The sequence below is a fragment of the Microbispora siamensis genome (assembly GCF_016863095.1).
GTDB lineage: Bacteria > Actinomycetota > Actinomycetes > Streptosporangiales > Streptosporangiaceae > Microbispora > Microbispora siamensis.
In genome coordinates this window covers 1-55,275 of record NZ_BOOF01000020.1, presented here as the reverse complement: position 1 = coordinate 55,275, position 55,275 = coordinate 1, and the positions used below count along the sequence as shown (strand labels likewise).

The 55,275-nt window shown below is 73.1% G+C and carries 53 protein-coding genes and 1 riboswitch (1 of these 54 only partly in view); of the genes, 25 read left to right on the top strand and 28 right to left on the bottom strand.

The genetic code is table 11. The annotated features are described in order from the left end of the window. The 4 genes in view from Msi02_RS18845 to plsX are tightly spaced (at most 1 nt apart) and all read left to right on the top strand, a layout consistent with a single transcriptional unit that may run on beyond the window. Positions 1–224: the 3' portion of a hypothetical protein gene (locus Msi02_RS18845; protein ID WP_204049574.1), read on the top strand. 76 nt of this gene lie to the left of the window's left edge; only the last 224 of its 300 coding nucleotides appear in the window; the start codon falls outside the window, past its left edge; it ends in the stop codon at positions 222–224. Further along, on the top strand, positions 221–1,732 hold the full coding sequence (locus Msi02_RS18840) for a phytoene desaturase family protein (protein ID WP_204049573.1): 1,512 nt from the start codon (positions 221–223) through the stop codon (positions 1,730–1,732). The genes Msi02_RS18845 and Msi02_RS18840 overlap by 4 nt, the downstream gene beginning before the upstream one ends. Further along, complete coding sequence (locus Msi02_RS18835; RefSeq protein ID WP_204049572.1) at positions 1,729–2,667, top strand: phytoene/squalene synthase family protein; 939 nt, start codon at positions 1,729–1,731, stop codon at positions 2,665–2,667. The genes Msi02_RS18840 and Msi02_RS18835 overlap by 4 nt, the downstream gene beginning before the upstream one ends. Position 2,668: 1 nt before the next feature. Beyond that, entirely contained in the window at positions 2,669–3,718 is a 1,050-nt protein-coding gene (gene plsX, locus Msi02_RS18830) for a phosphate acyltransferase PlsX (protein ID WP_239108511.1), read from the top strand. 47 nt (positions 3,719–3,765) lie between these two features. Here plsX and Msi02_RS18825 read toward each other — a convergent pair whose 3' ends face one another. Continuing rightward, on the bottom strand, positions 3,766–4,518 hold the full coding sequence (locus Msi02_RS18825; protein WP_239108510.1) for a spheroidene monooxygenase: 753 nt from the start codon (positions 4,516–4,518) through the stop codon (positions 3,766–3,768). Here Msi02_RS18825 and Msi02_RS18820 point away from each other — a divergent pair. Beyond that, positions 4,475–5,089, top strand: a complete 615-nt coding sequence (locus tag Msi02_RS18820) for a glycerol-3-phosphate acyltransferase (protein ID WP_239108509.1) — start codon at positions 4,475–4,477, stop codon at positions 5,087–5,089. The genes Msi02_RS18825 and Msi02_RS18820 overlap by 44 nt on opposite strands. Here the strand turns inward: Msi02_RS18820 and Msi02_RS18815 are convergent. The 7 genes from Msi02_RS18815 to Msi02_RS18785 all read right to left on the bottom strand — a co-directional run bounded on the left by Msi02_RS18815 (position 5,040) and on the right by Msi02_RS18785 (position 13,514). Continuing rightward, positions 5,040–6,389, bottom strand: coding sequence for a glycosyltransferase family 2 protein (locus Msi02_RS18815; protein WP_239108508.1), 1,350 nt, complete (start codon positions 6,387–6,389; stop codon positions 5,040–5,042). The two genes, Msi02_RS18820 and Msi02_RS18815, sit on opposite strands and share 50 nt — an antisense overlap. Continuing rightward, the gene (locus Msi02_RS18810) at positions 6,386–7,969 is read right to left on the bottom strand and encodes a phytoene desaturase family protein (protein WP_239108507.1); all 1,584 of its coding nucleotides are present in this window, start codon (positions 7,967–7,969) and stop codon (positions 6,386–6,388) included. Before Msi02_RS18810 ends, Msi02_RS18815 begins: the two co-directional genes overlap by 4 nt. Continuing rightward, entirely contained in the window at positions 7,957–8,784 is an 828-nt protein-coding gene (locus tag Msi02_RS18805) for a carotenoid biosynthesis protein (RefSeq protein WP_239108506.1), read from the bottom strand. The genes Msi02_RS18810 and Msi02_RS18805 overlap by 13 nt, the downstream gene beginning before the upstream one ends. Positions 8,785–9,002: 218 nt before the next feature. Next, positions 9,003–9,980: an aldo/keto reductase gene (locus tag Msi02_RS18800; RefSeq protein ID WP_204049571.1), complete on the bottom strand. Its 978-nt coding sequence runs from the start codon at positions 9,978–9,980 to the stop codon at positions 9,003–9,005. 24 nt (positions 9,981–10,004) lie between these two features. Continuing rightward, the gene (locus Msi02_RS18795; protein WP_204049570.1) at positions 10,005–10,673 is read right to left on the bottom strand and encodes a dienelactone hydrolase family protein; all 669 of its coding nucleotides are present in this window, start codon (positions 10,671–10,673) and stop codon (positions 10,005–10,007) included. A 136-nt stretch (positions 10,674–10,809) separates the two neighbouring features. Continuing rightward, on the bottom strand, positions 10,810–11,277 hold the full coding sequence (locus Msi02_RS18790) for a DUF6157 family protein (protein WP_204049569.1): 468 nt from the start codon (positions 11,275–11,277) through the stop codon (positions 10,810–10,812). 71 nt (positions 11,278–11,348) lie between these two features. Next, a complete protein-coding gene (locus tag Msi02_RS18785) occupies positions 11,349–13,514 on the bottom strand; it encodes an amylo-alpha-1,6-glucosidase (RefSeq protein WP_204049568.1) in 2,166 nt (721 codons plus the stop codon). A 167-nt stretch (positions 13,515–13,681) separates the two neighbouring features. Between Msi02_RS18785 and Msi02_RS18780 the strand changes: the two genes are divergently transcribed. Continuing rightward, positions 13,682–13,882 carry a hypothetical protein gene (locus Msi02_RS18780; RefSeq protein ID WP_079320424.1) on the top strand — a complete coding sequence of 67 codons (201 nt, stop codon included), beginning with the start codon at positions 13,682–13,684 and terminating at the stop codon, positions 13,880–13,882. A gap of 65 nt (positions 13,883–13,947) precedes the next feature. On the opposite strand, the gene Msi02_RS18775 is transcribed toward Msi02_RS18780, so the two are convergent. The 4 genes from Msi02_RS18775 to Msi02_RS18760 form a co-directional block, all read right to left on the bottom strand. Beyond that, positions 13,948–14,697, bottom strand: a complete 750-nt coding sequence (locus tag Msi02_RS18775) for a hypothetical protein (RefSeq protein WP_204049567.1) — start codon at positions 14,695–14,697, stop codon at positions 13,948–13,950. Between the two features lie 339 nt (positions 14,698–15,036). Then, on the bottom strand, positions 15,037–15,696 hold the full coding sequence (locus Msi02_RS18770; RefSeq protein WP_204049566.1) for a fasciclin domain-containing protein: 660 nt from the start codon (positions 15,694–15,696) through the stop codon (positions 15,037–15,039). 262 nt (positions 15,697–15,958) lie between these two features. Beyond that, positions 15,959–16,597, bottom strand: a complete 639-nt coding sequence (locus tag Msi02_RS18765; protein ID WP_204049565.1) for a hypothetical protein — start codon at positions 16,595–16,597, stop codon at positions 15,959–15,961. Positions 16,598–16,753: 156 nt separating this feature from the next. After that, a complete protein-coding gene (locus tag Msi02_RS18760) occupies positions 16,754–16,978 on the bottom strand; it encodes a type II toxin-antitoxin system HicB family antitoxin (RefSeq protein WP_204049564.1) in 225 nt (74 codons plus the stop codon). 178 nt (positions 16,979–17,156) lie between these two features. Between Msi02_RS18760 and Msi02_RS18755 the strand changes: the two genes are divergently transcribed. After that, positions 17,157–17,384 carry a hypervirulence associated TUDOR domain-containing protein gene (locus Msi02_RS18755; RefSeq protein ID WP_079320418.1) on the top strand — a complete coding sequence of 76 codons (228 nt, stop codon included), beginning with the start codon at positions 17,157–17,159 and terminating at the stop codon, positions 17,382–17,384. 99 nt (positions 17,385–17,483) lie between these two features. Here the strand turns inward: Msi02_RS18755 and Msi02_RS18750 are convergent, their stop codons facing one another. Both Msi02_RS18750 and Msi02_RS18745 read right to left on the bottom strand, forming a co-directional pair. Next, positions 17,484–18,023 carry a DUF1062 domain-containing protein gene (locus tag Msi02_RS18750; protein WP_239108505.1) on the bottom strand — a complete coding sequence of 180 codons (540 nt, stop codon included), beginning with the start codon at positions 18,021–18,023 and terminating at the stop codon, positions 17,484–17,486. A gap of 448 nt (positions 18,024–18,471) precedes the next feature. Next, a complete protein-coding gene (locus Msi02_RS18745) occupies positions 18,472–18,651 on the bottom strand; it encodes a DUF4236 domain-containing protein (RefSeq protein WP_079320416.1) in 180 nt (59 codons plus the stop codon). Positions 18,652–18,804: 153 nt separating this feature from the next. Here Msi02_RS18745 and Msi02_RS18740 point away from each other — a divergent pair, with 153 nt between their 5' ends. Beyond that, entirely contained in the window at positions 18,805–19,212 is a 408-nt protein-coding gene (locus tag Msi02_RS18740) for a four-helix bundle copper-binding protein (protein ID WP_079320415.1), read from the top strand. Positions 19,213–19,347: 135 nt separating this feature from the next. Further along, complete coding sequence (locus Msi02_RS18735) at positions 19,348–19,851, top strand: MarR family winged helix-turn-helix transcriptional regulator (RefSeq protein WP_204049562.1); 504 nt, start codon at positions 19,348–19,350, stop codon at positions 19,849–19,851. A gap of 151 nt (positions 19,852–20,002) precedes the next feature. Here Msi02_RS18735 and Msi02_RS18730 read toward each other — a convergent pair whose 3' ends face one another. Then, positions 20,003–20,593, bottom strand: coding sequence for a hypothetical protein (locus Msi02_RS18730; protein WP_204049561.1), 591 nt, complete (start codon positions 20,591–20,593; stop codon positions 20,003–20,005). 126 nt (positions 20,594–20,719) lie between these two features. Further along, complete coding sequence (locus Msi02_RS18725; RefSeq protein ID WP_204049560.1) at positions 20,720–22,168, bottom strand: amidohydrolase family protein; 1,449 nt, start codon at positions 22,166–22,168, stop codon at positions 20,720–20,722. A gap of 268 nt (positions 22,169–22,436) precedes the next feature. Here Msi02_RS18725 and Msi02_RS18720 point away from each other — a divergent pair, with 268 nt between their 5' ends. The 5 genes from Msi02_RS18720 (at position 22,437) to Msi02_RS18700 (ending at position 26,750) form a co-directional block, all read left to right on the top strand. Then, a complete protein-coding gene (locus Msi02_RS18720; protein ID WP_204049559.1) occupies positions 22,437–23,618 on the top strand; it encodes a CaiB/BaiF CoA transferase family protein in 1,182 nt (393 codons plus the stop codon). Then, positions 23,611–24,456: a citryl-CoA lyase gene (locus Msi02_RS18715; RefSeq protein ID WP_239108504.1), complete on the top strand. Its 846-nt coding sequence runs from the start codon at positions 23,611–23,613 to the stop codon at positions 24,454–24,456. Before Msi02_RS18720 ends, Msi02_RS18715 begins: the two co-directional genes overlap by 8 nt. Continuing rightward, positions 24,449–25,312, top strand: a complete 864-nt coding sequence (locus Msi02_RS18710) for a DODA-type extradiol aromatic ring-opening family dioxygenase (RefSeq protein WP_204049558.1) — start codon at positions 24,449–24,451, stop codon at positions 25,310–25,312. The genes Msi02_RS18715 and Msi02_RS18710 overlap by 8 nt, the downstream gene beginning before the upstream one ends. Then, positions 25,309–25,668 carry a hypothetical protein gene (locus tag Msi02_RS18705; protein ID WP_079320408.1) on the top strand — a complete coding sequence of 120 codons (360 nt, stop codon included), beginning with the start codon at positions 25,309–25,311 and terminating at the stop codon, positions 25,666–25,668. Before Msi02_RS18710 ends, Msi02_RS18705 begins: the two co-directional genes overlap by 4 nt. 116 nt (positions 25,669–25,784) lie before the next feature. Next, positions 25,785–26,750 (top strand): quinone oxidoreductase family protein, encoded by a 966-nt coding sequence (locus tag Msi02_RS18700; RefSeq protein ID WP_204049557.1) that lies wholly within the window; start codon positions 25,785–25,787, stop codon positions 26,748–26,750. Between the two features lie 33 nt (positions 26,751–26,783). On the opposite strand, the gene Msi02_RS18695 is transcribed toward Msi02_RS18700, so the two are convergent. Continuing rightward, positions 26,784–27,584: an IclR family transcriptional regulator domain-containing protein gene (locus Msi02_RS18695; protein WP_204049556.1), complete on the bottom strand. Its 801-nt coding sequence runs from the start codon at positions 27,582–27,584 to the stop codon at positions 26,784–26,786. 287 nt (positions 27,585–27,871) lie between these two features. Between Msi02_RS18695 and Msi02_RS18690 the strand changes: the two genes are divergently transcribed. Next, entirely contained in the window at positions 27,872–29,107 is a 1,236-nt protein-coding gene (locus tag Msi02_RS18690) for an extracellular catalytic domain type 1 short-chain-length polyhydroxyalkanoate depolymerase (protein ID WP_204049555.1), read from the top strand. Between the two features lie 167 nt (positions 29,108–29,274). After that, entirely contained in the window at positions 29,275–29,880 is a 606-nt protein-coding gene (locus tag Msi02_RS18685; protein WP_204049554.1) for a DUF305 domain-containing protein, read from the top strand. Positions 29,881–29,942: 62 nt separating this feature from the next. Here Msi02_RS18685 and Msi02_RS18680 read toward each other — a convergent pair whose 3' ends face one another. Next, entirely contained in the window at positions 29,943–30,602 is a 660-nt protein-coding gene (locus Msi02_RS18680) for a CHAP domain-containing protein (protein WP_275414154.1), read from the bottom strand. A 286-nt stretch (positions 30,603–30,888) separates the two neighbouring features. Then, positions 30,889–31,031: riboswitch (cyclic di-AMP (ydaO/yuaA leader) on the bottom strand. A gap of 288 nt (positions 31,032–31,319) precedes the next feature. Here Msi02_RS18680 and Msi02_RS18675 point away from each other — a divergent pair. Both Msi02_RS18675 and Msi02_RS18670 read left to right on the top strand, forming a co-directional pair. After that, positions 31,320–32,063, top strand: coding sequence for a dienelactone hydrolase family protein (locus Msi02_RS18675; RefSeq protein WP_204049553.1), 744 nt, complete (start codon positions 31,320–31,322; stop codon positions 32,061–32,063). 11 nt (positions 32,064–32,074) lie between these two features. Further along, complete coding sequence (locus tag Msi02_RS18670) at positions 32,075–32,362, top strand: DUF6295 family protein (RefSeq protein ID WP_204049552.1); 288 nt, start codon at positions 32,075–32,077, stop codon at positions 32,360–32,362. Positions 32,363–32,438: 76 nt separating this feature from the next. Here Msi02_RS18670 and Msi02_RS18665 read toward each other — a convergent pair whose 3' ends face one another. The 3 genes from Msi02_RS18665 to Msi02_RS18655 form a co-directional block, all read right to left on the bottom strand. After that, positions 32,439–33,161: a GNAT family N-acetyltransferase gene (locus Msi02_RS18665; RefSeq protein WP_204049551.1), complete on the bottom strand. Its 723-nt coding sequence runs from the start codon at positions 33,159–33,161 to the stop codon at positions 32,439–32,441. Between the two features lie 335 nt (positions 33,162–33,496). Next, positions 33,497–36,091 (bottom strand): MXAN_6230/SCO0854 family RING domain-containing protein, encoded by a 2,595-nt coding sequence (locus Msi02_RS18660; RefSeq protein WP_239108502.1) that lies wholly within the window; start codon positions 36,089–36,091, stop codon positions 33,497–33,499. A 167-nt stretch (positions 36,092–36,258) separates the two neighbouring features. Further along, complete coding sequence (locus Msi02_RS18655) at positions 36,259–37,017, bottom strand: TetR/AcrR family transcriptional regulator (protein WP_204049550.1); 759 nt, start codon at positions 37,015–37,017, stop codon at positions 36,259–36,261. 167 nt (positions 37,018–37,184) lie between these two features. On the opposite strand from Msi02_RS18655, the gene Msi02_RS44555 reads away from it, so the two are divergent. The 5 genes from Msi02_RS44555 to Msi02_RS18630 are packed head-to-tail and all read left to right on the top strand — an operon-like array spanning position 37,185 to position 42,854. Next, positions 37,185–38,279 carry an ABC transporter ATP-binding protein gene (locus Msi02_RS44555; protein WP_204049549.1) on the top strand — a complete coding sequence of 365 codons (1,095 nt, stop codon included), beginning with the start codon at positions 37,185–37,187 and terminating at the stop codon, positions 38,277–38,279. After that, on the top strand, positions 38,276–39,295 hold the full coding sequence (locus Msi02_RS18645; RefSeq protein WP_204049548.1) for an ABC transporter permease: 1,020 nt from the start codon (positions 38,276–38,278) through the stop codon (positions 39,293–39,295). The genes Msi02_RS44555 and Msi02_RS18645 overlap by 4 nt, the downstream gene beginning before the upstream one ends. Next, positions 39,292–40,086 carry an ABC transporter permease gene (locus Msi02_RS18640; RefSeq protein ID WP_204049547.1) on the top strand — a complete coding sequence of 265 codons (795 nt, stop codon included), beginning with the start codon at positions 39,292–39,294 and terminating at the stop codon, positions 40,084–40,086. Before Msi02_RS18645 ends, Msi02_RS18640 begins: the two co-directional genes overlap by 4 nt. Positions 40,087–40,092: 6 nt before the next feature. Beyond that, positions 40,093–41,217 carry an extracellular solute-binding protein gene (locus Msi02_RS18635; protein ID WP_204049546.1) on the top strand — a complete coding sequence of 375 codons (1,125 nt, stop codon included), beginning with the start codon at positions 40,093–40,095 and terminating at the stop codon, positions 41,215–41,217. 14 nt (positions 41,218–41,231) lie between these two features. Next, a complete protein-coding gene (locus Msi02_RS18630; RefSeq protein ID WP_204049545.1) occupies positions 41,232–42,854 on the top strand; it encodes an amidohydrolase in 1,623 nt (540 codons plus the stop codon). A 61-nt stretch (positions 42,855–42,915) separates the two neighbouring features. Here the strand turns inward: Msi02_RS18630 and Msi02_RS18625 are convergent, their stop codons facing one another. From Msi02_RS18625 to Msi02_RS18605, 5 genes are all read right to left on the bottom strand, one after another. Next, the gene (locus Msi02_RS18625; protein ID WP_204049544.1) at positions 42,916–43,386 is read right to left on the bottom strand and encodes an SPW repeat protein; all 471 of its coding nucleotides are present in this window, start codon (positions 43,384–43,386) and stop codon (positions 42,916–42,918) included. 126 nt (positions 43,387–43,512) lie between these two features. Next, the gene (locus Msi02_RS18620) at positions 43,513–45,288 is read right to left on the bottom strand and encodes a glycoside hydrolase family 15 protein (protein ID WP_373308281.1); all 1,776 of its coding nucleotides are present in this window, start codon (positions 45,286–45,288) and stop codon (positions 43,513–43,515) included. A 55-nt stretch (positions 45,289–45,343) separates the two neighbouring features. Continuing rightward, positions 45,344–46,693, bottom strand: a complete 1,350-nt coding sequence (locus Msi02_RS18615; protein ID WP_204049615.1) for a D-arabinono-1,4-lactone oxidase — start codon at positions 46,691–46,693, stop codon at positions 45,344–45,346. 35 nt (positions 46,694–46,728) lie between these two features. Beyond that, positions 46,729–48,342, bottom strand: coding sequence for a steroid-24-oyl-CoA synthetase (gene casG / locus Msi02_RS18610; protein WP_204049542.1), 1,614 nt, complete (start codon positions 48,340–48,342; stop codon positions 46,729–46,731). Positions 48,343–48,436: 94 nt separating this feature from the next. Next, the gene (locus Msi02_RS18605) at positions 48,437–49,120 is read right to left on the bottom strand and encodes a peroxiredoxin (RefSeq protein WP_204049541.1); all 684 of its coding nucleotides are present in this window, start codon (positions 49,118–49,120) and stop codon (positions 48,437–48,439) included. Between the two features lie 217 nt (positions 49,121–49,337). Between Msi02_RS18605 and Msi02_RS18600 the strand changes: the two genes are divergently transcribed. Continuing rightward, on the top strand, positions 49,338–49,973 hold the full coding sequence (locus tag Msi02_RS18600) for a class I SAM-dependent methyltransferase (RefSeq protein ID WP_204049540.1): 636 nt from the start codon (positions 49,338–49,340) through the stop codon (positions 49,971–49,973). A gap of 22 nt (positions 49,974–49,995) precedes the next feature. Here the strand turns inward: Msi02_RS18600 and Msi02_RS18595 are convergent, their stop codons facing one another. Then, complete coding sequence (locus Msi02_RS18595; protein ID WP_079320006.1) at positions 49,996–51,252, bottom strand: MFS transporter; 1,257 nt, start codon at positions 51,250–51,252, stop codon at positions 49,996–49,998. A 286-nt stretch (positions 51,253–51,538) separates the two neighbouring features. Then, positions 51,539–52,543 (bottom strand): LacI family DNA-binding transcriptional regulator, encoded by a 1,005-nt coding sequence (locus Msi02_RS18590; RefSeq protein WP_204049614.1) that lies wholly within the window; start codon positions 52,541–52,543, stop codon positions 51,539–51,541. Positions 52,544–52,886: 343 nt separating this feature from the next. On the opposite strand from Msi02_RS18590, the gene Msi02_RS18585 reads away from it, so the two are divergent. Next, positions 52,887–55,244 (top strand): beta-xylosidase/alpha-l-arabinosidase, encoded by a 2,358-nt coding sequence (locus Msi02_RS18585; protein WP_204049539.1) that lies wholly within the window; start codon positions 52,887–52,889, stop codon positions 55,242–55,244. The last annotated feature ends 31 nt before the right edge of the window (positions 55,245–55,275 follow it).

Sequence of the window (55,275 nt, the reverse complement as noted above, 5' to 3'; positions counted from 1 at the left end):
TGTTCGACCGCACCCGCGACAAGCTGCTCCGGCGCGAGATGAACCGATTGTCCTTCCTCGGCCCCGACGACCGGGAGGTGTTGCGGCGTCACCTCGCCGACTTCGTCGCGTGCGGCGGCAGGCGGCTGCGGCCGGCGTTCGTGTACTGGGGGCACCGGGCCTCCGGCGGCTCGCCCGACGACCTCGGCGCCGCCGGGCCCGCTGCGGGCAGGGCGGGCCGATGAGCGCGGGCGGACCCGTGGTGGTGATCGGCGCCGGGCTGGGCGGCCTGTCGGCCGCGATGCGCCTGGCCGGGGCGGGCCGTGAGGTGACGGTCGTGGAGGCCGCCGACGTGCCGGGCGGCTGCTGCGGCACGGCGACCCTGGGATCCCACCGCTTCGACACCGGTCCCTCGGTGCTGACGATGCCGGGAGTGCTGGCCGACACCTTCGCCGCCGCCGGGCAGGATCTGGAGCGCTGGCTGCCGCTGCGGCGGCTCGATCCGTACTACCGGCTAACCTTCCACGACGGGTCGCGGCTCGACGTGGTGGCGGGGGCCGACGCGATGGCCGAGCAGGTGCGGGCGCTGTGCGGGCCCGCGGAGGCCGGGCGCTACCGGCGGTTCCGGCGGTTGCTGGGAGAGATGTTCGAGGCCGAGTGGGACACGTTCATCGACCGGGACATGACCCGGCTGCGCGCGCTGGCCCGGCCGTACGCGCTGGCGCGGCTGGCCGCGCTCGGCGGCTTCCGCCGGCTGGACGGGCTCGTGCGGCGTCACCTCACCGACGAGCGGCTGATCAGGGCGCACACCTTCCAGGCGCTGTACGTCGGCCTGTCGCCACGCCGCGCCCTCGGCGTGTACGCGGTGATCGCCCACATGGACACGGTCGGCGGGGTCTACTTCCCCCGGGAGGGCGGCATGCACGCCGTCCCCCGCGCCATGGCCGCCGCCGCGGAGAAGGCCGGGGCGGTCTTCCGGTACGGCGTGCGGGCCACGCGGATCGAGACCGACGGGGCGGGGGTCGTCGCCGTCCGCCTCGACACCGGCGAACGGCTCGCCGCCCGGCACGCCGTGGTGGCCTGCGACCTGGTCCGGGCGCACGGCCGGCGAGGCGGCGACGGCCTGCTGCCGGAGGAGGCGGCCGACTGGCGGCTGAGGCGGCCCCGGTTCTCCCCCTCCTGCCTGGTGGCGCACTTCGCGCTCGACCGGCGCCCGGAGGGGCAGGCCCATCACACCCTGCACTTCGGGCGGGAGTGGGAGGCGACGTTCGCGGCGCTGGAGGCGGGCAGGCCGCAGCCGGACCCGAGCCTGCTGGTGACCTGTCCTCACAACCACGGGCCAGACAACCACGGGCCGCACAACCACGGGCGGGCCGACGGCGGGCCCGCCGTGCTCAGCGTGCTGGAGCCCACCGCGAACACGCGGAGCGGCGCCGACTGGACCACCCTCACCCCCCGCCTCGTGGACCGCATGGTGGAGCGGCTCGCCGGCCTCGGATACGGCGATCTGTCCGGCACGCCCCGGCTGGTGTTCGATCCCCCCGCCTGGCGGCGGCGCGGCCACTCGGCCGGCACGCCCTTCGCGCTCGACGCCCGGTTCACCCAGACCGCATGGTTCCGCCCGTCCGGCGCGGCCCGGCGGGTCCCCGGCCTCCACTTCGCGGGCATGTACACCGCTCCCGGGGTCGGGGTGCCGCCCGTACTGATCTCCGGCCGTCTGGCCGCGGAACGCATCCTGGAGAGCGCCCCATGAGCACGCCGAGCACGCCGAGCACGCCGTACCCGGCGCCGGCCGCGACGCTGACGGCCGGCTACGAGCGGTGCCGCAGGCTGCACGCGAGCTACGGCCGCTCGTACTACCTGGCCACCCGCCTGCTGCCCGCCTGGAAACGGCCGCACGTCCACGCGTTGTACGGCTTCGCCCGCTACGCCGACGAGATCGTCGACTCGCTCGCGCTGACCGGCGACCGGGCCGCGGCGCTGGAGCGCCTGTCCTCCCGGCTCGCCGCCGCGCTCGACGGGGAGCGCGTCCGCGATCCGGTGCTTCCCGCGTTCACGCACACGGTGCGGGCGTTCGGGATCGACCAGGCCGACGTGCGGGCGTTCCTCGCGTCCATGCGCGCCGACCTCACCGTGGACCGGTACGCGACCTACGACGACCTGCTGGGCTACATGGAGGGCTCGGCGGCGGTCATCGGGACGATGATGCTTCCGGTGCTGGAGGCCCTGCCGGGCGAGGAGGGGCGGGCCCGCGAGCCCGCCCGCCAGCTCGGGCTGGCCTTCCAGCTCACCAACTTCATCCGCGACGTGCGCGAGGACCTGGCGCGGGGCCGCGTCTACCTGCCGCTGTCCGACCTCGACAAGTTCGGCGTGACCGAGGCCGACCTGGCCGCGCCGCACGCCACACCGGCCGTGCGGGAACTGGTGGCCTACGAATGCGACCGCGCCCGCGACCACTACCGGCGGGCCCGCGACGGGATCGCGCTCCTCGCGCCGTCGTCCCGGCCGTGCATCAGGGCCGCGTACGAGCTGTACGGCGGCATCCTGGACGAGGTCGAGGCGGCAGGGCACGACGTGCTGGCCAGGCGGGCCAAGGTCCCCCGGCGGCGCAGGCTCGTGATCTTCGCCAGGCACCTGCTCGCCGCGCGTGCCGCCGCGCAGGCCGAGCGCCGTGTGGAGGTGGCCTGACGTGGATCCCGGGCAGGACGCCGCGCCGGGTGCCGGTCCGGTCCCCGGGCCGAGGATTCCCGCCCGCGAGCGGGGCGTGCCGGCCCGGCCGGTCGTGGTGGACGCCATGGGCGGGGACCACGGGCCCGTGGAGATCGTGCGGGGCGCGGTCGAGGCGTGGCGAGAGCACGGCGTGCCGGTCGTCCTCGTCGGCCAGGCCGGGGTCGTACGCCGGGAACTGGCCCGGCTCGGGGCGGCGGGCGAGATCGACGTCGCGCACGCCGCCGACGTCGTGCCGATGACCGAGCGGGGCGCGGGTGCGGTCCGCATGGTCGGCTCCAGCCTGGCCGTCGGTTTCGACCTCGTGCGGGCCGGAGCGGGCGCGGCGCTCGTGTCGGCGGGGTCCACCGGGGCCGTGGTCGCCTGCGCGGTCGACCGGCTGGGCACCGCGCCCGCCGTGCTGCGCCCCGCGCTGGCCGTGGCGCTGCCGACGACGGCGGGAGGGGCCACCGTGCTGATCGACGCCGGCGCGACCGTGGATCCGACGCCGGAGATGCTCGCCCAGTTCGCGCTGCTCGGGGCGTCGTACGCGCAGCTCGTGCTGGGCGTGGCCGACCCCCGCGTGGGGCTGCTGTCGATCGGCGCGGAGCCCGGCAAGGGGAACCGGCTGACCCGCCGGGCCGAGGCCCTGCTGCGCGGCATGCCGCTGCGTTTCCACGGCAACGTCGAGGGCGGCGACGTGCTCACCGGGGCAGTCGACGTGATCGTCACCGACGGCTTCACCGGCAACGTCGTGCTGAAGAACGTGGAGGGGACCGTGCGCGCCACGCTCGCCCTCGCGGCGCAGGAGGGCGTGGCCGGGTCCGCCGGCCTCGGCCGGGTGGCGCGACGCTACGACCCCGAGACGCACGGCGGCGCGGCCCTGCTCGGGCTCACCCGCACCGTCGTCGTGGCGCACGGCTCCTCCCGGGCCGGGACCATCGCCAGGGCCTGCGTGGTGGCGTGCGACCTGGCCGAGGGCGAGGTCGTGGCCCGTCTCGGCGACCGCCTCGCCATCCACCCCGGGCGGTGATCTCCCACGCGGCCGGGCCCGGGTCCGGCTCAGGAGGCTCACCGGGCTCAGGGGACGGCTCGGGGATCGGTGAGGGGGTCGGCGCCGTCCCAGGTGCCCGCGCTCGCGTACGGGATGAACCGGGCGAACAGCTCTTCCGAGTACCAGTCGTGAGCACGGACCCGTTCGACGACCTCGCGGTGCGCCCGCCCGGCGTAGGCGAACGCGCGTACGGCGGCGGCGTCGCGCCACAGGGAGAAGGTGGCCTGCCTGGCCAGCGGCCACTCCCCCAGCCCGACGGAGGCGAGGCAACCCTCCTGGGCGCGCAGCGACCGCTCGACGGCGGGCACGGACCGGTAGAACGCGGCCAGCCGCGACGGCCGGATCGACGCCCGCGTCAGCACCGCCACCGGGCCGCTGCGCGGGCCACAATCAGGGCCCCCATCAGGACCGCCGGCCACGGGGACGAACGGCTCGACGCCGTTCCAGCGCCCGCGCGAGGCGGTCGGCGCGAGCCGTACGTGCCAGGTCTCGGTCGCCTCGCGCCGCCACCTGGCGGGGATCGGCGAGCGTGCCAGGAACTCCTCCAGCGCCCGCTCGTCCCGCCAGACGGCGAGCAGCGCCCAGCGGCGCAGATCGGCGCCGAGGGTCATCGACGGCCCCCGGCCCGTGCCGAGCAGCCGCCAGAACAGCAGCCCGCCGGTGCGGCGCAGCACCGGGCGGTCGAAGGCCATGTGACGCATCGCCCCCCGGTCGGCGTATCTCTGGAGGTGGAAGGTGACGACGCTCCCGCCGCTCGTCCCCATGCTGGTGGCGCTCATCGGCGGCTACCTTCTCGGCTCGATCCCGGTGGCGGTGCTGGTCGCGGGGCGGCGGGGCGTCGATCCCCGGGAGGTGGGCGACCGCAACCCCGGCTTCTGGAACGTGCGCGAACGGCTCGGCCGCCGGGCGTCCGCGCCGGTGTTCGCCGGGGACATGGCCAAGGGCGTGCTCGCCGGGCTGCTCGGGCTGCTGGCGGGGGGCGCGCACACGACCGGACCGGGAGTGGTCACCGGCCCGAGCGCCCCGGCGGCGTATCTGGCGGTGGGGGCCGCGATGATCGGGCACGCCTGGCCGGTCTTCGCCGGGTTCCGCGGCGGGCGGTCGGTGCTGACCTTCGCCGGGGGCATGGCGGTGCTCTGCCCGCCCGCGTTCGTGCTCGCGCTCGCGCTTCTGGCGGTGACGTTCCTGCTCACGCGGTCGTTCGCGATCGGGGCCAGGGCCGGGGTCTTCGCGATCCCGCTGCTGCAACTGCCGTTCGCGCCGATCGGCCACGTCGCCGCGACCGGCGCGCTGATGTGCCTCATCGGGCTGCGTTTCGGGCAGGCGGCGCTGGCCGCGCGCCGCACCTGACGGCATCGGCGAAGGCCGCGGGGACGGCGCGGTCGGCCCGGTCGCGGCGGCCAGGAAGGTAGGGGCGGCCCGGGTGATAGGCGCGGCTCCGCCAGGTTCTGACGGGCCGCAGCGTCGCCTGCGTCAGCCGTACGGCCGTGGCCGGGTCGAGCAGGAACGACAGCGCCACGCCCGCGCCCGGACGGGCATAGCTGCGCCGCAGCGCGGCGGTCAGCAGCACCCGTACGGCGAGCAGCGCCAGATCGAGCCGGGTCGGCCGCCCGGCGGCCAGGCGGAGCGCGGGCAACGCGGCGGCGAGCCAGACGACGGCGAGGTCGGCGGCCTGCCAGGCGGGGCGGGTGACGTCGCGCAGCGGCAGCGAACGCCCCCACTCCCGCCACACCTCGGCCGCCGACTCGTGCATGTCGACCTCCAGCAGGCCTCCCGCGTCGAGGAAGCCGACCCTCCAGCCGTCGGCGGCCAGGGTCCTGGCGAGCGCGACGTCGTCGGTCATGTGGCCGCGCACCCGGGCGAAGCCGTCGGCCCGCCGCATCGCCTCCCGCCGGAAGGCCAGGCACTGGCCGTTGGCCACCACCCGGTGGGGCGGCGGCGGGGCCGGGGGCCCGATGGGGCCGAACCGGTAGACCAGCGTGGCGAGGAACGACGCGTGCAGCGCCTGCTCGGCGAGGCCGTCGCAGACGAACCGCGGGCCCGCGCTGACCAGGTCGTGGTCTGCGAGGGCGGCGGCGAGCGCGCCGAACAGGCCGGGACACGGCCGGGTGTCGGCGTCCAGGGTGACCACGATCTCGCCGCGCGCCCTTCGGAGTCCCTGGTGCAGCGCCCACTGCTTGCCCACCCAGCCGTCCGGCAGCGGGCATCCGCGCATCACCGTCGCCCCGTACGCGGCGGCGAGCCTCGCGGTGCCGTCCGAGGACTCGTCGTCCACCACGATCACCTCGGTGACGGCGGGGTCGGCCAGCACCGCCCGCAGGCAGGGGCCGAGCCGCCGCTCCTCGTCCCTGGCCGGGATGACCACCGAGATTTCCGGACTTCCACCCCCCGGGCTTCCGTCCCGGCCGATCCACGCCGCCGGGCCGCTTCCGGGAGACGTGTCCGGCACAGGCGCGGCGAGCGGGGGAAGGCGCCGGCGGCCGCGGGCGAGCCGTGCGAGCACGACGACGGCGGCGACCGCCTGGGCGGCGGCGAGCACCCGTGCGGCGGCCCCGGCCCGCGGGCGCCCGGCCGTCCCGTTCACCCTGGCCGCCTCGGTCGCCCTGGCCGTCCTGGCCGCCTCGGTCGCCCTGGCCGCCCTGGCCGTCACCGTCCCGCCTCCTTCGGCCGCCGCGCGGAAGGGGGGAAGTCCCGGCGCACCAGCGCGGCCACGATCCGCCCGCCCATCGCCACCAGTGGCAGCCCGCCTCCCGGATGCGCGGACCCGCCGACGAGGTAGAGGCCGCGCCGGGGCCCCCGGTTGCCGGGACGGCGGAAAGGGGCGAACGGGCCGCCGTACGCGCCGCCGTAGATCGCCCCGCCCCACGCGCCGTACCGGTCGCGCAGGTCGGCCGGGGTCACCAGGTCGAGGAAGCGCAGCCGTCCGGACAGGTCGTACCCCCGGCTCGCCAGCCGGTCGAGGACGAGCTCCGCGTACGCCTCGGGCGGCGTCGGCCAGCGCGCGGGGTCGCCGGCGGGGACGTTCACCAGCATGCTCCAGCTCTCCGCGCCCGCGGGAGCCTGCGTCGCGTCGGCCACCGCCGGGCAGCCGATGTAGACCGTGGGGTCCTCCGGCGGACGCCGCCGGTCGAAGATGTCGCCGAACTCGCGCCGGTAGTCGGCCGAGAACACCACCGTGTGGTGCGCCAGGCCCTCGGTCCGCCCCTCCACGGCGGCGAGCATCAGGAAGGCGGACGACGACAGGCCGAGCCGGGCGATCCTGCGCAGCCGGGCGCGGTCGGGCAGGAGCCGCCCGTAGAGGGAGGCCGCGTCGGCGTTGACGATCACGATGTCGGCCCCGACCGTCTCGCCGAGGGCCGTGCGGACGCCGCCGACCCGCTCCGCATCGGCGACGACCTCGGTGATCTCGGTCTCCAGACGGATCTCGACGCCCGCCTTGTCGAGCGACGCGGCCAGCGCGTCGGCGAGGCGGGGCAGCCCGCCCCGCACGTACCACCCGCCGTCACCGTGCTCGATGGCCGGGACGCAGCCAAGAGCGGCGGGCGCCCGGTAGGGGTTCGACCCGGCGTAGGTGGCGTAGCGGTCGACGTACTGGCGCAGGCGGGCGTCCCGGAAGAAGCGGCCCGCCAGACCATGCAGGGTGCGGCCCGGCGCGACCGCGAGCAGGTCGCCCAGCCGGGGGCGCGGGAGAGGCCCGCTCGGCTGCCCGCCCGCCGGCCCGCCCGGCCCATCTCCGAGCCGATCACCGGGCCGATCACCGGGCCGATCACCGGGCCGCCGACCCGCCGACGGCCGGTACGGCGGCTCGACGACGGGCCCGGACGGCGGTCCCGCGAAGAACGTGCGCGCGGAGGCGGCCAGGCAGCGCTCGGCCCAGCGGTGGAAGGCCCGCCAGTTGCGGCCCTCGCCCGGCGCGAGCCGGTCCACCGCCTCCGCCGTACGCTCCGGGTCCCGATAGGTGGACAGCGTCGAGCCGTCCGCGAAGCGATAGCGGCACAGCTCGTCGAGTTCGAGCAACTCGAGCGGCACGCCGAGGTCGAGGAAGAGGCCGGGCAGCGTGAGCAGCGAGGGGCCGATCGAGAATGTGAATCCGTCCCGCCTGTGCTCGGCCAGCTTGCCGCCGAGCCGGGGCAGCCGCTCGTAGATCCGCACGTCGTGCCCGTCCCGTGCGAGCAGCAGGGCGGCCACCATGCCGCCGACGCCGCCCCCGGCCACGATCACCTCCGCCATGCGCGCCCCCACGCGAGCAGGGCGAAGGCGCCCATCGCGAGCCCTCCGGCGGCCGCCACGAACGGATCGGGCGGCCGGAAGACCACGGCGAAGCCGACGGTCTCCATCACCGCCATGACCGTGTAGAGGACGACGAGCCCGGTCGTCCCCGCCGCCCGTCCGCCCGAGGCTGGTAGGTCGGCGGCGGCACGGCCGGTGAGGCGGTCGAGAACCGCCATGACCAGGACGGAGACCAGCAGCCAGCCGGCGAAGTTGGTGAGCGGCACGCCGCGGTAGGGCCCCGGCTCCGCCCAGACCCACAGTCCGAGCCTGAGCATCTGCGGGTCGAGGAACAGATCCCACGCGGTGAGCGCCAGCGCTCCGGCGAGGATCGGCGCCGGCCGGCCACGCGGCGCCACACGGCGGGCGAGGGCGTGGGCGGCCAGGCCCATGCCGCCCCAGGCGAGGGCGACGATCAGCGGGACGCCGCCGGGCCGCGGCCACAGGGCGTCGGTGTAGCGGTAGTCGCCGAAGGGCAGGCCCGTCCTCGTGCCGATCCACTCGGCGACGTAACCGGCCGCCACGGCCGCCGCGAACGCGGCCGCAGCCCGGCGCGGGGTGTACGCCGCCGCCGCGAAGGCGAGTGCGCTCACCGCGAGCAGGACGACGACCGCGGTGGTGAGGCGCAGGTCCTGGGGCCGCAGTCCCGTCGCGATCTGGGCGGCCACCATCGCGGCCAGCGCGACCACGCCGGCCGCGTTCAGCCGCGAACCATCCGGCAGCCCACACGGCCACCCTCCGGGCGGCCGGCCCCCGGGCAGCCACGCCCTGCTCACACGGGCGCTCAGGCGGGCGCTGCTCAGGTCGGCGCTGCTCCGATGCGACCGGCCGGGGCGCGGCCCGTCCGGGCGCGGTCCGGACCGCCCTGGAGGCGCGCCGTCAGCCTCGGCCGCCCTCTTCCGTGTGGTCTCCCACGTCTCCACGTAGGGTGATTCGAGCGGATCCCCCTGATCGGATGCGCGTCACCCCACGCGGGCGGGCGCCGAACGGGTCGTCACCAGCGGTGGTGGACCTGCGGGCGGATCAGGTCGTCGTAGACCTCGCGGACCGTGTCGTGGGTCTCGGCCGGCAGCGGCGGGAACTGCGCCGCCGCCGCGTTGGCCTCGGCCTGCTGAGGGTTGCGGGCACCGGGGATCACGACGCTGACCCCGGGCTGGTCGATGATCCAGCGCAGCGCGAACTGCGCCATCGTCATGCCCTCGGGCACGAGGCCGCGCAGCCGCTCGACCGCCTGGAGGCCCACGCCGTACTCGACCCCGGAGAAGGTCTCGCCGACGTCGAACGCCTCACCCTGGCGGTTGAAGTTGCGGTGGTCGTCCTCGGCGAAGACCGTCTGCGGGCCGTACTTGCCCGACAGCAGGCCGCTCGCCAGCGGGACCCGGGCGATGATGCCCACCCCGGCCTTCTCGGCGGCGGGCAGGACCTCGTCCAGCGGCTTCAGGCGGAAGGCGTTGAGGATGATCTGCACGGTGGCCACGCCGGGGCGCGCGATCGCGATCAGCGCCTCGGCCACCGTCTCCACGCTCACGCCGTACGCGGCGATGCCGCCCTCGGCGACCAGCGTGTCGAGCGCGTCGAAGACCTCGTCGGTCTCGAAGACGGCGCTCGGCGGGCAGTGGAGCTGCACCAGGTCGAGCGTGTCGACGCCCAGGTTGGCGCGGGAGCGGTCGGTCCAGGCGCGGAAGTTGTCCAGCGTGTAGACCTCCGGCGTCTGCTGCACCCTGCGGCCCATCTTCGTGGCCACGGTCAGGCCGGGCCGCTCCTTGAGCAGCTTCCCGATGATCTTCTCGCTGCGGCCGTCGCCGTACACGTCGGCCGTGTCGATGAAGGTGGTCCCGGCGTCGACCGCGGCGTTGAGCGTGGCCAGGGCGTCGGCCTCGCTCACCTCGCCCCAGTCGGCCCCGAGCTGCCACGCCCCCAGCCCGACGACGCCGACCTGCCTGCCCGTCCTGCCCAACACGCGCTGTTCCATGAGGTCAGATCGTAGCGGGGCAGCTCACGCGGGGGCCGTTCCACCCGCCAGGTGGTGCAGGAACCAGTCGCGGGCGAGCCGCGCGACCGTCTCCAGCGCGCCCGGCTCCTCGAACAGATGCGTGGCGCGCGGCACGATCTCCAGCCGTACCGGCGCGGTGATCGCGCGCATCGCCTCCCGGTTGAGGTCGAGGACGACGGAGTCATGCTCCCCCACGATCAGCAGCGTCGGCTGGCGCACCGAGCGGAGCGCGCCCGCGGCGAGATCGGGCCTGCCGCCCCTGGACACCACCGCCCCGACACCGCCGGGCCGCGTCGCCGCGGCGACGAGCGCGGCGGCGGCGCCCGTGCTCGCGCCGAACAGGCCGATGGGCAGGCCGCCGACGACCTCGTCCTCCGGCAGCCGGTCGGCCAGCGCGCCCACCCGGTCGGCGAGCAGGCCGATGTCGAAGCGCAGGTGGCCGGTGACGGCGTCGACGCGCTCCTCCTCCGCCGTGAGCAGATCGGCCAGGACCGTGGCCAGTCCGGCCCGCTGCAGTTCCCTGGCGACGTAGCGGTTGCGCGGGCTGTGCCGGCCGCTGCCGCTGCCGTGGGCGAACAGCACCGCTCCTCTGGCCTCCCGGGGAACCGCCACGTCGGCGTCGAGCACGACCTCGCCGATCGGGATCCGCACGCTGAGTTCGACATCGCTCATGACGCTCGCCCTCCCCCGGCCGCGCCCGGCTGAAGTCCGCTAACCGCGTACCCCGGGCCGGTCGAGGCAAACCGGGGACGGCCCGGCCTCCGCGTGGGGAACGGGCGGCGTCAGGAGCGGCGTGAGCCTCGCGACGTCAGGAGCGGCGTGAGCGCATTGCCTTGAGCACCCGCACGCCGCCGTCCGCACCGGCCTGCGCACCGGCCTGCGCACCGTGGGACGCGCCCTCCACCAGGCGCCGGTATTCCTCCGACTCCATGGGGCACAGCGCGATCCGGCCGTCCCGGTCGAACAGCAGCCCCCAGCCGTACCTCTTCGCCAGCGGCGACGACCTCAGGCACGCCTGGGAACGGGAGAAGAACTCCTTCCTGAGCTCCGCGCGCCGTTCGCCGGGCAGGTCCGCCGGCAGGTCCTGGCGGCGCAGCCAGGTCTCGAACAACACGTCCTCCTGCGTCAGCCCGTACGGCGCGCCGGAGATCAGCTCGTACTGGAGGACGGCGACGGTGGGCTTGCCGCCCCGGGCCCTGGGCACTTCCGCAGCGGTCACCGGGCAGTCGTCGGCGACCGCGATGAGCGTCGAGTAGTAGTTCAGGTCCTCGGCCATGGCTCCACTATGCCCGAGGCGATCGGCGCTCGCCCCGCTCCGGCAGCCGCCCCCTGCAAGGCCCGGCCGGCTCAGGGGGAACAGGGCCGGATGCCGGCGCTCGCCGGCGGGCGGGGCTCCGTGATGAGGCGCACCTCCTCGGGCAGGCCGCTCACGTACACCTCGCCGCTGTCCTCCCGGGCCTCCAGATCGACCCGCGCACCGGCGAGCGGAAAGCCGGAGATGCGCAGCTCCCCGAACCCCTTGGGCAGCACCGGCGCGAGCCACACCTTGCCGTACGGCACCCACGGGTCGACGCGCAGCAGGAGCCGCAGGAGCTGGATCGGGGTGGCCGAGGCCCACGCCTGCGGGGAGCACGAGGTCGGGTAGGGCACCGGCACGTCGAACTCCGCCCTGTCGAACCCGCAGAAGAGCTCGGGGAGCCGGTCGCCGAAGGCGCGGGCGGCGTCGAGCAGGCCGGTGGCGACGCGCTGGGCCTCCTCCACGAATCCGTAGCGCATGAGCCCGGCCGCCACGAGCGCGCTGTCGTGCGGCCAGACCGACCCGTTGTGATAGCTCATCGGGTTGTAGGCGCCCATGTCGGAGGCGAGGGTGCGGATGCCGAAGCCGGTGAACATCCGGGGCGACAGCAGGTGCTCGGCCACGGTCCCCGCCTTGTCGCGATCGACGATGCCCGACCACAGGCAGTGGCCCATGTTGGAGGCGAGCGCGTCGATCGGGCGGCCATCGTGGTCGAGCCCGACCGCGAAGTAGCCGCGGTGGGGCAGCCAGAACCGTTCGTTGAACCGGGCGCGCAGTTCGGCGGCCCGTTCCCGGTAGCGCCGCTCGGTCTCGGTGTCGCCCGCCTCCTGGGCGAAGTAGTGGCGGGCGATGCAGGCGGCGTAGACGTACCCCTGCACCTCGGCCAGGGCGATGGGCGGCCGGGCGATCGTGCCGTCGGCGAAGTTGATGCCGTCGAAGGAGTCCTTCCAGCCCTGGTTGAGCAGGCCCTGGTCGGTCTTCCGCTGATACCACAGGAACCCGTCACGCATGCCGTACCGCTCGATCCACTCCAGCGCGGCGTCCGCGTGCGGGAGCAGCCGCTCCACCGCCGCCCGGTGCAGGCCCCAGCGGCGCAGCTCGCCGAGGAGGATGACGAACAGCGGGCTGGAGTCGACCGAGCCGTAGTAGGCGTGCCCGCCGGCCGACGTGTCGTCCTGCCGGGCGCCGTAGCGCAGCTCGTGCATGATCTTCCCGGGCTCCTCCTCGGTCAACGGGTCGATCTTGGTGCCCTGCAGGGCGGCCAGCCGGCCGAGCGTGCCGTGCGCCAGTTCGGGGTCGAGCGGCAGGGCCATCCACGAGGTGAGCAGCGAGTCGCGGCCGAACAGCGTCATGAACCAGGGGGCCCCGGCCGCGACGGTGGGCGGCAGCTCGGGATGCTCGGGGTCGAACAGCCGCAGCGCGCCGAGGTCGTTGTGGGACTGGCGCAGGATTCCCGCCAGAGCGGTGTTGGTCGTCGTCACCTTGGGCAGGCGCTTGTCCCACTCGAACAGCTGTCCCGCCCGCCGGGCCAGCGCGGGCGACAGCCGCTTCTCCGAATACCACGGCGCGGTCTCGACCCCGTCGATGATCGGGTTGGCCTGCAGGCAGGCCCCCCACTCGCCGCGCGGCGGCACCACCACGCGGAAGACGAGCAGGCGCGGGTTGACCACCGGCAGCACCGGGGTGCCGTCGGCTCTGGCGACCACCCGCACCCCCCTGCCCTTGCTGACGGAGAACATCCGCAGCGACCGCTCCTCCGCCGTGGTCGTCACGTCGGCCACCCAGTGCACCCGGTGGGTCTTCACCTCGAACAGGTCGCACACGTCGGAGCCGATGTGCAGGGTCACCATGCAGCCGGCCGGCTCATGGGACATGTTGCGGATGGTGACGTCCTCCGACAGCCCGCCGCCGACGTACCGGTCGCGCACGACCAGCAGCGTGCTCTCCGCCTGCCCCGGCCGCGGCGCCGCCCGGCCGACGAAGGTCGCGTGGTACGGCTCGCCGGTCACCACCTGGAGCTCCTCGATCGGGCCGTCGTCGACGCGCAGTTCCCAGTGGGACAGCAGCCGGGTGTCGGCGTAGTAGATCCCCTGCGCCGCCCCGGGCAGGATGTCGCCGTTGCGGGCCGACACGCAGAACGATCCCCCGGCCACGAGCGTCATGGCGCCTCCACCGATGGCGCTGGGCTGCCCCTCGAACGTCCACCCGCTCGTCATGCCGATCACCCCGGCCCCGGTCCCCTCGGTCCCGACGGTTGCCCCCATACCCGGAGATCGAGCCGGTTTTCGCCGATTTTGCAGTCTTGTGTCCGCATTGGCTCGTCCCCAGGCTCGCCACTGACCCGTTTACCCGCCCATGACCTGGCGTTTCCTACTCTTCCCGCATGCGCAGGTGGGTGAGCTCGGAGGGGCACGAGGTGGACCCGGTCGTCATCGAGGGCCGCCCGCTGCTGCGCGTACGGCACCTCGGCTACCACATCGGCTACTGCGCCTCGGTCGCGGAGGTGGCGGCCCACGTCGATCTCGCCGACCTGGTGGAGGTCGTCGACCTGGGTCACGCCGCCAGGGCCCGCGGACAAGGATGAGGGGTGAGCCGGCCCGGCTCACCCCTCCGTCGTGCCACCGCGTCACCTCACCGCGGCGCGGGCGCTCAGTCCCAGCCCGGCATGTTCCAGAAGTCGTCGGCGGCCGCCTTGGGCTGCGCCTTGACCTGGGCCTTGGGCTTGGCCTTGACGGCGTGCTTCGCCTTGCCCGCCTTCGGCATGCCCCACCCCTGGAGCGGCCGCGCCCAGGCGCCGGCGTCCTCGTCGTCGGCCTGCTTGCTCGGCGGCTTGCCCGCGAAGTCGTTGCCGGACAGCTTGGTGTACGTCGGCTGGTTGGACGTGGGGTGAAGGAAGACGTCCTGCGGCGAGCGCTGGCTGTTGTTCTTGCCGGTGGCGGGCATCGTGAACATGGAGCCCGGCTGCGAGCCGTTCGCCTGGTTCCCGTTCATCTGGCCGCCGGCGGGCCTGCCGCCCACCACCGGGACGCCGGCCAGCGGGTTGCCCCCTGCGGGGCCTCCGGCCGGCTGCGTGCCGGCCTGCCGGCTGTCGGCCGTGCCGCCGCCGGGCGCCTGCCTGCCGGCTGTCGGGCCCTGGGCGCTCTGGCCGTTCGTCGCCGGGCCGTTCGCCCGGTTGTCGGACTCGTCGTCCGCCGGGAAGAACGGGCCGACCTTCGCGCCCTTGTCCAGGATGTCCAGGGCCTTGGACGCGACGAAGTCGGGCTCCTCCGGGTGGTTCATCGCCATGGCGGCGATCTGCTTGCCGGGCGACATCGGCTCCTTGGCGGACAGCGGAGCCGGATCCGCAGGCGCGGGACCGGACAGGAGAGCCGCGGCGAGTACGGCAGTGCAAAGAGGCATGAGAATTTCCCCCGAAAATCCGATGGACGGTACAAGGACGAAGGTAAGCGCACGATGCCGGGCCATCACGGACCCGACGCTCAGTGTCCGGTCAAATAAGAGGATCAGCCGCTTCAGGACATAGGCCCCACGCCGCCCCTGCTCGCCATATGCGGAAACGCCACCAGACGGGATCAAAATGCCTGGTGGCCATAAAAGTCGAAATAGGCCTGAAGAAGACGTACGTGCTTATCGCTGAAGTGCCGGAACCGGGCGACGGGGCGTATCCCCGCGGCGAACAGAACGGGGGTGAGCCGCGAGCGGCTCACCCCCGTGAAGGTGTCTCAGGACGACGGCCGGTTACCTCGGCATGAGGACCTTGTCGACCTGGTAGACAGTGGCGTTGCTCGTCGCGATGTTCCCGCAGGTCACGGCGGCATCGTTGACCTTGAGGCTGGAGTCGGACCCCGAGACGGTGAGCTTGCGGCCCTCGAGGGAGGTCAGCTCGCCGTGCATGTCCGCCGGCGCCTTGCGTCCCTTGACCACGTGGTAGGCCAGCAGTCCCCTGAGCGACTTGCGGTTCGACATCAGCTGGTCGAGCTGGTTCTTCGGAATCTTGTTGAACGCGTCGTTCGTCGGCGCGAACACCGTGATGTCCTGGGCGGAGTTGAGTGTCTCGGCCAGCCCGGCCTTCTTCACCACGCGCGCGAGCGTGGACAGCGACGGGATGTCGGACAACGCGGTGCCGACCGGCACCTTGGCCAGCTCGGCGGGGCTGCCCTTACCCGAGGCCGGCAGCGAGGAGCATCCCGCCCCGACAGGCGAACCGGCGACCGACGGCGACGGGGTCGCGGAGGGGCTCTCGCTCGCCTCGGCGCTGGGGGTCTCGCTGGCCATGTCCGTGGCGGTCTCGTTGGCCGCGACCGGAGCCGCGGGGTTGCCGCCGCCCTGGCTACCGCACGCCGCGGACATCGAAAGCGCCGCGGTCAGGGCGGCAAGGGCGAGCAGACGGGTATTCATGATCGTGCTTCCTTAGTCGTGGAAAGGTCGTTGCTGGGTGGCGGGTCAGGTGCGTGATGAGACACGGAACGGACGCACCGATCGGTCCTGGGACCGGACGCGGTGCCGGGCGTGCCACCCGCACGACCGCCCGCGCCTTTTCGACCCCTGCGGACGGCGACACCGGAAGAGCCCGCCACACCGGCTCAGGACCGGTGTGGCGGGCCGTTCAGACGGGCCGGTCACACGGGCCTCTTCCATCAGGCCGTCTGGGGCGGGCCCATCAGTCGCGCGGCCGCTGATGCTGGCGTGGCCGGGCGATCGTCTTGTGGCGTGCCGTCTTCTGCGGCGCCGCCTTCTGCTCCGCCCTTGACGCCGGGTAGGTCCTGGTCGACTGGACCCCCTGCATCGGGCCGAAGGTGAACGGCCGCGGCGCCTGCCCGGACTCGCCGGAAGCGAAGACGGGCTGGATGAAGACGTCGCGTGTCTTGGGATCGATCACCGGAACGTACCTGGTCTCGGACTCCGTCCCGGCCGGCCTGTCGCCCGCTCCGTCGCTCGCCGTGCCGCCCGCCGTCGCGGCGGGCCGTCCGGCGGTGTCCGTGCCCGGCCTGGTGGACGCGCCTGAGGCGCCGGGGCCGCTCGCCCCGGACGGCGATTCGGGAGCGGCGGTGCTGTCGTCGCGCCTGCCGTCCGTCCCGCTGGGAGCCATCCATGGCGGCGCCTGGGGGAGGGCGAACGGAAACTCCCCGGCCTGCGGCGCCATGCCGGGCAGCGACGCGAGTTGCGGCCGGCCCGTGGACGACGGCGCGGCGTTGTTGCTGTTCGTGGCGGCCCTCGTCCCGGGCGGGGCCGGGTCCGGCGGCACGGCGGCCGGCCCGGAGAGCAGGGCGGCGGCCAGTACGGCTGTACAGAGAGGCATGAGACTCCCCCGAGGTCATGGATGGTACGAGCACGACGGTAAGCGCCGTGCCGGGGAGTGATCACGCATCCGACGACCAATGTCCGGTCAAGCATGATGATCGGGAGCTTCACCCGCAAAGATCCCATCGCGCCCGCAAGCGGCCTCGGTGCGGGCTCAGTCCGGCAAGCTGACCTCGATCGGCACCACGATCGGCGGGTGCGCGGGCGGGTGCGGCGCGGGCCGGCGCTCGAAGTAGCGCTCCAGTGCGCGCCGCAGCCGGTCGAGCGCCTCGTCGACCGTGTGTCCCTCGCAGGCCACCTCGACCTGGACGCACCGCGCGCAGTACAGGCCACCGTCCTCGGGAGTGACGGTCGCGGTCAGCCGCACGGTCCGTCCCATGCTCCCACCGTGCGCGGCAACGGACCGGGGTAATCCCGGCGCGCGGGCAACAGTGCGGAGATCCCCCACCGGGCCGGCTCCGGCTCGTACGCGCTTCGTCCCGGAATTTTGCCTGATAGGGAGGTGTGCCGATGTCCCGCCGGGGGGACGGCGCGTTTCCCCGGGTAGGGCGGTGCGCATGGGCGAGAAGGACAAGAAGGAAGAGCCGTCGGTGGGCGACGAGGTCACCTGGAAGAGCCACGGCGGCGAGGCGGTCGGCAAGGTCGAGAAGAAGATCACCGAGCGCACGGAGGAGGCGGGCCGCACCGTGGCCGCCTCACCCGAGGACCCGCAGTTCCTCGTGCGCAGCGACAAGAGCGGCGGGACGGCGGTGCACAAGCCGTCGGCCCTGCATCCGAAGGAGTGACGTGACCGCCGGCACCGCCCAGGGGCGACTCCGGACCGCCGGAGCCGCCCGTGGGCGAGGCGTGTTTCGCACGGATGCTTCGCAGGGATCGGCGCGCCGCTAGTCCCCGGGCATCACGGTGAAGGTGAATCCGGCGCTCGTCGGGCGGCGCAACGGAACGTCGCACTTGACCCGGCGCAGCACCTCGTTCCTGCTGAGGCCGAGCCCCTGCGCGATGAGCCGCTCCGGGCGCACCGGCACCGGATCCTCGAAGACGACCTCCAGCTGGACCGGCCACTCCTCGTCGAGCCATGCCGACGGGGTGTCCAGCCGCCAGGCCCCCTTCCAGTCCAGAGTGAAGCGGTTGCGCCGGGCGAGCAGCGGGTCCAGCAGCCTGGACGCCACCAGCTCCGGGTCGTTGGCGTGGTAGCCGTCGAGCTCAGCCGCATCGAAGGAGCCGGCCGGCGCTCGCTCGTGCACGGTGAGCTTGCTCGTCCGGCCGCAGGACACGCAGCGGACCAGCAGCCAGACGTCCAGCAGCTTTCCGTTGGCGTTGACGCGGAACCTGCCCTCGCCGGTGGTGGCCGACTCCGACCGGCAGTCGACGCACCGCAGCGACAGCAGAGGCAGCCTGGTCCGGCGGACGACCCAGGGCAGCACAGTATGAGGTTGTGAAGACATGATCTCTCTAGACCTGACACGAGGCCGATCGCGCGGCCTCAAACGCCGTATGACCGGGCGCACACGGGCAGCCCGGCAGTGCCGGCGGCAGGGCCGGCGTGAAGGTGAGCGGAAGAAGGTGTCAGGTCTAAAGAGCAGGCGGGGTCACGCGCGTTTGTCCTCTGTCCTCACTGCGACGGGGCCGCAGGAACCATACGGGAACCCGGAAGGAAGGCTCAAAGGGTTTTCCGCCGGCGCGCCACAGGTCATCGAACGCCTGGCCAGGCCCCCTCGCCATCGGCGCCAGGTCCTTCCGCGCCGGAGTCCTGCCGTACTCCGGCCGCCCCAGCGGGGGGCCGCGACCCGCCGAAGCAGGGCACTTCGAGCGAGGGCGGAAGCGCGGGCGCGCTCAAGGGGTCGCGCCCGCCGTGCCGGCCGTCTCCCGCCGCTAGTCGAGCGTCTTCTTCCAGTGGAAGCCGCCGGGCAGGTTCACGGTGAGGGTGCGCCGGCCGTCCGCCGTCTTGGTGACGCGGAAGGCGCGTCCGCCGAAGCTGTGCCCGACGCCGCCGCGCGAGAGGTTGAGCCTGAACGGTCCCATCTTGATCGATTTTCGGTAGCTCCAGCCCATGGTCCCTCCATGATTTCCGTGCCCCTGCGACTACCCGGGAAGACGATCAGCACACCGGCCGGCCGGATCAGCTCCGTTTACGACCGTGCCACTGGGTATGGCCCGAGAGCCTCCTCACGGAGACGTCTGTACGAGACCGGAAGGAGCGATGCCATGGGACACGCCGGAGTGATGCTGGAGACCTATCCCGCCGACCTCGGCGGCGTGGACAGACAGGCGCTCGCCAACTGCATCGAGGCCTGCTTCGACTGCGCCCAGACCTGTACGGCCTGCGCCGACGCCTGCCTGAGCGAGCACGCGGTGGCGGAACTCGTCCGCTGCATCCGCACCAACCTCGACTGCGCCGACATCTGCGCGACCACGGGCCGGGTGCTGTCGCGGCACACGGGCTACGACGCGAACCTGACGCGGGCCCAACTCGAGGCGTGCGCGCAGGCGTGCCGCAGTTGCGGCGACGAGTGCGGCCTGCACGCCCACGTGCACGAGCACTGCCGGGTCTGCGCAGAGGCGTGCCGGCGCTGCGCCCAGGCCTGCAACGAGTTGCTGGCCTCGCTCGGGTGAGCGCGGCCACCCCGTGGCACCCCCGTGGCACCCCCTGTGGGTCTCCTTGTGGCGCGGCATCGCCCGCGCCGGCCGTACGCATGATTGCCGGTGCGATGACATGGCCGCGAGAGGGACCGTGTAAAAACGGTGCCTGTGACAAAGGAAGCGGACGAGGAGCCGACCGGCGACGACCTGGAGGCCGTCACCACCGCCGTGCTCACCGCCTCGCGCGTGCTCGTCTCGATATCGGCGCGATCCCTCGCCGCCGCCGAGGACAGGGTGACCCTGCCGCAGTTCCGCATGTTGCTGGTGGTCGGCCAGGGCGAGACCAAGCTGGTGACGCTGGCGGACAAGCTCGGCGTGAATCCGTCGACCGCCATGCGCATGGCGGGCCGCCTCGCCGTCGCCGGACTGCTGAAGCGTGAGGTGAATCCGCAGAACCGGCGGGAGACGCTGCTGCGGCTGACCGACAACGGACGGCGGATCGTGGACGAGGTCACCGCCCGGCGCAAGGAGGAGATCGCCGCGATCCTCACGCGGATGCCGGCGTCCCGGCGGCAGGCCCTCATCATCGCCATGCGGGAGTTCAACGACGCCGCGGGCGAACCGCCCGCCCGCATCGCCTTCCCGCTCGGCTGGCCCGGCCCGTCCTCCTGATCCCCGCCTCACCCGGCTTCTCACCGCGCACACGGCGGCGACGGCCCTGCCCCGGCAGGCGGGCGGGCCCTCACCTCACGTAAGAGTGCGGAGCCCGCGCGCCCTCGTGGGCCCTTGCAGTCCGGCAGGCGGTGCGGATTCAGCAGCGGATTCAGCAGCCGGATGCGGCGCAGGCGCCGGGGATGAGCCCGGGGGCTCCGTCGGCGCCCGACGGCACCTCACCCTGGTCCTGGCCGCCGCCGCCCTTCGAGGCGCCGCCCGTCTTGCCCGACGAGCCGGTCCCGGCCCGGCCCGCACCGGAGCTCTTCCCCCCGGAGGAGGAGCCGCCGCCCGAGGAGCCGGAGGCGGTGTCCGCGCCGCCCCCGCCGGGCGCCTGCGCTCCGCCGGAGCCGTCCCCGCCGGACCCGATCGCGCCCTGATCCGCCGCGTCCTGATTCTCTGAGCCCTGGTCCGCCGGGCCCTCCGCGTCCTGTCCGCCCTCCGCGGCGGAACCGGCGGCGTCGTCCTGGGCGGGGGCCGCCGACTGCCGCGCGCCGCCCGCGGCGGGCGGGTCCGCGGGGCCCGAGCCGCCGCGGAGCGCGAAGCCCGCTCCCCCGGCGGCCAGCACGGCCACCAGGGCCGCGGCGGCGATGACGACGGGCTTCCTGTTCCTGGTCGTGCGGGGCGGCTCCTCCTGACTGGAGAGGATCTCCTGCGGGAACCGATCATCCTGGCTCGTCTGTGACGGGACGCGCCCTTGCATGTGAGACAACTCCCAGCGGTCGTTTCGGGGGAAACCTCCACGGCTTCCGCGGGTGGCTGACCACCCTAACCCCACTGGTGAGCAAATTTCACATAGACGGCTAAACAATCATGAATCTCCGAGGGATCAACGGCTGTGCGTCGCGGCACTGTGGTAGTCGGTGTACGTGTAGGGGTTGTCGAGGATCTTCGTCTCGGGGATGTCGGGGTTCATCCCCTTCTGCCATGCCTCCTCGCCCAGCGTCGAGCGCAGGTACTCGACCGTCCGCTCCACCTCGCGGCGGGCCGCGGCGAGGTCCACGCCCACCAGGCGGTGCTCGTGCTTCACCACGCGGCCGTTCACGAGGACCGTGTGCACGTCGCCGCGCTGCGCCTGGAACGCGACGTGCCCGTACGGGTTGAGCAGCGGGAACGACACGGGCGACGCGTCGTTCTTGATGAGCACGATGTCGGCCTTCTTGCCCGCTTCGATGCTGCCGAGGTCGTCGGTCCGGCCGATGGCGCGGGCCCCGCCGCGCGTCGCCCAGTCCACCACCTGGTCGGCGCGCAGGCTGCAGTGGGTGACCGTCTCCCCCGTGGCGTGCGCCTCCATGTGCTCCCGCGAACGGTCGGCGCCGAGCGTGGTGCGCATCGCCGAGAACAGGTCGCCGCTCCACCAGACGCTGGTGTCCATCGACAGCGAGACCGGGATGTCGTGCGCGCGGATGGCCCAGGTGGGCGGGTAGCCCTGGCCCGCGCTCTGCTCGCTCTCCGTGGAGACCGAGATCGAACCGCCGGTGGCGGCGATGCGGTGGTAGGAGTCGGCCGACAGCGAGGCGGCGTGGACGTAGACCGTCTCGGGCGTCATGAAGCCGTTCTCGTACATGAGACGGATGCCGTCGTCGCTGGTCGCGCCCCACACGCCCGCGTGGGTCGTGACGGGGACGCCGAGGTCGCGGGCCACCTCGAAGGCCGGCTTCTCGGGGAAGGCCGGGTCGCCGGTGACGTCGAAGGCGATCTGGAAGCCCAGCATGTCGTCGCCCGTGATACGGCGCCGGACGAAGTCGCGGAACTCCGGCGCACCGGTCCACTCGGCGGGCGGCGCCTGGATGTTGCCATAGGCCAGCACGAACCGGCCGGGCACCGCCTGCAGCGCGTCCACGGCCGCGTCGGCGTGGTCCACGGTCCGCAGCCCGTGTGACCAGTCCACGACCGTGGTGACGCCGGCGTCGATCGCCTCGATCGCGGCCAGCAGGTTGCCGGCGTGCACGTCCTCGGGCCGCCACAGCTTGCCGTACTCCAGGTAGTACCAGACGAAGTACTGCGTCAGCGTCCAGTCGGCGCCGTAGCCGCGCATCGCCGTCTGCCACATGTGCCGGTGAGTGTCGATCATACCGGGCATGACGATGCCGTCGGTGGCGTCGACGACCACGGCGCCGTCCGGCGCGGGCAGGTCCGGCCCCACCTCCGCGATCCGGTCGCCGACGACGAGGACGTCGGTGCGGGGCAGCACGCTGTGCCCGTCGTCCATCGGCAGCACCGTGCCGCCGCGCAGCAGCACGGGCCGGTCCGGCCCGAAATCGGTCGGCTCGTTCATCGTCGAACTCCTCACCTTCCCACTGGCCGGGTCCCACTGGCCGAGCGCGTCCCACTATCTCCGAACAGTTGTCCGCTATACGGTCAGCGCTGCTTCCGCTGTTACTTTCGCGAGCACCGCCCCTGCTGTCAACCATGGGTTTCCCGCATCGTCCTGCGACGAAGAGCCGGTCGGGCATTTGACGAAGGGGCCGCCTGTGCCAGAATCGGCGTCACGGACTCATGTCCGTTCAGCGGACACTGCCGCGACAGCAAGGAGGGGGAGCCGGATGACAGACGACACCGCGCCCGAGCGGGGAGGCGGGCCGCTGTCGGGCGTGCTGGTGGCCGACTTCTCGCGGGTCCTGGCCGGGCCGTACGCCACGATGCTGCTGGCCGACATGGGCGCCGAGGTCGTCAAGGTCGAAGGGCCCAAGGGAGACGACACCCGCACCTGGATGCCGCCGGTGCGCGGCGACGTGTCGACGTACTACCTGGGGGTCAACCGCGGCAAGCGGTCGATCGCGCTCGACCTGCGGGACTCCGGCGACGCGAAGGTGGCCCGTGAGCTGGCCCGCCGCGCCGACGTGCTGGTAGAGAACTTCAAGCCCGGCGGGCTGGCCAAGTACGGCCTCGACTACGCCTCGGTGAGCGCGGCCAACCCCGGCGTGGTGTACGCCTCGATCAGCGGGTTCGGCTCCGGCGCGGGCCGCGACGTGCCCGGCTACGACCTCATGGTGCAGGCCATGTCGGGGCTGATGAGCCTCACCGGCGACCCCGAGGGGCCGCCGTACCGCGCGGGGATCTCGGTCTTCGACGTCATGGCGGGCAACCACGCCGCCATCGGCATCCTCGCCGCGCTGCGGCACCGCGACGCCACCGGGCAGGGCCAGCACGTCGAGGTCAACCTGCTGTCCTCGGCGCTGACCGGCCTGGTCAACCACAGCTCCGCGTACGTCGCCGGCGGCGTCGTCCCCTACCGCATGGGCAACGCCCATCCGAGCGTGTTCCCGTACGAGCCGCTGCCCACGGCCGACAACGACATCATCGTCGCGGCGGGCAACGACGGCCAGTTCCGCAAGCTGTGCGAGGTGCTCGGCATCCCGGAGATCGCCGACGACCCGCGCTTCGCGCGCAACGCGGACAGGACCGCGCGCCGTGAGGAACTGCGGCCCATCCTGGTCGGACGGCTGGCCACGCGCGGCGCGCTCGAGTGGTTCGAACTGCTGGTCGCGGCGGGAGTGCCGTGCGGCCCGATCAACACCATCGACGGCGGGTTCGCCATGGCCGAGCGCTTCGGGCTCGACCCGATCGTGGAGGTGGGCGAGGGCGACCGCGCGGTCCCGACCACCCGCCACCCGATCCGGTTCTCCGCGACCCCCGCCGCCTACCGGCTGCCGCCGCCGGAGCTGGACGAGCACGGGGACGAGCTGCGCGAATGGCTGATGCGGGAGGAGAAGGACGATGTCTGACCGGCCCGAGATGATCGAGCGGCCGTCGTATCCCACGGCCTTGGGGGCGTCCTCACTGAAGTCGATCACCCTGCTCGGCTGCGACCTCGCCGAGGACGTGATGGGGAAGGTCGGGTTCGGCGAGCTCGCGTTCTGGCTCGCCGCCCAGCGGCGGCCCACGCCGGGTGAGACCCGGGTGTTCGAGGCCGTGCTCGCCGCGCTGGCCGACCACGGGTTCACCCCGACCGCGATCGTCACCCGGCTGACGTACCTGTCCGCGCCCGACTCGATCCAGGGCGCGCTCGCGGCCGGGCTGCTCGGCGGCGGGTCGCGCTTCCTCGGCGTGACCGAGGACTGCGGCCGGTTCCTGCACGAGGTGCTGGCGGCCCACGAGGGGCCACTGCCGTCCGACGACGCCGGCTGGGACGCGCTCGCCCTGGAGACCGTACGGGCCCGGCGGCAGGCGCGGCGGTTCATCCCCGGCCTCGGCCACCACGTGCACAAGGAGGGCGACCCCCGCACGCCCCGGCTGCTGGCGATCGCCGCCGAGGAGAACCTGTTCGGGCCGCACCTGTCGCTGTTCGCCGCGATCGGCCGCGTGCATCCCGAGGTGCTGGGCAGGAAGCTGCCGCTCAACGGCGCGGGCGTGTGCGGCGCGGCGCTCGCCGACCTCGGCCTGCCGCTCGAGCTGCTGCGCGGCTTCGCCCTGCTCGCCCGTACGGCGGGCCTGATCGGGCAGCTCGCCGAGGAGCTGCGCCGCCCGGTGGCCAACGAGATCTTCCTGTCGGTGGACCTCAACAACCGGTCCGTCGACCCCGAGCCCTACGCCCCTGACGCCACTGGAGGTTCGCATGGCTGAACTGGTCGCGGTGATCGCGTCCACCCATCATCCGTTCTACTACCGCGCCAGCACCGCCACCGGCGAGGACCGCCCGCCGTTCGCCGACGAGTGGGTGCGCAAGGTCGAGGCGTTCCGGGAGACACTGACCAAGGCGCGGCCCGACGTGCTGGTCATGGTCGGATCCGACCACTTCCACCAGCTCTGGCTCGACAACATGCCGCAGTTCCTCGTCGGCAAGGCGCCCTTCTACGACGCGAACTGGTACAACGAGGAACGCGAGTTCGGCCTGCCCCGCATGTTCTTCACCGGCCAGGAGGACCTGTCGGCGTACATCCTGCGGGAGGGCCTGGACGCCGGCTTCGACCTGGCCTTCTCCAACGAGCTGCGGATCGACCACTCGATCACCTGCCCGATCATCACGCTGCGCCCGCAGAACGACCTGCCGATCGTGCCGGTCTACACCAACATCTTCGCCCCGCCGCTGCCGCAGCCGAAGAGGTTCGTACAGCTCGGCCGTACGATCCGCGAGCTGGTGGAGTCGTGGCCGGCGGACAAGCGGGTGGCGGTGATCGGCACCGGGCACCTGTCGCTTGAGCTCGGCGGGCCGCGCCAGTTCGGCCCGCACGGGCCCGATCCCGAGTTCGACCGCAAGGCGGTCGAGTGGATCTCCTCCGGCGACATCGAGGGCTGCCTGTCGGAGGTCACCCTCGACAGCCTCCACCTGCCCGGCAACGCCACCCACGGCTTCATGGACTTCATGCTGATGATGGGCGTGGCCGGCGAGGGCGCCAAGGCCGACTACGTCGACACCTACGACCTGTTCCACACCATGGAGGCCTACTTCACCTGGTATCCCAACGGAGGCGTGGCGTGAGCAAGTACCTGCTGAACAAGTTCCTGTTCACCGTCGACCGCGATCCGGAACTGGTCGAGCGCTACCGCGAGGACCCCCGCGGCACGGTGGAGTGGTGGGAGGCCGACTACGCCAACCGGCTGCTGAGCTGTCACGGCGGGGAGGCCTCGACCTGGCTGCGCTTCGAGGACGCCGAGCGCGAGGCCCTGGCCGGCCACGACTACCCGAGGCTGTTCGAGCTGGGCGCGCACCCGTTCCTCACGCTCACGCTGTTCATCGCGATGTTCGAGCGCGACCACGAGCCGATGGGCTTCCAGACCGAGTACGCCCGGCGGCTGGCCCACATGACGATGCCGTACCCCGACATCGCGACGTGATCGGACCCGCCCGCCGCCCGGGGCGGGCCGGACGGCGAGGCGCCGGGCACGCCGTGCGGGGCGTGCCCGGCGCCTCGCCGTCCCCGATGACGACGTGCTTCAGCGGAAGGTGGGACATGCGCGCAGTACAGATCGTGGAACCCGGCAGGCCGCCGCTGGTGGCCGACCTGCCCGTGCCCGTCGCCGGGCCCGGCGAGACGCTGGTCGAGGTCGTCGCCGCGCCCGTCACGCCGCTCGACCTGCTCTGCGCGACCGGCACGTCCTACTTCGGCAGGCCGCGAACGCCGTACGTGCCGGGGGTGCAGGGGGCCGGCGTCGCGGACGGGCGGCCGGTGTGGTTCGCGACCTCGGCCGGGATGGCCCCGGGCGACGGCAGCATGGCGCAGGTGGCGGCCGTGCCCGCGCGCGACCTCGTCGAACTGCCCGCGGCGGCCGACCCGGTCGCGGTGGCCGCGCTCGGGCTCTCGGCCGTCGCCGCGCACATGGCGCTGACCTGGCGCGGTGAGCTCGCCCCCGGCGAGCAGGTGGTGGTGCTCGGCGCGGGCGGCGTCGTCGGGCAGGCCGCCGTGCAGATCGCCCGTGTCGCCGGGGCCCGCAGGGTCATCGCGGGCGCCCGCTCCCCCGCCGCCCGCGAACGCGCCCTGGCGGCGGGCGCGGACGCCGTGGTGGCGCTCGACACCGGCGACGTCGCCGCGCTGGCCGCCCGCTTCGCCGAGGCCTGCGACGGGCCCGCCGACCTCGTGCTCGACCCGCTCTTCGGCCCGGCGGCGGCCGCCGCGGCCCGTGCCCTGCGCCAGGGAGGCCGGTGGGTCAACCTCGGCTCGTCGGCGGACGAGACCTGCCCGATCGACTCCTCCACACTGCGCAGCAGATCGCTGCGGCTGCTGGGATACACCAACAACGAGCTGACCCCCGAGCAGCGGGCCGCCTCGATCGTCTTCGTCGCCGAGCAGGCGGCGCGGGGGCGGCTGGCCGTCGCCTGCGAGAGGGTCCCGCTGGAGGAGGCCGGGTCCGCCTGGCGGCGTCAGGCGGCCGGAACCGCCTCCGGCAGGATCGTCCTGATCCCCGGGGCGGCCTCCTAGGAGCCCGTGACCCACGGATTCCTACGCCGGTTCCTAGGAGGCCGTGACCTGCGGGACCGACTCGTAGAGCGCCCAGTCGGCGCTGATCGCGCCGGCGGTCTTCAGCAGCAGCGGCAGATACTCCTCGGTCAGCTTCTCCAGCGAGGTCTCGGCGGCGTGGCTGTTGACGTTCACGGCCGCGATGACGGTGCCGGAGCCGTCGCGCAGCGGCGCGGCCACCGACCGGATCCCGAGGGCGAGCTGCTCGTCGGTCAGCGCCCAGCCCTTGGCCCGCACCTCGCGCAGCATGGCGTCGCGCTCCCGCGGATCGGGCCGCCACCGCGGCTCGATGCCCGACCGGCTCGGCTCGGCCAGCACCCGCTCCAGCTCGTCCGGCCGCAGCGCCGCCAGCAGCACCTTGCCCAGGGACGTCTGCAGCGCGGGGAACCGCGTCCCGATCTGCACCGAGAGGGCGACGATCTTGGGCACGGCCACCCGGGCGACGTACACGATGTCGGACCCGTCGAGCTGGGCGATGGACGACGACTCGTGCGTCTGGGCGACCAGCCGTTCCAGGTGCGGCCGGGCCACCTCCCACAGGCCCATCGAGCGGACGTAGGAGACGCCGAGTTCGAGCACCCGCGGGGTCAGGGCGAAGCCGCCCTGCGCCGAGCGGGCGTACCCCAGCTCCTGCAGCGTGAGCAGGATGCGCCGCGCGGTGGGCCGGGCCAGACCGGTCGCCGCCGCCACCTCGGTCAGGGACATCACCGGGCGCGCCGGCTGGAACGCCCTGATGACATCGAGGCCGCGCGCGAGCGCCTCGATGAAGTCAGGTCCGGTGTCGCCTCGTGCCATGAACGCCTCTTCCGCTCGAACTCGCCGAGTCAACTTTAGACCCTGCTCGCGGTTGGCTGTCCGCCTGTCGGCGGCCCGCGTAGTGCGAGATGCCCAGCTTCACATCGCCGTAACGCGGCGGTCGGCGGCGACACGCCTCAGAGGTGACCGCTGAGCGGACCTCTGTCCGGCCCGACGACGCCATGACAGGACGGGGAAAAGTGTGCCCGGGGACCATGTCGGGAGGATGGCCGGAGTCCTACCGTGCGCGGAAAGGATCGGTGCGCCAGGTCATCCGAGGAGCCCCCATGGTCACGTCCTTCCCCGCCCGGCCGCCGCGAGCGGCGCGGACCCTCGCGATCCTCCTGCTCGTCCTGGCCGGCCTGCTCGGCACGGCCCTGATCACCCCGCCCGCGCGGGCCGCCTCGCTGGTGCAGGTCGGCTCGTTCGGATCCAACCCCGGCAACCTGGCGATGTACGCCTACCGTCCGGACGGCCTGCCCGGCGGCCGGCCGCTCGTGGTGCTCCTGCACGGCTGCACGCAGAACGCGAGCGGCTACTTCGCCGATTCGGGGTGGCGCAAGTACGCCGACCAGTGGGGCTTCGCCCTGGTGCTGCCGCAGACCTCCAGCGCCAACAACTCGTCGAGCTGCTTCAACTGGTTCCAGACCGGCGACACCACGAGGGGGCAGGGCGAGGCCGCGTCCATCCGCGCCATGGTCGCGTACGCGGTCGCCAACTACGGGACCGATCCCTCACGGGTCTACGTGTCCGGCTTGTCGGCGGGCGGGGCGATGTCCGCCGTCATGCTGGCGACGTACCCGGACGTGTTCGCCGCCGGATCGATCGCGGCCGGCCTCGCCTACCGCTGCGCGAGCAGCCTGACCGAGGCGTCCGGCTGCCAGTACGGCCCGACGAGCAGGACCCCGCAGCAGTGGGGTGACCTGGTGCGCAACGCCTACCCCGGCTACGCGGGGCCGTACCCGCGGGTGGCCGTCTGGCAGGGCCAGTCCGACTACACGGTCGTCCCCGCCAACGGCGCCCAGTTGCGCGACCAGTGGACGAACGTGCGGGGCGTCTCCCAGACCCCCACCTCCACCCGCTCGCTCACCGGCGGCACCACGCTCAAGGTGTACGGCGGCGACGACGTGCGCCTCTACGAGATCAGCGGCATGGGCCACGGCCTTCCGGTCGATCCCGGCGGCGCCGCCGACCAGTGCGGCGCCACCGCGGCGTACTTCCTCGACACGATCTGCTCGGCCTACCACGACGCCCTCTTCTTCGGCCTCGACGGCGGCGCCCAGCCCAGCCCCACCGCCACGCCCAGCCCCTCCCCCAGCCCCTCGCCCACTGCGACGCCGACGGGCACCTGCGTACGGGCCAGCAACTACGCCCACACCACCGCGGGACGGGCGTACCAGTCCGGCGGCTACACCTACGCGAAGGGCTCGAACGACGCGATGGGCCTGTGGAACACCTTCACCACGCACGCGCTGCGCCAGACCGGCCCGGACTACTGGGTGCTCGCCGACGGCCAGTGCTGACCGGCCCCGCTCAGATCACGTTCAGGGCTGACGGGAAGGTTCCGCGGGACGGGGTACGACAAGCCGACGGGGCGGCGGCTGCCCGGGGATGGTCGCCGCCATCGGCACTGCGGGCAGGCGGCGGGACGGCCCTGGTCCGCGGCCCGGACGTGAGGAGGTGTCGGCCGATGAGGGGACGTGTTCTGCTGACGGCCGCTCTGCTGGCCGGCGTGGGCGGCGCGTACGGCTCCGCCGCCTGGGCCGGGACGGCTTCTTCGCCGCCCGCGCTCACCGCGTTCACCGCGCTGGCCGGGCCTGCCGCTACGACGCCGGCGGCCGACCACAACGACCAGGACGTCATGTTCGCCCGGATGATGATCCCGCATCATCGTCAGGCGGTGGAGATGGGGAGGCTGGCCGAGGGCCGCGCGGCGGACCCCCGGGTCGCGCGGCTCGCCCGGCGGATCGAGGCCGCGCAGGCTCTCGAGATCCGGACGATGAGCGGCTGGCTCACGGCCTGGGGCGAGCCGGCGCCCGGCGAGAGCCCCGGGCCGGCGCACCACGCCATGCCCGGAATGATGTCCCCCGAGGACATGCGGCGTCTCGAACGGCTGTCCGGACGCGCCTTCGACCGGGCCTTCCTCACGATGATGATCCGGCACCACGAAGGCGCCGTCGCCATGGCGCGCGACGAACTGCGCAGCGGGGTCTACGAGCCGGCCCGGCGGATGGCGGCGTCCATCGTCTCCAGCCAGTCCGCCGAGATCAGGGAGATGAGGAGCCTCCTGGGATGAGACCGCCGCGATGGCCGGAGCCGGCAACGCGGTGCCCGTAGCTCCGGGAAGGCGGCGGGAGGTCACCCACGCTTGCGGTGCCGTCCGCCGGACGTCGTCGCCGCGGCCTTGAACCGCAGTCCGGTCACGGCGGTGGAGACCACCGCGAACAGCAGACCGGCCGGCAGGACGGCGTCGCCGGGCGACCACACGAGGTCGAGCGACTGCCCCTGGGCGGCCGCCATGTTCCTGGTGGTGGGCCCCGCGCCCTGAACGCTCGCATGCACGGCCGCCACGGGCTGGATCGTCACCGGCGCCTTCGGCGTCACCTTGACCTTGCGCGGCAGGCCGTACCCGACGATCTTGCTTTTGTCGCGCACCTTGCGCTTGAGCCACACGCCGTCGACGTTGCCCTCGATCGTGTGGACCTTCCCGCCGACGACCTTCTCGACGATGCCGACGTGGTCGATGTCGCGGATCTTCTTCGACCCCGACCAGGCGAAGAAGACCACGGCGCCCGGCTCGGGCTTGTCGCTCCAGGCGTGGTGCTTCTCGAACCACTTGGCGTGCCGCGTGGTCAGCGCGAACTCGCCGACGTGGTCCTGCACCCCGGCCCGGTCCGCCGCCCAGGAGACGAACATGTCGCACCAGGGAGCGGTCGTGAAATCGGGGTCCTTGGCGACGTTGTCGGCGTACCACTTGCCGAACTTCGTGTGTTTTCCGGCTCGTTCGCGGTAGCCCAGTTCGGGGCGGACGGCGTCGAGCAGTTGTCGAGCAATCGGATCGGTGGAAATCGGAGGCTCCTATGGCGCGCTTCGAGACATGACGAACCGGCCCGCGGGGCGTGACGGCATGACGGCATGACCGTCCGGGGACACGGCCGCGGCGGGGCGGAATCAGAAACGGGAGATGTGGCAGCCCGTCACGGGCGCGCCATCACCCCGGAAGCCTGGAGACGTTCCAGGGCGGGCATGTGGTCCGGCGACGCAACGCGGACCGGGTGGGCAGGTGGAGCCGACACTCCACGCGCTCTCCTCTCCTTGGCCGCCTACCGGGTTAGCTGACGGGTTCGGGCCAGGAGTAGCCCTACCGGATGGTCCGGATTCACCCCAAGAGACGTGGGTCCCCGGTTCCCGGGATCGATGACTTCCGGGATTCGGCGGTCGCCGGTCGTCCTCGGGTTGAGGACCGCACACCGGCGAGACAACGGGAAGCTTAGTAGATAACAAGTGAGACACGACCAAAAACCCGGCAAAGGGCATCATTCCGGCCGCAGCCGTTCCATGCTTCCGCAGGTCCTCACGGTCGCGGGCCGCCGCCGGTGAGATGCGCCACACAGCGCCGTACGGCACATGCGCGCGCACGGGTACCGGTGTTCACCCCATCACCCGGCGCCGGCACAGCGGCTAGCTTAGTTAGCCAAGCTAACTGCTGGTCGCCACAGGGAAAAGGGACTTTCTATGACGGACGCGATGTGGGCCGGTACGGTCGCCGTGACCGGGCACGAAGGCGCCGAACTCGAAGCGTACGCCGCCCGGCCGCTCGGCTCCGGCCCCCACGGCGGGGTCGTGGTCATCCACCACCTCCCCGGCTACGACGAGGCCACCAAGGAGATCGTCCGCAGGTTCGCCGCGCACGGCTACGCGGCGATCTGCCCCAACCTGTACTCGCGCGAGGGCGCCGGGGTCAGCCCGGACGACCAGGCCGCCGCGGCCCGGGCCAAGGGGGGCGTCCCCGACGAGCAGCTCGTGGGGGACGTCGCCGGCGCCGCGGCGTACCTCAAGGGCCTGGAGCACGCCAACGGCAAGATCGGAGTGATCGGCTACTGCTCGGGTGGGCGGCAGACGTTCCTGGCCGCCTGCTCGCTCCGGATCGACGCGGCCGTCGACTGTTACGGGGCCTTCGTGGTCACCGCGCCGCCCGCCGAATCCCCGCTCAAGGCCGAACCGCTGATCTCCCGGGCCGGTGACCTGTCCTGCCCGCTGCTCGGGCTCTTCGGCGCGGACGACAGGTTCCCCTCGCCGGACGAGGTGGCAGTGCTCTCCGCGGAGCTGGACGAACTCGGCAAGGAACACGAGTTCCACGTCTTCCCCGACGCCGGGCACGGGTTCTTCTCCGTGGACCGCCCCGCGTACCGGCCCGCCGCCGCGGTGGAGGGCTGGAAGAAGGTCTTCGGTTTCTTCGGCCGCCACCTCGCCGCCTGAGGAGAACAGGGATGTGCACCTATCTCACCGAGAAGATCCGGATCGACGGCGCCGCCAAGGGAGCGTCGGGCTGGTTCACGGTCACCGACGGCATGGTCTACGTCGACCATCCCTACCACGCGTGCCAGGAGCACACGGTGAACATCGACCTCACCAACCCGGCCGAGGGCCCGTCGGCCCGGGTCGCGATCGAGCTCACCGAGGAGGCGGCGCTCGCCCTGGTCGAGGCCATCCACAAGGCCCTGGCCGCGGCGCCGCCCGGGCTCGCGTCGGGAACCCGCCGGTCCCTCCCCGCCTGATCTGCCTCGTCCGCCGGCCGCGCGGCGCCCGCCCAGGGTGAGGGCAGGGCCGCGGACGGCCGGCGGTCGGCGGTCGTCAGGCTTCGAGCGACATGTACAGGCGAGTGCCCCCTGGCCGGAAGCCCACGCGTTCGTAGACCCGGCGCGATCCCTCGCCGCCGTACTCCAGCCACACCGACCGCGCTCCCCTGGCGAGCATCGTCTCGGCGAGCGTGGCGGTGACCGCGGCGGCGATGCCCCGTCCGCGGAAGCCGGGGCGGGTGCCGACCCCGGCGAGTTCCGACGTCTCCACGGCCGGAGCGGAGCACATGGCCGCCCCGGCGCAGCCGCCGCCGGGCGCCCGGACGAACCGGACCGCGCCGCCGTTCTCCTCCGTACGGCGCAGCCGGGCCGCGCCCTCCGGCGACGCGGCGAACTCGCCGCCGAACGCCTCGGACAGGGCGGCGTCGATCGCCGCGTAGTCCTCGTCCGTGGCCGGCGCCTCCACAGGGAGGACGGCCGGCGGCGGCGTCAGCGTGGCCGGGGTGCAGACGAGGTAGTCGTGCACCGCCTCGACGGTGAACCCCGCCTCACGGAGCGCGGGCTCCACGGCGGGCGCGGCGTCCGGGGCGAACTCGAGACGGGGCTTGAGCCCGCGCTCGCGGAACGCCCCGATCAGCGCCGCGACGTCCCGTCCGCCCGGCCTGGCGCCGGGCAGGGGTGTCGCGTAGTTGACGTACGGGCTGGTGGTGCCGGGCTCGACGCCGAGGACGAAGCCGCCGATCTCGACGACTTCGGGACGGCGGCGAAGGTTGGCCACGGCGAAACTCTGGACATCGATGCCCACGGTGATATCGACCTCACGAATGACAAGGTGGAGCGGTTCGCCCATCGCTCGGCGCGGAGGGGTGAACTCGCACGGGAAAGCCATCCCGGACGGGGATGGAGAAGGTGCACAGGGCACCGTCACGTGGGGCCGCCGTGAGACGGTGAGGGCAGTGAACCGATGACGCGGGAGGCGTACCGGTCAGTGCCGACGGCGGCCGCTGTGGGACGCCGGGAACATAGGCTTCATTCCTTCGCTGTGATCTGTGTGAAGCGCGCTCACTTTCCCACGCGGGTCCGTGAGCGCGCAAACGGTTATCTCCGGCGGGGTCAGCGCGCCGCCGGGGCGAGCATGCCGACGAGGTCGCAGGCGTCGAGTGAGCGGATCAGGGCGGGGTCGAGACGGGCAGGGTGCAGGGCGTAGACCTGTGCCCCCTCGCTCACCTGCACGTCGTCCTCCAACACCACGGCGAGACCCGCTTCCGCCGCGCCGGCCTCCGCAGCGGGGCCGGCCGCCTGCCGTACGCCGAGGCGGGACGCGAAGGCGGCGGCGTCCTCGCCGGGACGACGCGCGTGCCGGCTCACGGCGCCGTCGCGGTGCCGTACGACGACCTCGCGGGCGCGGGCGGCTGCGTGCCAGCAGGCGACCTCCCACAGGGTGACGCGCTCGCCGAGGCCATAGGCGTCCTCGGCCGCCGCGCCCAGACGGGCGATTTGCTCCTCGTGTTCGTACACGTCGTGGAACCCGGCGAACGCGGACACGTTGAGGTCCACCCAGCGCATCGTGCGCGACCAGAGGTCGGCGACGAGCGGGACGAGGATCTTGGCCGGGCCGGTCAGGTCGAAGCGCTGCCGTACGGCGAGCGGGTCGAACAGGCCGTCCGGATCGTCCATGAATCCGGCGAAACCGCGGGCCAGTTCGTCGAACGGCACGTCGTTGTAACTGAACACGATGGGCACCACGTACCGGCCGCCGGTCGCGCGCAGCGCGGTCACGTCGAGATCCACGAACTCCGACGCGCCCAGCGGCTCGGGCGCGGAGGTCAGATCCCCGGAGTGGACGGCGGCGCTCGCGCCGAGCCGCAGGTTCGTGTAGTCGCACAGCCCGACGAACTCCCACCGCGCGTCGAACACCGCCACCGACAGGTCCAGGTCGACCACGCGATCCGCGGGCTCCGCCCAGTGCAGGAACAGCCGGATGCGCTCCCCGCGCGGTAGCGGCCGGACGCTGCCGCGCGGCAGCCGTACCAGCGAGGCCGAGGCGGACCGCTCGGTGTCCGGCGCGAGCAGGTCGTCCAGCTCCTCGTCCAGCAGCGCGGTCCCGACGGGCGGCAGCGCGGCGGCCCGGCGCAGCATCTCGCCGGTCAGTACGGCGGTCAGGGCGGCCACCGTCTCGGGGGCAAGCTTCTCGCGGGCGTCGGGCTCGGCCCAGATCCGCGCCGCTCCCCCGCGCGGGAGGAACATGCGGGTCCCGCCCGGTGGCGTGCGCAACTGCCCCAGGGTGGCGATCAGCACGGCCGGGGAGACGTGCGGCGCGGCGGCGCGCAGGGCCTCGGCCAGATCGGCGGCGGGCAGGCGACGGGCGAGATCGGCGGTGCGCCGCAGCAGCTCTCCCGGCCGGCGCGCGAGCAGGGCGAGTGCCTCGCGGGGATCTGTCCGCAGCGCGGCCTCGAACCGCCCCGCGAAGGTGCGGGCGCGCAGCCGTACGCCGTCGAACGACAGCAGGTCCCCGTGGGCCGCCGCGCGCTCCAGCAGGACGTCCGCCATCGGCGTGCCTTCCGGCAGCGGGGTGCCGCGCAGCACGGCGAACGCCAGGGCCGCGTCCGGGTGGCGTCGGTGGAACTCGTGTGGGTGCAGCACCTCCGCCATGTGCCGCCACTGCGGCGGGTAGCGGTGCAGGTCCTCGATCAAATACGGCAGCGCCTGCCGGTCCAGCACGGCGAGCAGTGCGCGGCGCACCGGCCGGGGCAGGCTCGTGCGGCGCGGGAGGCGGGCGCGCAACCCGGGGTCGCCGCCCATGAGTGCGTGGAGCAGCCGCAGCACGTCGGTCGCCGTGTCGGCGTGCCGCGTCAGCAGGCCCAGGTCGCCGTGCCGTACGGCCGAGGCCAGGACGACGGCGCGGGTCTCGCGGGCCGGGATCCGTTCGGGGAGCCAGCCGGCCGACTCGGGCCAGAAGTGATCGACGATCTCGGCCACGACCGCCCTGTCCTCCGCGCGCGGCGCCGCCTGCCGGGACAGCAGCGGACCCAGCAGCTCGCGGGCCCGGGCGGCCGGATCGTCGCACAGCCCGAGCAGGGTCAGCGTCTCCGGCACCCGGCCGTTCCACCTGACGGCCGGGGCGTAGACGTCGTCGGCCGGGCGCAGGAAGGGATCACCGGGGTCGATCCGGCGGTGGCAGATCGGGCAGGCGCTGTAGTCCGCGCCGTCCCAGCACGCGCGGCAGACCAGGTGCGCACACGGGGACACCGGGTGGACTGCGGCCATCTCCCCGCACAGCACGCACGGCTGCTCCGGCCGCTGGAGCAGCACGGAGAACACCCTGCGGACGAACAAGTCCACCGTGTCGGCGGGGACCGACTCCGGGAAGCGGCGGAACAGCGGCGCGTGCACGACGCGCCCGCCCAGCTGGGCCGACAGGGCGGAGACCAGCGCGCTGCCCGCCTGCCCCAGCTCCCCGGCGTCCAGCTCGGCCAGCCGGGCCCGCAGCGGCGCGCTCAGCACGTGCCCGAGCTGGAGCAGGTCCGCCTCCAGCGCGACCACCCCGTCGGCGACGGTGGGGAGAGGCCGGCTCAGGCGGGACGAGCGCGACGAACGGCCGGAGCGCTCAGGGCCCGGGACGGCTTCCCGCTCGACGGCGGAAACGAGAAGGTCGGGGGCGACCAGCCGCTGCCGCAGCAGCAGCTCCGCCAGCCGGTCCACGGGCATCCCCCCTGCGTACGAGCGATCGGACAGGCACCGGAAAAGTGAGACGGGGCGGAGAACGGACGCGCTAAAGCGATTTCGAAGATCGAGAAGGAAGCACGTCCAGGAGCCGCCCCTTGGCCCGCCACCCTAGCCCGCCACCCGATCTTGTGTCGTCCCCTTTTCCCGGCTCAGCCCTGGCCGACGGGCTCCGTGCCGACGGGCTCCGGCGTGACGGGCTCCGGCGTGACGGGCTCCGGCGTGACGGGCCCTGGGGTGACGGGCTCTGTGTCGGAGGGCCGTTCGGGGGCGAGCGTGCGCAGGCCGACGAGGAAGATCTCCAGCGCGGTCTCGAACTGGGGGACCGTGACGGGCGGCAGGTGGGGGGCGCACTCGGCGAGCCGCGGATAGCGCTCCCGGCTCTGCGCCGCGTAGACCAGCGGCGCCCCGGCGTCGCCCTCGCGCACCTCCGGCGGGAGCATCACGAACGACGCCTCGAAGGCCGCCCAGGCCAGGACGTGGTCGCCGAGAGCACGCTCGTAGCGCGCCGCCTCCGGCGGTTCGAAGCCCCCTTGGCGCAGCGCGTCGAGCAGCACCTCGATGGCGTTTATCTCGGCCTCGCGCCGGGTCGACCGGCTGGCCGCCAGCACCGCGGCCTGGGGGTGGCCGGCGAAGGCTCGGTAGACGCGCATGGCCGCGTCCCGCAGCGTGTCCAGCCAGTCCTCCCCGGGGGCGAACCCGGCCAGCGCCTCCTCGTACAGCCGGTCGGCCAGCGCCCGCACGAGGTCGTCCTTGTCCCGGAAGTGCCGGTAGACCGCCGTCGCGTCCACGCCGAGACGCCGGCCGATGTTGCGGAACGTCAGGGCGCCCGGGCCGCCGCTTTCGACGAGTTCGAGGCAGGCGGTGACGATCAGCTCCTGGGAGAGCGCGACGGTACGGCGTGGGGGCATGAGCACATTCTCCTCAGTGAGACGTGATCGTCGCGACACATTCTTCACAACACAAGAAGCGTTGTCATCACCGTTGACAACGCCGTTTACGTCGTGCTTCTCTTTCCCCACCCCATTGCGGCCCGCCCTCTGCCGAGGCCGCTCAGCTGCTCTTTCGGAGGTCGCCCATGACTTCAGCGGCGTCTCATGACGGGCTTCGGATCAAGGGAGTCACGCGCCGCTTCCCCGCGCCGGAGGGCGGGATCGTCACGGCGCTCGACGACGTCTCCCTCGCGATCGAGCCCGCGGAGTTCTTCGTCCTGCTGGGCCCCTCGGGATGCGGCAAGACCACGCTCCTGCGTACGATCGCCGGTCTCGAGTACCCGGACGAGGGAGAGGTCTGGCTCGGCTCCGAGCGGCTGGACGTGCTTCCGCCGTACAAGCGCCGGGTCAACACCGTCTTCCAGAGTTACGCGCTGTTCCCCCACCTCACCGTCGCCGAGAACGTCTCCTTCGGCCTGGAGATGGAGGGGATGAGCCGCAAGGAGGCGGCCCCGCTCGTGGCCGAGGCGCTGGAACTGGTACGCCTGCCGGAGCACGGCAGGCGCAGGCCCGCCCAGCTGTCTGGCGGCCAGCAGCAGCGCGTCGCCCTCGCCCGGGCGCTCGCCAAGCGGCCCGAGGTGCTGCTGCTCGACGAGCCGCTCGCCGCGCTCGACCTCAAGCTGCGCCGTGGCATGCAGACGGAGCTGAAACGGATCCAGCAGACGACGGGGGTGACCTTCGTCTTCGTCACCCACGACCAGGAGGAGGCCATCTCGCTCGGCGACCGGCTCGCGGTGTTCCAGGAGGGCACCGTCGCGCAGGTCGGCACGCCGCAGGAGGTCTACGAGCGGCCGGCCAACAGGTTCGTCGCCGACTTCATCGGCGAGACCAGCTTCCTGACCGCCGAGCGCACCGACGCCGGTTTCCGGCTCAGGGGCGGCGACGTGCTCCCCGCCGACAGAGTGAGCGGCGCGGGCGACATGGGCGACACGGGCGGCGGCGGAGGCGAGGTGACGATCGCCCTGCGCCCGGAACATCTGGTGATCGGGGGTGCGGACGCCCCCCTGCACGGGGTCGTACGCGAGTCCGTCTACGTCGGCAGCGACGTGCGCGTCGGCGCCGAACTCGCCGGCGGCGAGCAGGTCGTGGTGCGGCTGCCGGTGGGCGCCGCGTTCCCCGAACCCGGCACACGGGTCGGCCTGGACGTGCTGCCGGGCCGCGGCTGGGCGGTGGCTTCGTGACGGACCCCGTGACGCCGCTCACGCCGGGGACCGCGCAGCCCCCGGCGGACGACCCGGCGGACGGCCTGGCCGCCTCGGCCGCCCCCGGGACCGCAAGGACCCGGCCGGGGCGCGCGTCCTCCTCAGGAGCCCGCCGCGTCCACCGGCCGGCCGGTCAGGGCGCCCGGTCCTCGGTGCTGCCGGGCACGCTCTTCCTGCTGGCCCTGGTCGGCGCTCCGCTGGTCATCGTCGTGGCCTACTCGTTCATGTCGCGCGGCATGTTCGGCGTCGGCGTCGCCGGGCCGTTCTCCGTCGACTCCTACGTCCGGTTGCTGTTCGACACGCAGCTCGACGGCTCGAAGATCTTCGACCCCCGCTACATCGGCGTGTTCTGGCAGTCGATCTGGCTCGCCGCGCTCACGACCGTCTGCTGCGCCGTCCTCGCCTTCCCGATGGCGGTGTGGATGGCCACCAGGTCGCCGCGCACGCGGGCGCTGCTCGTCTTCGCCGTGACGATCCCGTTCTGGACCAACACGCTCGTGCGGACGTACGCCTGGGTGCTGATCCTCAACGACAACGGGCCCGTCAGCGGCCTGCTCGGCACGCCGATCGGGCTGCTCTACACGCCGTTCGCGACCGCCGTCGGGCTGGTCTACGTGTCGCTGCCGTTCATGATCCTGCCGGTCTACTCCAGCGCGGAGAAGTTCGACTTCCGCCTGGCCGAGGCGGCCTACGACCTCGGCGCCCGGCGGCTGACCATCCTGCGGCGGGTCGTCTACCCGGCCGTGCGGCCCGGGCTCGTCGCCGGGGTCGTGCTGGTCTTCATCCCGTCGCTCGGCGCGTTCCTCCAGCCGCAGCTGCTGGGCGGCGGCAAGTCGCTGATGATCGGCAACCTCATCGAGCAGCAGTTCGGCGCCTCCCGCAACTGGCCGCTCGGCTCGGCCGTGGCGGTCGCCCTGCTGGTCCTCACCCTGCTGACCCTCATGGGGTTCGCGCTGGCGGGTCGCCGCGGCGGCCAGAAGGTGAGCCTGATGTGAACCGTACGCGACGCGTCGACCTGCGGCGCTTCCCCGCCTTCGCCACCGTCTCTGTCCTGCTGCTGGTCTTCCTCTACCTCCCCCTGCTCGTCGTCGTGGTGTACGCGTTCAACACCGGCAGGATCGCCACGATCTGGGAGGGCTTCAGCCTCCACTGGTTCGGCGACGTGGTGGCCAACGCCGACATCAGGAACGCGACGCTGACCTCGCTCCAGGTCGCGGCCGTCGCCACGGTCTGCTCGGTCGTGCTGGCCATCGGCATCGCCCTCGGCCTGGCCGCGCTGCGCCGTACGGCGCGGGGGGCGGTCATGCTGGTCGCCGGCGCGCCGCTGGTGCTGCCGGAGATCGTGCTCGCGGTCGCGACGCTGGCGATGTTCGCCTTCCTCGACGTGCCGCTGGGCATGACGACCGTGACCCTCGCGCACATCGCGTTCTGCGTGCCGTTCGCGCTGCTGCCGATCCGGGCCCGGCTGGCCGACATGGACCAGCGGGTGTTCGAGGCCGCCGCCGACCTCGGCGCCTCGCCCTGGCGGGTGTTCCGCCGGGTCACCCTCCCACTGCTGGCCCCCGGCATCGTCGCCGGGGCGCTGATGGCCTTCATCGTCTCCCTCGACGACTTCCTGATCACCTTCTTCGTCGCCGGACCGGGCACCACCACGCTCCCGATCTACATCTACGGCATGCTCCGCGTCGGCATCACCCCGGCCGTCAACGCGCTGTCCACCCTGATCCTCCTCGTCTCCCTGCTCGTTCTCGCGGCGGCGTACTTCGCCGGCCGCAAGAGAGGCTGACCGCACATGGTTTCGAAGCACCGGCTCCTCCCCCTCACGGCCCTTCTCGGGGCGGGCGTGCTCGCGCTCGCCGCCTGCGGCGGCGGCTCGACCGGCGCCGCCGCCTCCGGCTCGGACTCCGGCTCCTCGGCCGGCGGCTCGGCGGCGTTCCCCGCCAAGGGGAGCGGCGAGCTGAACCTCTACAACTGGACCGACTACATCTCCCCCGACCTGCTCAAGCGCTTCGAGTCCGAGACCGGGATCAAGGTGCACCTGGACACCTTCGAGTCCAACGAGGGGCTGCTGGCCAAGCTGCAGGCCGGCGGCACCGGCTACGACGTGATCGTGCCGAGCGACTACATGGTGCAGCAGATGGTCCAGCTCGGCCTGCTGCAGGAGATCGACACCGACACCTTCCCCAACGGCAAGAACATCCAGCCCGAGTTCAAGGACGTGTACTTCGACCAGGGGCGCAAGTTCACCGCCCCCTACATGCACGGCACCACGGGCATCGCGGTCGACGAGGCGAAGGTCGGCGGCAAGGTCACCAGCTGGGCGGAGTTCTTCAACCCGCCGGCCGGCGCGAGCGGCAACATGGGCATACTGAACGACTCCAACGAGGTGGTCGCCGCGGCGCTGCGCGCCGTCGGCGCCAAACCGTGCAGCGAGACGCCGGCCGACTACCAGAAGGTGCAGGCGCTGCTCTCCGGGGTCAAGGGCAAGCTCAAGGTGATCAGCTCCGACGGCCAGATCGACCGGATGACGTCGGGCGAGACCACGCTGGCCATGATGTGGAACGGCGCCTTCCACCGGGCCTCGGTGAAGAACAAGGGCATCACCTGGGTCTACCCCTCCGAGGGCCTGCCGCTGTGGCAGGACAACTTCGCCGTCCCCAAGGGGGCGCGCAACGTCGACAACGCCAAGATCTTCATCAACTGGATGCTCGACCCGAAGAACGCCGCCGAGGCGACCAACTTCGTGGGCTACGCCAACGCCGTGACCGGCTCGGACGCGTACATGGACAAGGACCTCGCGAAGGATCCGGCGATCACCCCGCCCGCGGACAAGGCCGCGCTCGCGCAGCCCGTGCCGCCGTGCTCCCAGACCGCCCTGGATCTTTACGACAAGGTCTGGACGGACTTCAAGAGCTGAGAGGACGACGACAGATGCACGCGGACCTGCTGTTCGTGAACGGCCACGTCTTCACCGCCGACCCCGCCGCGCCGCGAGCGCGGGCGGTGGCCGTACGGGACGGCCGTGTCGTCGCCGTCGGCGACGACCATGACGTACGCGACCTGCGCGGGCCCGGGACCGAGGTCGTGGACCTGGCGGGCCGGCTGCTCGCGCCCGGCTTCCAGGACGCGCACGCGCACCCGGTGATGGGCGGCCTGGAACGGCTGCGCTGCGACCTGTCCGGGATCTCCGACCGCCGGGGTTACCTGGACGCCGTCGCCGCCTACGCTGCCGCCCGTCCGGACGACGAGTGGATCACGGGCGGCGGCTGGTCGATGGACGCCTTCCCCGGCGGGACCCCGGTGAAGGAGGACCTCGACGCGATCGTGCCCGGCCGTCCGGTGTTCCTGCCCAACCGGGACCACCACAGCGCGTGGGTGAACTCGGCGGCGCTGCGCGTGGCCGGGATCACCCGCGACACCCCCGACCCGGCCAGCGGGCGCATCGAGCGCGACGCGGACGGCGAGCCGACCGGCACCCTGCACGAGGGCGCGATGGCGCTGGTCGAGCCGCACCTGCCGGAGACCTCGCACGAGGACTACGTCGAGGCCCTGCTCGTCGCCCAGGCGCACCTGCACTCGCTGGGCATCACGGCGTGGCAGGACGCGATCCTCGGCGACTACGCCGGGCACCGCGACGTCACCCCCGTCTACCTCGACGTGGCCGAGTCCGGGCGGCTCACCGCCCGGGTGCGGGGCGCGCTGTGGTGGGACCGCGAGCGCGGCGCCGAGCAGATCCCCGACCTGGTCGGCCGCCGGACCGCCGAGGGCGGTTTCGCCGCCGCGAGCGTCAAGATCATGCTGGACGGCGTGGCGGAGAACTTCACGGCCGCCATGCACGAGCCGTACCTCGACGGGTGCGGCTGCGTCACGGGCAACCGCGGGATCGGCTTCGTGGACTACGCCGAGCTCCCCCGCTACGTGACGATGCTGGACGCCGAGGGCTTCCAGGTCCACTTCCACGCCATCGGCGACCGGGCGGTCACCGCCGCACTCGACGCGGTCGCCGCCGCGCGCGCCGCCAACGGCCCGTCGGGCAACCGCCACCACGTCGCCCACATCCAGGTCGTCCGGCCGCAGGACGTGCCCCGGTTCGCCGAGGAGGGCGTCACCGCCAACATGCAGCCGTTCTGGGCCTGCCACGAGCCGCAGATGGACGAGCTGACCATTCCCTACCTGGGCGAGGAGCGGGCGGCGTGGCAGTACCCGTTCGGCGCCCTGCATCAGGCCGGCACGCCGCTCGCCATGGGCAGCGACTGGCCGGTGAGCAGCCCCGACCCGATCTGGGGCATCCACGTGGCGGTCAACCGGGCCAGGGAGAGCGGCACCACGCCCTTCCTCCCGGGTCAGGCGCTCGACCTGGCGACCGCGCTCACCGCCTACACCGCGGGCTCGGCCCGGGTGAACCACCTCGACGAGACCGGGACGATCGCCCCGGGCATGCTCGCCGACCTGGTCGTCCTGGACCGCGACCCGTTCGCGGCGCCCGTGGAGGAGATCGCGGCGGCCCGCGCGGCGCTCACGTACGTCGCGGGACGGCAGGTGTACGCCGCCTGACCTCCGTCGGCGCGGGCTGTGCCGTACGCCGTTCTCGGCACAGCCCGCGCAGGCGCGGCGGCTACCACTCGCCGCCCGGTGCGCCGACCCCCCGCCGCGCGCCGCCGTGCTGGTGCTGCCGGTAGTTGGCGGCGAACGCCAGCGCGCCGAGGCCGAACAGGAAGATGATCGCCCCGGTGACCACGTTGTCCCAGATGGTCGCGGTGGTCGCCGGCCGGCCGCGGATCACCCACGGCGCGATGATCGTCCAGACGCCCAGCACCGGCGTCACCCAGCTCATGCCGTACGTGCGGCCGAAGGCGGACGCGCAGCTCATCGCGAGCGCCGCGACCGTCAGCCCGACGATCAGGTTGTTGATCGCCAGGCCGCCGAAACCGCTGAAGCCCACGATCCACGGCGAAATGGCGAGGTAGAGCCCGGCGAGGAACGTCACCCCGTCCATGACCTGCGCGGGAGCGGTCGATCCCGCCCGGTCGTACGTCTGGCGCAGCTCCGTCACGTCCGGGCGGCGGGCCAGACCTGGTCGCACCATGTCGCGTCACCTCTTCTCCCAGACGGGGCCGGGCCGAAGACCCGGACCCCTCGCTTGCATCATGCAACGCCGCAGGTGGCGGAGGGGAGGTCGCGAGATGCGCGGGAAACAGATGGACGACATCTGTCAGTCAGATGTTCCCGGCGCGGCCAGGGCCCGGGCCGCGTTCACGACGGACACATGACTGTAGGCCTGGGGGAAGTTGCCGGACTGGCGCCCCTCGCGGACGTCGTACTCCTCCGACAGCAGGCCGACGTCGTTGCGCAGGGACAGCAGGCGCTCGAACAGGCGCCGCGCCCGGTCGCGGCGGCCGATCAGCGCGAGCGCGTGGGCGAGCCAGAAGGAACAGGCGATGAAGACACCCTCCCCGCCCGGCAGTTCGTCCACGTCGTCGGCCTCGGGCCGGTAACGCAGGACGAGGCCGTCCTCCGTCAGTTCGCGGCACACCGCGTCGACGGTGCCGGACACCCGAGGGTCGTCCAGGGGCAGGAAGCCGAGCCGGGGAATGAGCAGCAGCGCGGCGTCGAGGCCCTTCGACCCGTAGAACTGGGTGAAGGTGTTGCGGTCGGGGTCGTAGCCGCGCGCGCACACGTCGCGGTGGATCTCCTCACGCAGCGCGCGCCAGCGGCGGACGGGGCCGTCCTGTCCCAGCTTCTCCACCGAGCGGACCATGCGGTCCGCCGCCACCCAGGCGAAGATCTTGGAGTGGACGAAGTCGCGGCGCGGGCCGCGCACCTCCCACAGCCCGTTGTCGGGCTCCCGCCACGCCCCCTCCAGATACTCCATGAGCGCGCACTGCAGGTCCCACGCCTCCTCGTCCGGCCGCAGGCCCGCCTCCTTGGCCCGGTAGAGGCAGTCGATCACCTCGCCGTACACGTCGAGCTGGAACTGCCGCGAGGCGGCGTTGCCGACCCGCACCGGCCGCGATCCCTCGTATCCCGGCAGCCAGTCGACGGTCCACCCGGGTATGTGCCTGCTGCCGTCGACCGTGTACATGATCTGCAGGTCGGCGGGGTCCCCGGCGACGGCCCGCAGCAGCCAGTCGCGCCAGGCCGTCGCCTCGTCCGCGTAGCCCGCGCCCATCAGCGCCTGGAGGGTGAACGACGCGTCCCGCAGCCAGCTGTAGCGGTAGTCCCAGTTGCGCGGGCCGCCGATCTGCTCGGGCAGCGAGGTCGTGGGCGCCGCGACGATGCCGCCGGTGGGGGCGTACGTGAGGGCCTTGAGCGCGAGGAGGCTGCTGCCCACAGCCTCGCCGTACTCCCCCTGGTAGCGGCACCGGCCGAGCCACTGTTTCCACAGCCGGTCGGTGGCGGCCAGCTCCTCGGCCGCCTCCAGCCGCCGCGGCCGGCCCTGCCACGACTGCTGCCAGGTGAGGACGAACGGCACCCGGTCTCCCGCCGCGACGGCGAACGAGGCGGTCGTCCCGCGGAGGCGGGAGTCGTGGGTGAGCTCGACGGGCGACTGGAGCCAGGCGGCGTTGGGGCCGGCGACGACGGCCAGCTCCCCCTCGCGGTGCCGCACCCAGGGGATCACGGCGCCGTATTCGAAGCGCAGCAGCAGTTCCGTGCGCATCTCCACCCGGCCCCGCACGCCCTCCACGATCCGCACCAGGTCGGGCGCCTCCCCGCGTGGCGGCATGAAGTCGAGGACCCGCACGCACCCGCCGGGCATGTCCCAGGTCGTCTCCAGGACCAGCGTGCCGTCGCGGTAGCGGCGCCCGGTGCACGTCCCCCCGCCCGCCGGGGCCAGCAGCCAGCGTCCCGCCGACCGGCCGCCCAGGAGCGCCGCGAAGCAGGCTCCGGAGTCGAAGCGCGGCAGGCACAGCCAGTCCACCGAACCGTCGCGCCCGACCAGGGCGGCCGTGTGCATGTCGCCGATGAGCGCGTAATCCTCGATGCGCATCGTCATCCCCCGCGATCCCCGGGACTTACCCGGTCATCAGGGGACGAACCGGCGATCAGCCGAGGACGTACCGCTCGACGAACTCGTTGGCGAAGACGCCGCGCGGGTCGTAGTGGCGCGCCAGCGCCGCGAAGTCGTCCAGGCGCTCGTAGCGGGAGCGCAGGACGTCCGCGGGGAGGGTGAAGAGCTTCCCCCAGTGGGGCCGCGCGTCGAACGGCGCCAGGCACTCCTCGATCGCGGTGAGCACGGGCGTCACGGCGGCGGCGTCCTTGATCCAGGTGAAGTGGAAGGCCACCGTGTCGCGGCCCTGGCTCGGGCTCAGCCACAGGTCGTCCGCGGCGATCGTGCGGATCTCGGAGATCTGCAGGACCGGGGCGATGCGGTCGCGGATCCCGTCGAGGGCGTGGAACGCCGCGGCCGCGTGCCGCCGGGGCACCATGTACTCCGCCTGGAGCTCCTCGCCGCTGCTGGGGGTGAAGTCGGGCCGGAAGTGCGGCAGGCGCTCGAACCAGGGGCCGGGGACGCCCAGCTGGGCCGTGCAGTGCACCGCCGACATGCCCGGCACGGGATGCCTCGGGCCGTCGGCCGGCGTCGCCCCGAAGAAGCCGCCGCCCGGCTCGGCGGCGTAGAGCCCTCCGGCGGCCGTGGCCCCCTCCAGGCCGCCCGCGGCGGCGTCCCCCGCGAGCCCGCTCACGGCCGCCGCCTCGGCGGGGTCCGCGCCGGACGCGCCCACCCGCTCCTTGACCCAGACCTGGTTGATCCGGGAGGTCCGCCAGTCGGTGAACAGGCTGACGCTGTAGGCGGCGGACATGACGGCGTCGAACTGGTCGTCCAGCACCTCGGCCGGCAGGCCCTCGTACACGCGCTGGCGGACGTCGAACGACGGCACGACGTCGAGTGTCATGGCGACGACCGCGCCGAGGGCTCCCAGCGCGACGACGGCCCCGGCGAACCGGTCGCCGTCCGCGTCGCGGCTCAGCGTGACGAGGTCGCCGTCGGCGGTCACCATCTCGATCGCGCGTACGGAGGTGGCGAGACCGCCGTTGGCGTCGCCCGAGCCGTGGGTTCCGGTCGCGCAGGAGCCCGCCACCGAGATGTGCGGCAGGGACGCGAGGTTGGGCAGGGCGTAGCCCTTGTCGTGCAGACGACGGCCCAGCTCGCCGTACCGGACGCTCGCGGCGACCCGCACGGTGGACGAGGCGCCGTCGATCTCGATCTCCGGCGGCAGCGCGTCGAGCGAGATCAGCGCGCCCGGGGAGTCGGCGATGTGGTTGAAGGAGTGGCCGCTGCCCAGCACGCGGGCCTTCTCGCTCCGCGCCACCAGGGCGCGCACCTCCTCCACGGAGGAGGGCCGCTCGACCGCCGCGGCCCGGAACGCGATGTTGCCCGCCCAGTTTGTCACCATATGAGTCACAGAGGAGTTCTACCGGAAGATGGCGCTCAGATGCTGACCTGCGTGCGGTTCACCTTCCCTGTGGCGTTGCGGGGCAGGGGCTCGGTCCTGATCGTCCAGCGCGACGGCACCTTGTATCGGGCGAGGCCGGCGGCGGTGTGCTCCCGCAGCTCGCGCTCGGTCACCTCCGCGCCCGGCCTCACCACCACCACGGCGGCGACCTCCTGGCCGAGATCGTGGTGCGGCACTCCCAGCACGACGCACTCGCGCACCGCCGGATGCGTGCCGATCCGGTCCTCGACCTCGGCCGGGTAGACGTTCTCCCCGCCCCGCAGGATCAGGTCGGACCGCCGGCTCGACACGTGCAGCCGGCCGTCCACGATGCGGCCGAGGTCGCCCGTGCGGAACCACCCGCCGGGGGCGCTCGCCGCCCGCGTCGCCTCCGGGTCGCCCCAGTAGCCCAGCATCATCTGCGCGCCGCGCAGGCAGATCTCCCCATCGACGCCGTCGGGCACCCGCTCGCCGCCGGGCCCGCGGATCTCCACCCGCATCGTGGGCACCGGCCCGCCGACCGTGCCCGGGTCGGCCAGCAACTCGGCGGCGGACGCGAGCGTCGCCGCCGTGGACGACTCGGTCAGGCCGTAGGTCGTCCCGAGGGCCGCGCCGGCCCGCGGCAGCACCTCCCGCAGCCGCTGCTTGAGCGCCGGGGAGGAGGGCGCGCTGTTCACCGAGACCGTGCGCAGCGAGGTCAGGTCGTACGGCGAGAGGTCGTGCTCGACCAGGCGGGAGAGCATCGTCGGCACGGCGCCCCAGTTCGTCACCCGTTCCTTCTCGATGAGCCGCAGCACGCGGGCGATGTCGAAGCGGCCCAGATGCAGCACAGCGGTGTCGCCGACGGCCAGGCGGACGACGGCGAGGTTGTGCAGGGCCGCGATGTGGAAGAGCGGGGTCACCAGCAGGAAGCGCCGCCCCGCCTGCGGACGGCCCGTCTCCGCGGCGACCGCGTCGTTCAGCAGGTGGAACCAGACGGCGGCGATCACGTTGCGGTGGGAGTGGGTGGCGCCCTTCGGCCGTCCCGTCGTCCCGCTGGTGAACAGGATGACCGCCGGGTCGTCCTCGTCCACGGCCTCCACGGGCTGCGCCGCGCCCCGATGCCGCTCGACGAGCGCCGGCAGGTCGTCCTCGATCGACAGCACCGGGATGCCGGGCTCGCCGGCGAGCGCCCGGCGCGGCGCGTCGGCGACGAGGACGGCGGGCTCGGTGAGACCGAGGCCGTGGGCGATCTCCGGGGCGGCCCACATCGAGTTCATCCCGACGGCGACCGCGCCGAGCGAGACCGCCGCCCAGAAGGCGATGATCCACTCCGGCCGGTTCGCGGCGCAGATAGCGACCCGGTCGCCCTTGCGCACGCCGTACTCGTCGCGCAGGGCCGCGGCCAGCGCGCACACCGCCTCGTGGTGCCCGGCGAACGTCAGCCGGCTCTCCCCGGCCACCAGATACTCCCGGTCGCCGAAGCGGAGCGACGCGCGGAGGATCTCGCCGAGCGAACGCTGCCGGTGCGCGAAGACCTCCATCGGCTCGCCGAGCACGTCCTCGACGCGCACCTCGAAGGGAGCGCCCGGGGCGGTGAGCCGGGCCAGCGCCTCCTCGCGGGTGGTCATGCCGCTGTTCCTGCCACGACCCGCACGCTAACCGGACCGGCGGCACGCGCGGCGCCCCGCTCCCGCTGACCGGAACCCGGCGGGGGGCGTACGGTCAGGCGCCGCGGCCGGGGAGGCTGGCGAGATACCAGTCGACGAGCTTGAGCCGCTCGTCGGCCAGCCTCGCCTCCACCTCGGCCTGGGTCTTCGGCGCGCCCAGCAGCACGTCGTCGCCGGGCCGCCAGTTGGCCGGGCAGGAGACGCCGTCGCGATCGGCCGTCTGCAGCGCGTCCACGAGCCTGAGGATCTCGGGGACCATCCGCCCCGCGTTCATCGGGTAGTAGAGGATCGCGCGGACGACCGACTCCGGGTCGATCACGAACACCGCGCGGACCGCCGCCGTCGCGGACGCGTTCGGGTGGAGCATGCCGTACGCGCGGGACACCCGCGTGTCGAGGTCGGCGATGATCGGGAAGGGGATCCGCACGCCGAGCCTGTCCTCGATCGCCCGCGTCCAGGCGAGGTGGCTGTGCACGGAGTCGACCGAGTTGCCGAGCAGGGCGACGTTCCTGGCGGCGAACTCCTCCGCCAGCTCGGCGAACGCGACGAACTCGGTGGTGCACACCGGGGTGAAGTCGGCCGGGTGGCTGAACAGCACCAGCCACCGCCCGGCATAGTCGGCGAGCCGGACCGGCCCGTGGGTGCTCTCGGCCTCGAAGTCCGGCGCCCTGTCGCCGATGAGCGGCAGCCGGGCCGGTTCCGCCCCAGGCGTCGCCGCGGAGGTCACGGCAGAGGTCATGGTCGCTTCCTTTCCGCGTCACGCCGCCCGGAGTGGGCCGGCCCGCGAGTGCCGCCGCGTCGCCGCGCTCGCCTCGTCGTCCAACGCGTCGTCCATCGGGCCCGTACCCGCGATGGCCGGTGGCGACCACGACCGTTTTGCCCCGATTCGGTAATGCCGCAGGTCATGAGGGTTCGTGCCGGGCGGGAATGAAGGAGGGACGGGGAAGGGGGACGCCATGCCGACGACCGGGGTCAGCCATCCGCTGTTCGCCCGCTTCTACACCTGGTTCAGCCAGGTGCTCGACCGGCACGGCATGACCGGGCAGCGTGAGGCGCTGGTGGCGGGGCTGTCCGGCCGGGTGATCGAGGTCGGCGCGGGCAACGGGCTGAACTTCGCCCACTATCCGCCGTCCGTCACCGGCGTGCTGGCCGTCGAGCCCGAACCGAGGCTGCGGGCGATCGCCCGCCACGCCGCCCGTGGAGCGCGGGCGCGGATCGAGGTCGTCGGCGGCCTGGCCGACCGGCTCCCGGCCGGGGACGGCGAGTTCGACGCGGCGGTGGTGTCGTTCGTGCTGTGCTCGCTGCCCGATCCCGCCGCCGGGCTGCGGGAGATACGCCGGGTGCTGGCCCCGGCCGGGCGGCTGCGCTTCCTCGAACACGTCCGCGCCGGGCCCACGGGCTGGGCCAGGGCGCAGGACCTGCTGGACGCGACCGTGTGGCCGTGCCTGACCGGCGGCTGCCACACGGGCCGCGACAGCGTGGCGGCGATCGAGGCGGCCGGCTTCACCGTCGGGTCGCTGGAGCGCTTCTTCTTCCCCGGCCGCGTCCGCAGCCCCATCTCCTTCTGCGTACGCGGCGAGGCCCGGCCCTGAGACCCGCGCCTGATCGAACGGCTCAGCGGGTGTCCGGGCGGCTCGCCAGGGCGTCGTACCGCCGGAAGGCGGACACGCCGAAACCGGTCACCAGGACGAGCAGGGCGCACACCAGGCCGCCGCCCGCCCAGGAGGGCACGAGCCCGAAGGCGTCCGCGGTGGCGCCCGCCCGCAGGTCGCCCAGGCGGGGCCCGCCCGCGACGACGACCATGAACACCCCCTGCAGGCGTCCGCGCATCTCGTCGGGCGCGTAGGTCTGCAGGATCGTCTGCCGCCAGACGGCGGAGGCGAGGTCGGTCGCGCCGCCGATCGCCAGCAACGCCACGACCAGCCACAACGGCTGCGCCAGCGCCGCCGCGGCCACCGTCACGCCCCACAGTGCGATCACGAGCGTGAGCGCCACCCCCTGGCGGCGTACGCGGCCGACCCAGCCGGAGAAGACGCCGGCGACGACCGCCCCGATGGCGATGCTCGCCGACAGCCAGCCGAACGCCACTGCCGACCCGCCGAAGCGCTCGGCCGCCATCTCCGGGAACAGCGCCCTCGGCATCGCGAACGCCATCGCGATGATGTCCACCACGAACGACATGAGCACGACGGGCCTGCTCACCACGTATCTGAGCCCGTCGACGACCGAGCGGAAACCCGGCCTGGAGATCTCGCCGACGGGCGCCAGCGTCGGCAGCCGTACGGCCGCGTAGAAGCCGGCGCCGAACAGGACGGCGTCGATGAGATACGCGGTGGCGTACCCGCCCTTGGCGAGCACCACCCCGGCCAGCAGCGGCCCGACCACCGTGCCGATGCTGCTGACGAGGAAGTTGAGGGTGTTGGCCGCGGGCACCCGCTCGGTCGGCACGATGCGGGGAATGATCGCGCCGCGCGTCGCCGAGGTGACGGCGAAGCCGATCGACTGCAGGGCGATGACGGCGAGGATGAGATGGACGCTGCCGAGCCCCGACCAGGCGTGCAGCAGCAGGGCGACGGTCGACAGCCAGGCCACCACCGAGCCGGCCAGCAGGAGCCGGCGGCGGTCCATCGCGTCGGCGACCGCGCCGCCCCACAGGCCGAAGACGACAAGCGGGACGAGGCTCACCGGCCCGAGCATGCCCACCCACAGGGACGACCCCGTGATGCTGTACACCTGCCCGCTCACGGCCACCGAGGTGAGCTGGAAGCCGATGAAGGAGACCCCCTGCCCCACCAGCAGCCGCCGGTATGCGGGAATGCTCAGGGGCCTGGTGTCAAGGGCGACACGCTTCAGGACTGCCTGTACCGCCACCCTTTACCTCGCTGATCTGGGCATATACACCATTTGGCGTACTTTACTCTGGCCGCTGACGGCGGCCGTTACCGGAGTCCTGGAAAGGATCAGACCGTAAGCACCTGATACAGGCAGCCCTGTATCGGCATGGATCTTCGCAGAAAATTTCGTAGTGATTCCGAATGTTTCTGACGCGGGTCCCGCCTTCGCGGGCAGCCGACGCGACCAGCCCTCACGGGAGGATCAGCGGCGGGATCAGGCGCGAGGATGCCGGTGCCGAAATTTCTGTCTGTGTTCCGAAACTTCAGGCCACGAGCGGGGCGGTGCTGCCGCGTACGACGAGGCTGGTGGTGAGTTCGAGGCGGTTCTGCGGCGGGGTCTCCCCGCGGGCGAGGGCGACCACCATGGCCGCGGCGGCGGCGGCCATCTCGGTCAGCGGCTGGCGGACCGTGGTCAGCGCGGGGATGAGCCACTGCGCCATCGGCAGGTCGTCGAAGCCGACCACGCTCAGCTCGTCGGGGATGCGCAGCCCCATCTCGTGGGCCGCCTGGTACACGCCCATGGCCTGCGCGTCGTTGAAGGCGAACACGGCGGTCGGCGGCCGGGGCAGCGCGAGCAGGGAGCGGGCGTGCGCCAGGCCGTCCTCCGCGCTGAAGTCGCCCTGCCGGACGAGCCCCGGGTCGGTCGGCACGCCCGCGGTGTCCATCGCGGCGCGGAACCCGTCGAGCCGGGCGCGGCTGGACAGCGCGTGGGCGGGGCCGGTGATGAGGGCGATGCGCCGGTGTCCCAGCTCAAGCAGGTGGCGCGCGGCCGACAGGCCGCCGCTCCAGTTGCCCGCGCCCACCGAGGGCAGCTCGTGCCCGGGATCGCCGGTGGGATCGACCAGCACCACGGGGATGTCCCGGGTCCTGAGCTGCTCGCGCTGGGCCCGGGTGAGGCCGGAGAAGACCACGATCACGCCGCAGGGACGGCGGCCGATCACCCCCTCGATCCAGCCCCTGCCGTCAGGGTGGTCCTGCAGCTCGGAGACGACCACCGCCAGGTCGTGCTCGCGCGCCACCTGCTCGACCCCCTTGATGACCTCCATCGCGTACGCGCCCTCCAGCTCGTTGAAGACCAGCTCGATGAGAGGAGCGGCGGTGGGGCGCTTCTTCTGCCGGCGGTACCCGTGCTCGCGGATCAGGTCCTCGACCAGGGCCCGAGTCTCGGGGGCGACCTCGGACCTGCCGTTGACGACCTTGGAGACGGTCGCGGGGGACACCCCCGCCAGCTCGGCGATCTGGGCGATGGTCAGCGGCCGGGAGGGCATGCGTTCGGGCGGTGTCGGCTCCCTGGTCGTGGTCATGGCCGCAGTTTAGCGTCATACTTTCGGACACTCACCCGAATGTTTCGGATATCTCACCGCCGCTTCCTTGACGACCTCCAGCGCAGCGGCCTAGAGTCCACATAAACTATCGGTCCTGATTGAGAAACTTTCGGACGACAGTCCAGACGACAGTTCAGATGAGCAGGGGGCGCTCGATGCGGTTGCTCGCGTACCGCCGTCTACCGCCGCCGCGGCGCGGGCACGGCCGGGCCGATCGCCGCCTGAACCCCGTACGGCGTCTTCCGGGGCCGAGCCCCATGCGATGGATCGACAAGCAAGGGATGTCATGACATTCGTAGACGCGCCGGGGCTCGCGCCCTGGCGGGACGGCGACCGGCCTCTCGACGAGCGCGTGGAGGCGCTGCTGGCCGAGATGACGCTGGAGGAGAAGGCCGCCCAGCTCGGATCGGTGTGGGTCGACATCTCGCCCGCCGGCTCGGAGGCGGCGGGCGGCAACGTCGCACCGTTGCAGGACCTGTTCATGAAGGACGGCGCGGACCTCGCCGACCGTATGCGCGACGGGGTGGGTCATCTGACCCGGGTGTACGGCACGGCGCCGCTGAGCCCGGCGGAGGGGGCGGCCGGGCTGCGGAAGCTGCAGGAGCAGGTGATCGCGGCCAACCGGTTCGGCATCCCGGCCATCGCGCACGAGGAGTGCCTGACCGGGTTCGCCACCTACGGCGCGACCGCCTACCCCACCCCGCTGGCCTGGGCCGCGACCTTCGACCCCGCGCTGGTTGAGCGGATGGCCCGGGCCATCGGCGACGACCTGCGCGCCGTCGGCGTCCACCAGGGCCTGTCGCCGGTCCTCGACGTGGTGCGCGACTACCGCTGGGGCCGGGTCGAGGAGACCCTCGGCGAGGACCCCTACCTGGTGGGCCAGATCGGCGCGGCCTACGTACGCGGCCTGGAGAACGCCGGGATCATCGCGACGCTCAAGCACTTCGCCGGATACGCCGCCTCCCGGGCGGGTCGCAACCACGCCCCGGTCAGCATCGGCCCCCGAGAGATGGCCGACGTCATCCTCCCGCCGTTCGAGACGGCCATCCGCGAGGGCGGCGCCCGATCGGTCATGAACTCCTACACCGACGTCGACGGCGTACCCGTCGGCGCCAACGCCGGACTGCTGCGCGGGGTGCTGCGCGACCAGTGGGGATTCGACGGCACGGTCGTGGCCGACTACTGGGCGGTGCCGTTCCTGGCCATGATGCACCACGTCGCCGCCGACGAGGCGCACGCCGGCGCGGTCGCGCTGCGCGCGGGCATCGACGTGGAACTGCCCGACACGGTCGGCTACGGCGCCCGCCTGGTCGAGCAGGTCCGGGCCGGCCACGTGGAGGAGGCCCTGGTCGACGAGGCCGTGCGCCGGGTGCTGCGGCAGAAGATCGAACTCGGCCTGCTCGACGGCGGCCCCCTCGTGCCCGAGGGCGCCGGCGAGGTCGACCTGGACAGCCCACGCAACCGTGACCTGGCCCGCACCGTGGCCGAGCGCTCGGTGGTGCTGCTGGCCAACCCCACCGGCGTGCTGCCCATCGCCGCCGGGACGACCGCCAGGATCGCCGTCATCGGCCCGTGCGCCGACGACCCGCAGACGCTGCTCGGCTGCTACGCCTTCCCCAACCACGTGCTCGACCGCTTCCCCGACCACGGCATGGGCCTGCCCATCGCGCCCGTCCTGGACCTTCTGCGGGCCGAGTTCCCCGATGCCGGCCTGCACTTCGCCCGGGGCGCCGACGTGTCCGGCGACGACACCTCGGGCATCGCCGAGGCCGCCGCCCTGGCCGGGCAGTCGGACCTCGCCCTGCTGTTCGTCGGCGACCGGGCCGGGCTGTTCGGCAACGGCACCTCCGGCGAGGGCTGCGACGCCGCCCACCTCGGCCTGCCCGGGGTGCAGGGGGAACTGGTCGAGGCGGTCCTGGCCACCGGCACGCCGACCGTGCTGGTCGTGGTGTCCGGCCGCCCGTACGCCGTGGGCGACTACGCCGGCCGGGCCGCCGCCGCGCTCCAGGCGTTCCTGCCCGGAGTGGAGGGAGGCACGGCGATCGCGGGGGTGCTCAGCGGCCGGGTCGAGCCCTCAGGCCGCCTGCCCGTCCAGATCCCCGGCTCCCCCTTCGTCAACCCCTCCACCTACCTCCAGCCGCCCCTGGGACTGCGCACCGACGGCATCTCCGTGTCCGACCCGACCCCGGCCTTCCCCTTCGGCCACGGGCTGTCGTACACGACCGTCACCTACGACGCGATGACGACCTCGGCGGAGCGGTGCCCCACGGACGGCACGGTCGAGGCGCGGGTGACCGTCACCAACACCGGCACCAGACCGGCGGAGGAGGTCGTGCAGCTGTACGCCTCCGACCCGGTGGCGCAGGTGGCCCGGCCCGTCGCGCAACTCGTCGGCTTCGCCAGGGTGCCGCTCGCGCCCGGGCAGACCCGCGAGGTGGTCTTCGAGATCCCCACGGACGCCTTCTCCTACACCGATCCCGGCCTGCGCAGGATCGTCGAACCGGGCGTCATCGCGCTCACCGCCGGCCCGTCCGCCGCCGACCGCCCCCTGCGTACGGACATCCTGCTGACCGGCGACACCGTCGTGCTCGGCCGGGCCCGGCGGCTCACCACACACGCGCGGGTGCCGGAACCGGCCTCCTGACCGTGGCACGCGTACGGCGGGCGGCCGGGCC

What these genes read in the sequence shown, in the direction of transcription:
- Msi02_RS18760 (WP_204049564.1), bottom strand. Translation starts at nt 16,978, where the DNA reads ATGGGACGGACCGTGCGGCTGACCGCGACCGTCACTCCCGAGGACGGT.
- Msi02_RS44555 (WP_204049549.1), top strand. Translation starts at nt 37,185, where the DNA reads ATGACTTCAGCGGCGTCTCATGACGGGCTTCGGATCAAGGGAGTCACG.
- Msi02_RS18605 (WP_204049541.1), bottom strand. Translation starts at nt 49,120, where the DNA reads ATGACCTCTGCCGTGACCTCCGCGGCGACGCCTGGGGCGGAACCGGCC.
- Msi02_RS18730 (WP_204049561.1), bottom strand. Translation starts at nt 20,593, where the DNA reads ATGCAAGGGCGCGTCCCGTCACAGACGAGCCAGGATGATCGGTTCCCG.
- Msi02_RS18685 (WP_204049554.1), top strand. Translation starts at nt 29,275, where the DNA reads ATGAGGGGACGTGTTCTGCTGACGGCCGCTCTGCTGGCCGGCGTGGGC.
- Msi02_RS18725 (WP_204049560.1), bottom strand. Translation starts at nt 22,168, where the DNA reads ATGAACGAGCCGACCGATTTCGGGCCGGACCGGCCCGTGCTGCTGCGC.
- Msi02_RS18775 (WP_204049567.1), bottom strand. Translation starts at nt 14,697, where the DNA reads ATGCCTCTTTGCACTGCCGTACTCGCCGCGGCTCTCCTGTCCGGTCCC.
- Msi02_RS18635 (WP_204049546.1), top strand. Translation starts at nt 40,093, where the DNA reads ATGGTTTCGAAGCACCGGCTCCTCCCCCTCACGGCCCTTCTCGGGGCG.
- Msi02_RS18670 (WP_204049552.1), top strand. Translation starts at nt 32,075, where the DNA reads ATGTGCACCTATCTCACCGAGAAGATCCGGATCGACGGCGCCGCCAAG.
- Msi02_RS18700 (WP_204049557.1), top strand. Translation starts at nt 25,785, where the DNA reads ATGCGCGCAGTACAGATCGTGGAACCCGGCAGGCCGCCGCTGGTGGCC.
- Msi02_RS18655 (WP_204049550.1), bottom strand. Translation starts at nt 37,017, where the DNA reads ATGCCCCCACGCCGTACCGTCGCGCTCTCCCAGGAGCTGATCGTCACC.
- Msi02_RS18710 (WP_204049558.1), top strand. Translation starts at nt 24,449, where the DNA reads ATGGCTGAACTGGTCGCGGTGATCGCGTCCACCCATCATCCGTTCTAC.
- Msi02_RS18625 (WP_204049544.1), bottom strand. Translation starts at nt 43,386, where the DNA reads ATGGTGCGACCAGGTCTGGCCCGCCGCCCGGACGTGACGGAGCTGCGC.
- Msi02_RS18745 (WP_079320416.1), bottom strand. Translation starts at nt 18,651, where the DNA reads ATGGGCTGGAGCTACCGAAAATCGATCAAGATGGGACCGTTCAGGCTC.
- Msi02_RS18840 (WP_204049573.1), top strand. Translation starts at nt 221, where the DNA reads ATGAGCGCGGGCGGACCCGTGGTGGTGATCGGCGCCGGGCTGGGCGGC.
- Msi02_RS18800 (WP_204049571.1), bottom strand. Translation starts at nt 9,980, where the DNA reads ATGGAACAGCGCGTGTTGGGCAGGACGGGCAGGCAGGTCGGCGTCGTC.
- Msi02_RS18690 (WP_204049555.1), top strand. Translation starts at nt 27,872, where the DNA reads ATGGTCACGTCCTTCCCCGCCCGGCCGCCGCGAGCGGCGCGGACCCTC.
- Msi02_RS18615 (WP_204049615.1), bottom strand. Translation starts at nt 46,693, where the DNA reads ATGGTGACAAACTGGGCGGGCAACATCGCGTTCCGGGCCGCGGCGGTC.
- Msi02_RS18630 (WP_204049545.1), top strand. Translation starts at nt 41,232, where the DNA reads ATGCACGCGGACCTGCTGTTCGTGAACGGCCACGTCTTCACCGCCGAC.
- Msi02_RS18740 (WP_079320415.1), top strand. Translation starts at nt 18,805, where the DNA reads ATGGGACACGCCGGAGTGATGCTGGAGACCTATCCCGCCGACCTCGGC.
- Msi02_RS18780 (WP_079320424.1), top strand. Translation starts at nt 13,682, where the DNA reads ATGCGCAGGTGGGTGAGCTCGGAGGGGCACGAGGTGGACCCGGTCGTC.
- Msi02_RS18785 (WP_204049568.1), bottom strand. Translation starts at nt 13,514, where the DNA reads ATGACGAGCGGGTGGACGTTCGAGGGGCAGCCCAGCGCCATCGGTGGA.
- Msi02_RS18790 (WP_204049569.1), bottom strand. Translation starts at nt 11,277, where the DNA reads ATGGCCGAGGACCTGAACTACTACTCGACGCTCATCGCGGTCGCCGAC.
- Msi02_RS18765 (WP_204049565.1), bottom strand. Translation starts at nt 16,597, where the DNA reads ATGCCTCTCTGTACAGCCGTACTGGCCGCCGCCCTGCTCTCCGGGCCG.
- Msi02_RS18720 (WP_204049559.1), top strand. Translation starts at nt 22,437, where the DNA reads ATGACAGACGACACCGCGCCCGAGCGGGGAGGCGGGCCGCTGTCGGGC.
- Msi02_RS18795 (WP_204049570.1), bottom strand. Translation starts at nt 10,673, where the DNA reads ATGAGCGATGTCGAACTCAGCGTGCGGATCCCGATCGGCGAGGTCGTG.
- Msi02_RS18695 (WP_204049556.1), bottom strand. Translation starts at nt 27,584, where the DNA reads ATGGCACGAGGCGACACCGGACCTGACTTCATCGAGGCGCTCGCGCGC.
- Msi02_RS18835 (WP_204049572.1), top strand. Translation starts at nt 1,729, where the DNA reads ATGAGCACGCCGAGCACGCCGAGCACGCCGTACCCGGCGCCGGCCGCG.
- Msi02_RS18825 (WP_239108510.1), bottom strand. Translation starts at nt 4,518, where the DNA reads ATGAGCGCCACCAGCATGGGGACGAGCGGCGGGAGCGTCGTCACCTTC.
- Msi02_RS18585 (WP_204049539.1), top strand. Translation starts at nt 52,887, where the DNA reads ATGACATTCGTAGACGCGCCGGGGCTCGCGCCCTGGCGGGACGGCGAC.
- Msi02_RS18675 (WP_204049553.1), top strand. Translation starts at nt 31,320, where the DNA reads ATGACGGACGCGATGTGGGCCGGTACGGTCGCCGTGACCGGGCACGAA.
- Msi02_RS18810 (WP_239108507.1), bottom strand. Translation starts at nt 7,969, where the DNA reads ATGGCGGAGGTGATCGTGGCCGGGGGCGGCGTCGGCGGCATGGTGGCC.
- casG (WP_204049542.1), bottom strand. Translation starts at nt 48,342, where the DNA reads ATGACCACCCGCGAGGAGGCGCTGGCCCGGCTCACCGCCCCGGGCGCT.
- Msi02_RS18590 (WP_204049614.1), bottom strand. Translation starts at nt 52,543, where the DNA reads ATGCCCTCCCGGCCGCTGACCATCGCCCAGATCGCCGAGCTGGCGGGG.
- Msi02_RS18770 (WP_204049566.1), bottom strand. Translation starts at nt 15,696, where the DNA reads ATGAATACCCGTCTGCTCGCCCTTGCCGCCCTGACCGCGGCGCTTTCG.
- Msi02_RS18715 (WP_239108504.1), top strand. Translation starts at nt 23,611, where the DNA reads ATGTCTGACCGGCCCGAGATGATCGAGCGGCCGTCGTATCCCACGGCC.
- Msi02_RS18660 (WP_239108502.1), bottom strand. Translation starts at nt 36,091, where the DNA reads ATGCCCGTGGACCGGCTGGCGGAGCTGCTGCTGCGGCAGCGGCTGGTC.
- Msi02_RS18600 (WP_204049540.1), top strand. Translation starts at nt 49,338, where the DNA reads ATGCCGACGACCGGGGTCAGCCATCCGCTGTTCGCCCGCTTCTACACC.
- Msi02_RS18620 (WP_373308281.1), bottom strand. Translation starts at nt 45,288, where the DNA reads ATGCGCATCGAGGATTACGCGCTCATCGGCGACATGCACACGGCCGCC.
- Msi02_RS18755 (WP_079320418.1), top strand. Translation starts at nt 17,157, where the DNA reads ATGGGCGAGAAGGACAAGAAGGAAGAGCCGTCGGTGGGCGACGAGGTC.